Source organism: Alistipes muris (genome assembly GCF_943193205.1).
GTDB lineage: Bacteria > Bacteroidota > Bacteroidia > Bacteroidales > Rikenellaceae > Alistipes > Alistipes muris.
In genome coordinates, this window is the sequence record NZ_CALPDD010000009.1 from 1 (window position 1) to 57,671 (window position 57,671).

The window sequence follows — 57,671 nt, forward strand, 5'->3', positions numbered from 1 at the left end:
CGGCCGCGGCCGCGGCCGTCACGGCTGTTTCGAGCAGGCTCTGCGAGCGTTTTTTCAGTTCGGGGTCGTCGCTCTGGTTGTCGATGACGTTCAGCGCGTAGAGACTGCGGTACTTCTGCTTGGTCAGCGCGATGCTCAGCCCCACCAGCTCGGCGATTTTTTCCTGGCGCGATACCGGGATCAGCACGTGTTCGCCCGTCGTGCGTTCGCCCGGCCCCTGCGCCCCTTTGATGGCGATGTTGTGGGCGCCGCGCTGCGAGGCGAAGGTCGAAATCGTGCAGGTCGCCAGTATCATCAGAATCGTGCCGTTGAGTACCGCTTCGTTCAGCAGGCGGATGGGTTCGCCCTCGGGCGTGCGGCCCAATACCACGTTGTAGCCCACCATCACTGCCGCCAGCGTCGCCGCCACATGGGCGCTGCTCAGTCCGAAGAGCAGCGTGCGCTGGTCGCGGCTCAGCCGGAAGGTCTTCTGCGTCAGGCAGGCCGCTATGTATTTGGCCGCCGTCACCATGACGATCATGACGATGCTCACTTCGATGCTCTCCCAGCTCTTGAAGAACGCGCGGTAGTCGATGAGCATCCCCACGCCTATCAGAAAGAACGGGATGAAGATGGCGTTGCCCACGAATTCGATGCGGTTCATCAGCGGCGAGGTCCCGGGAATGAGCCGGTTCATGGCCAGTCCCGCCAGGAAGGCGCCGATGATGGGTTCGAGCCCCGCCAGCTGGGCGAGGTAGGCTCCTAAGAATACCATGACCAGCACGAATACGTATTGCGAAACGTTGTCGCTGCACCGTTTGAAGAACCAGCGGCCGATGATCGGGAACAGCAGCAGAATCGCCGCCACGCACGCCACGACCGAAGCGCCGAAGCGGTACCAGAATCCCGTGTCGGCCTGGCCTGTCGCGAGCCCCACCACTACCGTCAGCACCATCAGCGCCAGGATGTCGGTGATGATCGTGCCGCCTACGGCAATAGTCACAGCCCGGTCCCGCGTGATGCCCAGCCGGCTCACGATGGGGTAGGCGATAAGCGTCTGCGACGCGAAAAGTCCCGCCAGCAGGATGGACGAGTAGAGCGAATACCCTAAAATATAATGGCCCGCCACGATGCCGAACAGCATGGGTACCGCGAAGGTGTAGAGCCCGAATACCGCGCTGCGCCAGCCGTTGCGCTTGAAGTCGTTCATGTCCATTTCCAGTCCCGAGAGGAACATGATGTACAGCAGGCCCGCCGTGCCCGACAGAATGATGCTGCTGTCGCGCAGCACGAGGTTGAACCCGTTGGGCCCGATGACGGCCCCGGCGATGATAAGCCCCAGCAGATAGGGGATTTTCAGCCGGTTGAGCAGCAGCGGCGCGCCCAGCACGATGGCCATGATGAGCATGAACTTGAGAATCGGGTCCTCGAGCGGCAGGGTAATCAGCGGTAGGATGGTTTGCGGTGTCATTCGGTATGGGCGGGCCGGGCGCCGTGGGCCGGCGCGTCCCGCGTTGTCGGAGACAAATATAGCGATAATTGCCGGAACCGCCGCGTCCGCGGGGCGGAAAAATGTGCCGGCGCGCTGCTTCGCCGGACCTTTCCGGCCGGATTTTTGGGTGGTCCGGTACGGGCCGCAGGGCGGATGCCGCAATTTTTTCGGGCTTCGCGGGGCGGTTTTTCCGAAAAAAATGTAACTTTGAATTTCCTAAACGGTTGAAATGAACGACGAAAAGGTAAGCAAACGCCTGCTGGCGCCCGTTCTGGCGGGTTTTTTCATCATGGGATTCTGCGACATCGTGGCTCCCATCAGCGGGCGCATCGCCGCCGGGTTTCCCGCGGCCCGGCAGGAGGCTGTGAGTTTTCTGCCGACGATGGTTTTTCTGTGGTTTCTGGTGCTCTCGGCGCCCGTCGCCGCATTGATGAACCGCATCGGGCGCAAGGCCACCGCTCTGTTGGGCTACGCCTTTACCTGCGTGGGGCTGCTGGTGCCGTTCTTCGCCGGGGAGGGCTGCGCGCTGGGCTGGTACTTCGCCGGATTCGGTTTGCTGGGCATCGGCAACACCATCGTGCAGGTGGCGGTCAACCCGTTGCTGGCGACCATCGTTCCCGGCGGGCGGATGACCAGTTATCTGACCGTCGGGCAGATTTTCCGCAACACTTCGCTGCTGTTGCTCGCTCCCATCGTCACCGCGCTTGTCGCCGCCACAGGGTCGTGGCGCTGGCTCCTGCCGATTTATGCCGTGCTGACCGTCGTGGGGGGCGTGTGGTTGCAGCTGACCGCCGTTCCCGAGCCGCAGAGCCGGACCCGCGCCGCCGGGCTGGCCGACTGCTTCCGTTTGTTGCGTAATCCGTCCGTGCTGCTCGCCACGCTGGGCGTCGCCTGCTTCATCGCGGCCGACGTCGGCATCGGGTTCCTCTCCGTGCGGCTTATCGACAACCCCTCGTCCATCCTCACCACCACCGGATTTTACGCCTGCCGCATTGTCGGCACGCTCGTCGGCGCGTGGGTGCTGCTGCGTTATTCCGACGTGAAATACCTGCGCTGGAACATGGCCGGGGCGCTGGCGTTGGTCGTCCTGTTGCTTTTCGTGCGCAACGAGACCGCGATTTATGCCGCCGTCGGCTTGCTGGGCTTCGCCATGGCCTGCGTCTTCGCCACTTTCTACGCCGTGGCCACCAAGGCCGAGCCCGACCATGCCAACGGAGTGGCCGGACTGATGATCATGGCCATTTCGGCCGGGGCCTTGTCGGGTCCCGTCTGCGGGGCCCTCGTCCGCGCGGCGGGCAATCCTCACATGGGGATGCTTTTCGTCGCCGCCTGCATCGCCTACATGCTTTGGGCGGCATTCAGACTGCGAATTAAAAATTAAGAATTAAGAATGAAAAATGCGATTCCAAGGCACAAGCCGAAGAATCCGTAAAATATCAGTTGCAAAGTTCATCGTTTATGTTACGCAGAATCTTCTTCACTCTTTTGTTCGCTTCGGCGGCCGTAGCCGCTTCGGCCCAGCCGCTCAAAGTGGAGTACGGGGCCGTGGCCGGTATCAACGTCCCCGACTACAAGACCAACATGGCGACCACCGACATCAAGAACAAGCTCGGTTGGCAGGTGGGTATCGTCACTTCGCTCAAATTCGGCTGGGTGTCGCTCGACCCGCAGATTTTCTACGTGCGGCAGGGGTTGCGCATCAAGCCCGAGGGGAGCGACGAAATCGACCTCAAGTCCAATTCGGTCGACATCCCCGTGCTGGTGGCGTTCCGGCCCATCCGTTTCCTGCGCATCTTCGCCGGTCCGGTCTTCACGGTGGTCAACAGCTGCAAGCAGAAGCAAGAGGGCGACCGGCTCGATTTCGGGCGCGTGCGTCCTACGCTCTCTTATTCGGCCGGGGTCGGGGCCACGCTTTTGAAGCACCTGACCATCGACCTGCGCTACAACGGCCAGTTCAAGGGCAAGAGCAACGTCGTTCTGCCCGACGGCAGCCAACTCGACAAGCTGCGCACCTACAACGTTGCGCTCAACGTCGGTTACCTCTTTTAGCCCATGACCGAGGTCGGCAGGGAAATTCCGGTCGAGGGGGTCGACCCCCGCGAACTCTACGGCCCGCAGAACGTCTATCTGGACCAGATAAAGGCGTTGCATCCGTCGTTGCGGATCGTCGCGCGCGGCTCCACGCTCAAGGTTCTCGGTTCCGACGCCGAGACGGCGCAGTTCCGCAAGCGGTTCGAGGGCTTCACGGCCTATTACCTCAAGTACGGGCACGTTTCGGCGCAGGTCGTCGACCAGTGTTTCGCCGGGTCGTCCCTCTCGCACGAGGGGCCCATCGACAAGGACGTCATCGTCTACGGCAACAACGGCAACATCGTCCGGGCCCGGACGGTCAACCAGCAGCGGCTGGTCGAGCTGTTCGGTCATAACGACCTGCTGTTCGCCGTGGGGCCTGCCGGGTCGGGCAAGACCTATACCGCCATCGCGTTGGCCGTGCGGGCGCTCAAGGAGCGGCAGGTGCGGCGCATCATTCTGACGCGTCCGGCCGTCGAGGCGGGCGAGAAGCTGGGTTTCCTGCCCGGCGACATGAAAGAGAAGCTCGACCCCTACCTTCAGCCGCTCTACGATGCTTTGAACGACATGATTCCGCCTGCGCGGCTTCAGAAACTCATGGAGGAGGGCGCTGTGCAGATCGCGCCGTTGGCCTACATGCGCGGCCGCACGCTCGACAATGCGTTCGTCATCCTCGACGAGGCGCAGAACACCACCTTATCGCAAATCAAGATGTTCCTTACCCGCATGGGGCGCAACGCGCGCTTCATCGTCACGGGCGACGTCACGCAGATCGACCTGCCGCACAAGACCGACAGCGGCCTGGTCCGGGCCATGGAGATTCTGCGTTCCGTCCGGGGAATCGGCATCGTCGAGTTCGATCGCCGCGACATCGTGCGTCACGAGCTCGTCAAGCAGATCGTCGAGGCGTTCGACCGCTCGGCGAAAAACGAAGAATGAATTGTAAAACCGATACCTTTATGGACAGAAACTTATCCGCGCTCCAACCCGCGCTCGTCTGGAAGCATTTCGCCGAAATCGTCCGCATCCCGCGCCCCTCGTCGCACGAGGAGCAAATCCGCCGTTATGTTCTCGATTTCGCCCGTTCGCTCGGGCTCGAATGCCGCGAGGACGAGGCCCACAACATCTATGTCCGCAAGCCCGCGTCGCCCGGCATGGAGAACCGCAAGGGGGTGATTTTGCAGGCCCACCTCGACATGGTGCCGCAGAAGAACAACGACAAGCAATTCGATTTCACGACCGATCCTATCGACGCCTATGTCGACGGCGGGTGGGTCACGGCCGACGGCACGACCCTGGGCGCCGACAACGGTATCGGGGCGGCGGCCATCATGGCTGTCCTTGAGGACGATACGCTCGTTCATGGGCCCCTCGAAGCGCTCTTCACCGCGACCGAGGAAACCGGCATGGACGGAGCTTTCGGGTTGAAAGCCGGGCTTTTGCAGGGCGACATCCTGCTGAACCTCGATTCCGAGACCGAGGGCGAGCTGTACGTCGGCTGTGCCGGCGGTCTGGACGCCAACATGACTTTCCGTTACGCCGAGGTTCCTGCGCCTGCGGGCGATTTCAAGGCGGCCCGGCTCTCGGTCAAGGGGCTCAAGGGCGGCCATTCGGGCATCCAGATTGTCGCCCAGCGCGCCAACGCCAACAAGTTGCTTTTCCGGTTGCTCAACGCCCAGGCTGAGAAGTTCGGAGTCGTGCTCGCGTCGGTCGACGGCGGCGGTCTGCGCAACGCCATCCCGCGCGAAGCCGAAGCCGTCGTGCTGATTCCTGCGGCTGGCCATAAGGCTTTTGCCGATGCGGTGGCCGCCTACGAAAAGACCGTCATCGCCGAGTTCGAGGGAATCGAGGATTCCATCGCGGTCCGGCTCGAAGCGTGCGAGGCGCCCGCCGGGGTCATTCCGGCCGATGCGGCGTCGAAGCTCGTCAAGGCCGTGGTCGGCTGTCCCGACGGCGTGGTGCGCATGTCGGTGGCCATGCCGGGGCTCGTGCAGACTTCGACCAACCTTGCGCGCGTGGTTTCCGACGGCAGGAGCATCCGATTGCAGTGCCTGCTCCGCAGCTCGGTCCGCAGCGAGAAGGAAGCGCTGGGCCAGGCCATCGCCGCCGTCTTTGCGCTCGCCGGGGCCGAAACCGAACTTACGGGCAGCTACGACGGCTGGAATCCCGACATGAAGTCGCCCATTCTCAAGGCGATGACCGCTTCCTACGAACAGCTCTACGGCCGCAAGCCTGCTGTTACGGCCATCCACGCCGGACTGGAGTGCGGCATCATCGGCAGCAACTATCCGGGGCTCGACATGATTTCGTTCGGCCCGACGATCTGCTATCCCCACTCGCCCGACGAGAAGGTGGAGATCGCTTCGGTCGGGAAGTTCTACGATTTTCTGGTGCGCACGCTGGCCAACATCCCTCAAAAGTAGCGTTCGGTGGAGAGCTCCGCGAACAAATGGTTCACCATCGTCAATCCCGTGGCCGGAGGGGGCCGCGGGCTCGACCATTTCCCGCAGATTTCCAAGCATCTGCGCGATGCGCACATCCTCTGCGAACCCGTCTTCACGGAACATAAGTTCCACGCCACGGAGCTCACCGTCACGGCCGTGCGCGAGGGTTACCGACGTATCATCGTCGTCGGGGGCGACGGCACGCTCCACGAGGTGGTCAACGGGCTCTTCATCCAGCAGGAGGTGCGGCCCGACAAGGTTCTTGTGGCCGTCATCGCCGTGGGCACGGGCAACGACTGGGTCCGCACGTTCGGCATTTCCAACCGTTACTACGACGCTGTGGAGGCCATCCGCGAGGAACATTCTTTTTTGCAGGACGTCGGCGTGGTCTCCTACGAGGAGGCGCAGTACCGCCAGTGCCGCTATATCGCCAACGTCGCCGGGGCCGGGTTCGACGCCCACGTCATCCGCAAGCTCACCCATCTGAAGAAAAAGGGCCACAAGAGCCATTGGCGCTATACGTGGCGGCTCGTGCGCTCTTATTTCGGCTACAAGTCCACGGGCGTCAAGGTGTGGGTCGACGACAAGCTGATTTACAACGACCTGCTTTTTTCGGTCGCCATCGGCATCTGCAAGTACAACGGCGGCGGCATGCAGCCCCTGCCCGAGGCGGTCGCCGACGACGGGATGCTCGACCTGTCGCTCATCCGGCCCATCCATTTCTGGCATATCCTGTTCCGTTTCCGCTATCTGTTCAACGGCGGCATCTACCGCATCCGCCACGTGCTCCAGGCGCGCGGCAGCCGCATCCGCATCGAATCATCGCCCGAAGTGTCGGTCGAGGTCGACGGCGAGTTGTTGGGCGAAACGCCCCTGGAGTTTTCGGTGCTTCACAAAGCTGTCCGCATCGTCGTCGGCGCCGATTTCTACAAGGCGCACGCCGGAAATCAATGAATAATGAATAGTTAATGATTTTTGCAGTATCCAACCAATTATTCACTATTCATTTTTCGGATTGCGGGTTGTTCGACGATGCCCGTACAGCAATACGGCGGGACCTCTCTTGGAGAAGTCCCGCCGTATTGTTTTCGGCTGCGGTCGTTCAGTCGACGGTCTCTATTACGTCCACTTCCGTTACCGTCCAGTTGAACAGGTCGTTGGCGCACTGGCTTTCGATGCGGCGGATACGCGAGGTGTCGGTCGTGTCGGCCAGCACGGCGTTGAAGAACTGCGTCATCGTCTGGTAGGTGCTGTTGACCTTGTAGGCGAAGCAGTTGTAGAACTGGCGCTGCTGTTCGTGGTCGAGCCCCGCAGGCAGTACGCCCTGCGCTACCAGGTAGGGGTAGGGATAGATATGGCGCATGTTGCGTGCGTCGGCGTTCAGTTCGTCGACGATGGCCGTCACGACCACCATGTCCACCGTGTCGTTGACGCCGGGCATCTGTACGAAGGTCGTGTATACGGGATAGTCGGCTTCCAGGTCGGTGGCCACACCGTCCGTGAAGACCACGTATTCGTCGTCCGTCAGGTCGTTCAGATAGGCCATCTGGCGGTAGTCGCGCAGGGCTTCGCGCATGGCCTTGCGTTCTTCGTGGTTCCATTGGCGGCGTTGCGAGCAGCCCATGAATCCCGCAGCCGCTACGGCCAGCAGGGATACGCTGAGGAGAATTTTTTTCATTGTTGCCTCGGTTTTTGGTTTTACTTTCCTGCCGTCAGCAATCCGTGTGCCAAAAAATGCTTATTTTTGCCGTATGGACGTTCTGACTTTCCGCGACTACTGCCTGTCGCTGCCCCTGACGGAGGAGAGCACTCCGTTCGACGAAACCACGCTGGTCTACAAGATCGGCGGCAAGATGTACGCCTGCGCCGACATGGTCGATTTCCGGGTCGTCGCCGTGAAGTGCGAGCCCGACGAGGCGCTGCGCCTGCGCGAGTTGTACGCCGAGGTCGGCCCGGCGCGTCATTTCAACAAGCAGCATTGGAACGGCCTGCGCACCGACGGCGACTTGCCCGATGCGTTCCTGCGCGAGCAGATACGCAATTCCTACCGGCTGGTCCTGCGGCAGAATGTCACGCCCAAGGCTTTGCGCGACGAGATTTCGGCTTACGTCGAGCAGCACGGACTGCCCGAATAACGATTTTCGCTCTACAAAACAGCGTCCCGTCCTCCGGAGGACGGGACGCTTCGTTCATTGGGCTGCCGCCTGCCGCCGCCAGCGCACGTAGCCCGCTACGGCCAGTGCCGAATAGAGGGCGTAAAGCCCGGCCGTGACGGGGATGCCCTTGTACAGATAGAGCCCGACGGTCACCGCATCGACCGCAAGCCATACGAGCCATTGTTCGGCCCATTTGCGCGACAGCATCCAGTAGGCTACGATGCAGAGCGCCGTGGTGAGGCTGTCCCAGAACGGCACCGTGCTGTTGGTGAAGCGTACCAGCAGCCAGTAGATCGCCGCATGCAGCCCCGCATAGGCGACTGCCAGCAGGGGCAGTTTCCGCAGCGGCGTGCGGCTGATGGCCAAGGCCGCCGATTTCTTGCGCGGTGCGTTGCGCCACACGGCCCAGCCGTAGAGCCCGGCCAGCACGTAGTATGCCTGCATCGAGCAGTCGGCGTAAAGCCCGGCCTTGTAGTAGAGCACGCCGTGCACCACGGGCATCACGAGCCCCACGATCCACAGCCGGATGTCGGCGCGGTATTCCAGCCACAGGTAGAGCAGCCCGAGCGCCGTCCCGGCGATTTGCAGCAGCAGTTTCCAGTCCATCGCTTAGAATCTGACGGTTACGTTGGCCAGTACGTGCAGCGGCGCCTGCGGGAAGTAGTAGGTCGCGTCGACCCGCCGGCCGTCCTCCATGTAGGAATAGCCGTAGCCGTTGCTTTCGTATTGTTGGTCGAAGAGGTTGTAGAGCATCACGCCGAAACGCACGCTTCGCATCTTGCCTGCGCGCAGGGTGTAGCCCAGATTCAGATTCGTGACGCAGTAGGCGTCCATCGAATGCACGTCGACTTGTTCGTTGGTGAAATATTGTTTGCTCACGTAGTTCGTGCGGAGCACGGCCTCGAATCCGCGCACATGGAAGTCCAGGAACGCCCCCGCAATCCAGTCGGGCGAGTAGGCCAGTCTCTTGGTCCCGAGGTCCTGCCCGTAGGTCGGGCTGCCGGCCATCCGGTCGATGTAGTGGCGGAGTTCGTTGCGGCTCCATGTGGCGTTGCCGCCCAGCGTCAGCCAGCGGGTCGCCTGCCAGGCGGCCGAGAGTTCCGCACCGTAGCGGTAGCTCTCCGGGATGTTGATGTTCAGCGCATCGCCGCCGTCGTTGACCATGCCCGTGGGTACCAGCTGGTCCTTGTAGTCCATATAGTAGAGGTTCGCCCCCACGGTCAGGCGCGGCGCACGGTAGGTGTAGCCCAGTTCGTAGTCGCAGAGCAGTTCCGACGAGGGGTAGCCGCCGTCGTCCGAGAACATGTAGCGGTCGGTGAAGTCGTTGCGCGTCGGTTCTTTTTGCGCCACGGCGAACGACGCGTAGAGCGTGTGGCGTCCGGCGAAACGGTAGCTCAGCCCCACGTGCGGGTTGACGAAGTGGTATTGCTTGTCGACGTCGATGGGCTGCATTTCAGAGGTGTTCCAGTCGTAGTTGTCGTTGGTGCCCCAAGCCTTGTAGCTCACATAGCGGTATTGCAGGTCGGCAAAAAGGTCCAGCCCCTCGGTCACCGTCCAGTTCGCACGGACAAAAAGATTGGCGTCGTGCTTGTCGACGTCGTTGTCGTACCAGCGGCCGCCGATTTCGGAGGGTTGCATGCCGTCGACCCAGTCGAGCGTGCCCCAGTGGGGACAGCTATAATAGCTGTACGAGCCGCCGAACGTCAGGGCCAGCCGCTGCGACGCGTAGTTGGCCGCCGCCTGCACGCCGCCCAGGTGGTTGCGCATGATTTTCCGGCGGATCAGGTCGGCCTGGTCCGGGCCTTCGAGGTTGTTGTAGCCTACGATCCATGCGTCGTCCTTGTATTGTTTGTAGAAGCCGTAGCCGTAGGTGTAGAAGCCCGTGGCGTTCATCGTCCACCTGTCGTTGAAGCGATGGCTGAACAGCAGCTGGTTGTTGATTTGCAGGTAGTTGTCGGTCTGGTCGGCATAGTAGTCCACATGTGTTCCGTCGGCCAGCACGAACGGCCCGTCGGAGGTGAGGTACTGGCCGCTGGTGTGGTAGCGGCGGCCGTAGAGGGCCATTTCTTCCTTGGTCGCGCCGTTGTAGGTCAGATAGGTTTTGGCCTTGCCGCCGAACGACACGAGCTTCAGCATCGTGCTGCCGCTGTAATATCCGGCCTGGAACATGTAGGACTTCAGGTCCGTCGAGCCGCGGTCGATGTAGCCGTCCGAGCCGATGTGGGTGAGCCGCGCGTCGAGCGCCCAATGGCCGCCCAGCAGACCCGAGGAGAGCTGCACCGCCTGTTTGTTGGTGTTGTAGGAGCCGTAGGAGAGCGCTGCCGTGCCGCCGAAGTCGGTCGAAAGCGCTTCGGTGGTCATGTTGACGGCGCCGCCGAACGCTCCGGTGCCGTTGGTCGAAATGCCCGCGCCGCGCTGAATCTGCATGTCGCCCACGGACGAAACGAGGTCGGGCGTGTCGTACCAGTACATCGAATGCGAATCGGGGTTGTTCAGCGACACGCCGTTGATGGTGACGCTGAGCCGCTGGGCGTCCGTGCCGCGCAGGCGCACCGACGTGCCGCCGATGCCGATGCCCGTTTCGTTGGTGGCGATCACCGAGGGCGAGAGGGCCAGCAGCGACGGGATGTCGAAGCCGAAATTGTTGCGGGCGATTTCGTCCTGCGTCAGCTGCGAATAGGCCACGGGGGTCGATTCGGTGGCCCGTGTGGCCGTCACTTCGATTTCCTGCAAGCGGTACATGCGCAGCGAATCTTCCGGCCGTGCCGTGTCGGTGGACCGTTCTTCGCGGATTTCGCCGCCCGGCAGTTGTCCGGAGCGGTCCGATGCGCCGTTCATGGCGTTTGCTGTGCCGCACAACGCAAGCACGGCGATGGGTAGTAGATACCTTTTCATGTTGAACCTTTTTAGAAAGTTAACGAACAGAAAAGGGGTATGCGGTGTTGATTACGCTTTGTCCCGGTCTCGGCATTACCCGTATCCGGTTCTATGGGTATAATCTCAGCCTGATAGTAAGGCACCCCTTTGGATTGTCGGGTGCAAAGGTAGAATTAAAAATCAAGAATTAAAAATCAAGAAGGATGTTTTCTTCCGAGCCGCCGCCCCGGTAATTCCGTTGCTAAAACGTTTTAGCAGTCAGTGAACGTTCGCTGCCGAAAAAAAACATTCCGGAGCCGCCGCCCCGGAATGTTTGTCAGTTGCAAGTATGCGGAGGAATCATTTCTTCCACAGCCGCGACATCTCCTCCAGCGTCTTGCCTTTGGTTTCGGGCACCCAGCGCCATACGAACAGCGCCGAGAGCAGCGACATCAGGGCATAGATGCAGTAGGTGCCGCCCACGCTCCACGCGCTCAGCGTCGGGAATGTCGCCGAAACGAGGAAGTTGGAGATCCATTGTGCCGCCACAGCGATGGCCACGGCCTGCGAGCGGATGGTGTTGGGGAAGATTTCGGCAATCAGCACCCAGCAGATCGGGCCCCACGACATCATGAACGACGCCGTGTAGATGATGATGAAGACCAGCGCCGCCGTGCCTATCGAGTCGGTGAACGAGAGCGCCGCCAGCGCGGCCATGCCTATCATCATGCCCGCCGAGCCGATGATAAGCAGCGGTTTGCGCCCCATCTTGTCGACCGTGAAGATGGCCACGACCGTGAAAATGATGTTCACGACGCCCATCACGACCGTCTGAATCATCGACGTGTCGCCCGACGCACCCATGTTCTCGAAGATGCGCGGTGCATAGTAGAGTACGACGTTGATGCCCACGGCCTGCTGGAAGAACGACAGCAGAATGCCGATTACGACCACCGCAACGCCATAGGCGAAGATGTGTTCGCGTTTTTCGTGGACCGTCGCCTTGATTTCGTCCAGAATCGAGCGGGCTTCGGCCGCGCCGTTGATATGGGCCAGAATCGAGTAGGCTTTTTCGTCACGGCCGCGGAGCGCCAGGAAGCGCGGGGTCTCGGGGATGAAAAGCACCAGCAGGCCGAACAGCCCGGCCGGGAACGCTTCGCTCACGAACATGCGGCGCCAGCCGATGGCGTCCATCGCCGTCTGGATGGCTTCGGCCGTCTCGCCCAGCGAGTTGCGGATGAGGTAGTTGACGAAGTAGACCACCAGCATGCCGAAGATGATGGCGAACTGGTTGCACGAAACGAGCGTGCCGCGGATTCGGGCGGGCGATATTTCGGCGATGTACATCGGGCAGACGGCCGAGGCCAGTCCGACGCCCACGCCGCCCAGGATGCGGTAGAAGTTGAAGACCACCAGCAGCGTTTTCGACGCTTCGCCGTAGGGCAGTATCCCGCTTTCGGGCCACCACGAGCCGAGAGCCGAAATGAAGAACAGAATCGCCGCTGTCAGCAGCGAGCGTTTGCGGCCGAAGCGCGAGGCCAGCAGGCCTGAAATCGCGCCGCCGATGACGCAGCCCAGCAGGGCGCTCGACGCCGTCAATCCGTGCCAGCCCGCGGTGTAGAGCTCGCCCAGACCGCTGAGGAAGAAGTTTTCGAGGGCTTTTTCGGCGCCCGACACCACGGCGGTGTCGTAGCCGAAGAGCAGTCCGCCGATGATCGCCACCAGTACGATGGAGAGCAGGTACGTGCGGCTGCCGTGTTCTGTGTTTGAAGTCATTGGTTTCGAGGTTGGTGTATGAAAATGCCGGCCGACGGCGGTGAGCCGTCGGCCGACACGGGATTCCGGTTTAGATGTACATGTTCAGGATGGCTTCGTAGAGTTCCTGCTTGCCGCTGTGCTGGGCGGGTTCGTGGGTGCGTGCGTATTCGGCCGCCTGTTCGAGCGTCAGTTTGCCCTCCTCGAACGCCTTGCCCTCGCCCTTGTCGTAGGAGGCGTAGCGTTCGGCGAGCATCTTTTCGTAGGGCGAGTTCTCCAGCAGGTCGGCTGCGATGAGCAGCGCCCGGGCCATCACGTCCATCGCGGCGATGTGGGCGATGAAGAGGTCTTCGGGGTCGGTCGAGTTGCGGCGCGTCTTGGCGTCGAAGTTCGTGCCGCCGCCTTGCAGACCGCCGCCGCGCACGATGACCATCATGGCCTGCACCATTTCGTAGAGGTCGATGGGGAACTGGTCGGTGTCCCAGCCGTTCTGGTAGTCGCCGCGGTTGGCGTCGATCGAGCCCAGCATGCCCGCGTCGACGGCGCATTGCAGTTCGTGCTCGAAGGTGTGGCCCGCCAGCGTCGCGTGGTTGACCTCGATGTTGACCTTGAAATCCTTGTCCAGGCCGTGGGCGCGCAAGAAGCCGATGACCGTCTCGGTGTCGACGTCGTATTGGTGCTTCATGGGCTCCATGGGTTTGGGTTCGATCAGGAAGTTGCCCTTGAAGCCTTTCGAGCGGGCATAGTCGCGGGCCATCGTCAGCATCCGGGCCATGTGTTCCTTTTCGCGCTTCATGTCGGTGTTGAGCAGCGACATGTAGCCCTCGCGGCCGCCCCAGAAGACGTAGTTTTCGCCGCCCAATTCGATGGTCGCGTCGATGGCGTTCTTGATTTGCAGCATCGCGCGGGCCGCCGTGTCGAAGTCGGGGTTGGTCGAAGCGCCGTTCATGTAGCGGGCGTTCGAGAAGACGTTGGCCGTGCCCCACAGCAGTTTGATGCCCGTCTCGGCCTGCTTTTGCTTGGCGTAGGCTACGATTTCGCGCAGGTTGGCCTCGTACTTCGCGGGGTCGGGGTCTTCGTCCACCAGGTCCACGTCATGGAAGCAGTAGTATTCGATGCCCATCTTCTGCATGAACTCGAATCCGGCGTCCATCTTGGCCTTGGCGCGTTCGATGGGGCAGGCCGCTTCGTTCCACGCGAACTGCTTCGTGCCGCCGCCGAACTGGTCGGCGCCTTCGGCGCAGAGGGTGTGCCACCACGCCATCGAGAAGCGCAGCCAGTCCTTCATCTTGCGTCCCTTGACCACGCGTTCGGGTTCATAGTAGCGGAATGCCATCGGGTTCTTCGAGGACGTGCCCTCGAAAGCGATTTTGCCCACGGTGGGGAAATACTGTTTTGCCATAGTCGTAAAAGTTTTTGTGTTGTTTTATTGCGTATTTGTCCTTGATTGTGAATTCTTAATTATGAATTGTGAATTATGAAAGTCGCCTTTCGAGCGCTTGTTTCCAGCGTTCGTAGCTTGCTTCCAGCGCTTCGCGGTCGGCAGCTTCGGGTTCGATGACTTCCAGTCGCTTGAGCGACGCGAAGGCTTCTTCGCGCGATTTGTAGAGCCCGGCGCCCAGGGCCGCTCCGCGGGCCGCGCCCAAGGCTCCGTCGGTGTCGAACAGTTCGATGCGCGCGCCCGTCAGCGTCGCCAGCGTCCGGCGGAACAGCGGCGAGAGGAACAGGTTGGCCCGTCCGGCGCGGATGACGTCGGGCCGCAGGCCCAGCGAACGCATGATGTCGATGCCGTAGCGGAACGAGCAGGCGATTCCCTCCTGGGCCGCACGCAGCAGGTGGGCCGTCGTGTGGCGGTTGAGGTCGATGCCCTCGATGGCCGTGCCCGTGCAGCGGTTTTCCAGCATCCGTTCCGCGCCGTTGCCGAACGGCAGCATCAGCAGTCCGTCGCAGCCCGCCGGGGCTTGTTCGGCCAGCGAGTTCATTTCTGCGTAGCCTATCTTTTCCTGGGCGATGTGGCGGCGTACCCACGAGTTGAGGATACCCGTGCCGTTGATGCACAGCAAAATGCCGTAGCGGGGATTGGCCGCCGTGTGGTTCACGTGGACGAAGGTGTTCACGCGCGATTTCGGGTCGGCTTTCGGGGTGTCGACCACGCCGTAGACCACGCCGCTCGTGCCGCCCGTCGCTGCGATTTCGCCGGCTTCCATGACGTTGAGCGAAAACGCGTTGTTGGGTTGGTCGCCCGCGCGGTAGCTTATCGGCGTTCCGGCCGGAATGCCCAGCGCTGCTTCCGTCGCCTGGTCGGTGCGGGCGCCGATGCCTATCGAGAGGCCCGCGTCGGGAATCATCGTGCGGGGGATGCCGTAGTAGTCGGCCACGAAGTCGGCGCGGCGTTCCTCCTTGAAGTCCCAGAGTATCTGTTCCGAAAGTCCGCTTTCGGTGGTGCCGATTTCGCCCGAAAGACGATAGGCGATGTAGTCGCCCGGGAGCATGAAGCGGTCGATGCGGCCGAAAAGCTCCGGTTCGTTGCGCTTGACCCACGCCAGTTTCGATGCCGTGAAGTTGCCCGGCGAGTTGAGCGCATGCGAAAGGCAGTAGTCGCGGCCGATCCCCTCCAGCGCTTCGGCGCCGATTTCCACGGCCCGCGAATCGCACCAGATGATGGCCTTGCGCAGCGGCCGGCCCGCCTTGTCGAGACACACGAGCCCGTGCATCTGGTAGGTGATGCCGATGGCGCGGACGTCGCTCATAGGGTATTGGGCGGCTATCTGGCGGATTCCTTCCGTGGCGTAGCGCCACCACATTTCGGGGTCCTGCTCGGCCCAGCCCGACCGCAGCGCGTCGATGGGCATCTCCTGCGAGGGATTGGTCGACGAGGCGACGCAGCGCCCGGTTTCGACGTCCAAAAGCGAGACCTTGACCGACGAGGAACCGATGTCTATGCCTAAAGTAGTTTTCATGGATATATGGGTGTTTTTCAGTATCGCCAGTTGTTCAGAAAGCCCAGCCGCATCTTCTCCTTCTGGGCCTTGCGGTAGGCCGCCTTGTCGAACGTGTAGTAGCGTGCGGGCTTGTGGGCCACGCCCTGCTCGCGTTCGTCGGTCAGCGTCAGGAAGCCCGACGCCAGCATCTTCTTGCGGAAGTTGCGGTTGTCGATTTCGATGCCCAGCACGGCCGAATAGAGGTTCTGCAACTCGCGGATGGTGAACTTGCGGGGCAGGAGCTCGAACGCCACGGGCGACTGCTGCATGTCGCGGCACAGGTACCAGAGCGCCGACGAAAGAATCTGCTTGTGGTCCATGGCCAGCCGCTGGATGGATTCGACTTCGACCCATTGGGCCCGCTTCTCGGTCGTGTAGGCGACCACCCGGCGGTCGAGCTTGACCAGCGCATAGTAGCCCACCGTCACCACGCGTTCGGTGTTGATGCCGTGGCTGCGGTTGATCCACTCCAGTTCCTTGCCCGTCACGCGGGCGGGATCGGAGAAGATTTCCATCTGCTTGAGGTAGATTTCCCGCAGTCCCGTCGCTTCGGCCAGCACCCGGCTGGCGGCCGCGGGGAGCGTCTCGTTTTCCAGAATCATGGCGCCCGGCAGCTTGAGCCGGTCCAGATGGGTCCCGGGGTCGTAGTCGCGGCGCTCCACGAGCAGGACTTTGAGCAGCCGGCCGTCGAAGCCGAATACGGCGCAGTCGACCGAAAGCGATTGGTTCATCTGAACGGACATGGCGGGGCGGTTAGGGTGGTGTGGTTGCGATTGTAAAATTAGGTATTATTCCGCGCAATGGCAATTGTTAGTGTCGGTTTTACGCTAAGTCTCCGCCGCTTCGCCTTTACACCTCTTTGCGGGCTCGCTTTTCATAGGGTCTGTTTTACGCTAACTATTCCTCGGGATGAAAAACGAACGGCGTGTTAAAACGTTTTAGCAGAAGAGCCGGACGGGGAGCGGCGCAACAAAAAAGAGAACCCGGGGGCTCTCTTTTCGCTTAGTACGTTCCGAAGCGGAACACGATTTTCTGACAATACAATTCGTCGGGCCCGAGCAGCGGCGACGGGAATTCGGGCCGGTTCACCGCGTCGGGGAAGTTCTGACACTCGATGGCCACCCCGGCGTAGTCGTCGTAGCGGCCGCCCGACTTGCTTTCGGGAGTGCTGCCCGCCAGCCAGTTGCCCGTGTAGAGCATGACGCTGGGCTGCGACGAGAGGATTTCGACCTGCCGCCCCGTTTGGGGGTCGCGCAGGCAGCCCACCTCGCCCAATATGTTGGGGTGCCAGCCGTCGATGGCGAACGGGTGGTCGTAGCCGTGGAAGTCGCGGATATGGTTGAAATCGGCGTCGATGCCGTCGCGCAGCGGGCGGAATTCGCGGAAATCCTGCGGGGTGCCAGCGACGGCCAGGAGCTGTCCCGTGGGCAGCTGGCGCGCGGTCATTTCCGGCACGCGGCTGCTGTTGAGCCGCAGTTCGTGGTCGAGCACAGAGCCGCTCGCTTCGCCTGCGAGGTTGAAATAGACGTGGCTCGTGAGGTTCACCGGGGTCGTCCGGCTGGTGCGGGCCAGGTAGGTGATTTCCAGCGCATGGTCGTCGTCGAAGTCGAAGATGGCTTCGACGTTCAGCTCGCCCGGATAGCCCTGGTCGCCCTCCTCCGAAAGCAGGTTCATCACCACGCGGTTGGTCTCCACGCGGCTCTCCCATACGCGGTCGGCGAAGCCTTTCTTGCCGCCGTGCAGGTGATTGCCGCGGTCGTTGCGTTCGAGCGTATGGCTCTCGCCGTCGACGGTCATGCGGCCGTCGGCTATGCGGTTGGCCACGCGCCCCACCGTCTTGCCGCAGAACGGGCTGTCCGCGAAGTAACCTTCGGGGTGCTTGTAGCCCAGCACCACGTCGGCCATCCGGCCCTCGCGGTCGGGCACGCTCACCGCCACCACGGTCGCCCCGTAGTTCGTGAGCTTCACCTCGGCGCCGCGGGCGCTGCGCATGGTGTAGAGAACGATGGCTTCGCCCTCGGGCGTCATGCCCCACAGGTGCTGTTCGATGTCGGTCATCAGTCGGCAGGATGCAGGGTCGTCAGAATGCGGTCGATGCGCCGCAGGCACTCCTCCTTGCCGATGAACGACGTCACGTCGTACATGCCGGGGCCCTTGCCTGCGCCCACGAGCGCCAGCCGCAGGGTGTTCATGACCTGCCCCATGCCGTAGCCCTTTTCTTCGATCCACGCATGGACGATGCGTTCGGTGTTTTCCAGCGAGAAGTCGCCGATGGCGGCCAGCACCTCGCGCAGTTCGCGCAGGATGGCCGGGTTGTCGCCTTTCCAGTATTTGCGGGTCTGCTTTTCTTCGTATTCCGTCGGCGCCACGAAGAAGAACGACGTGAGGTCCCACAGGTCGGTGATGAACGTGGCGCGCTCCTTCATGATTCCTGCGGCGCGTCCGGCCAGTTCGTCAGAGACCTCGATGCCGTGTTCGCGCAGAATCGGCTGGTAGAGCGCGGCCAGCTCGGCGTCGCTCTTGCGGTGCATGTACTGCGCATTGAACCACTTGGCTTTGTCGGGCTGGAAACGGGCGCCCGACTTGGAGACGCGTTCGAGCGAGAAGTTCGCAATAAGCTCGTCCATCGTGAACAGCTCCTGCTCGGTACCCGGGTTCCAGCCCAGCAGGGCCAGCATGTTGATGAACGCTTCGGGGAAATAACCGTCCTCGCGGTAGCCGCGGGCCGTTTCGCCCGTCGCGGGCGACTTCCAGAAGAGCGGGAAGACGGGGAACCCCATCTTGTCGCCGTCGCGCTTCGAGAGCTTGCCGCCGCCCGTGGGCTTCAACAGCAGCGGCAGGTGGGCGAACGCGGGCTGCGTGTCGCTCCAGCCGAACGCCTTATATAAAAGGTAGTGGAGCGGCAGCGAGGGCAGCCATTCTTCGCCGCGGATGACGTGCGAAACCTCCATCAGATGGTCGTCGACGATGTTGGCCAGGTGGTAGGTCGGCAGCGCGTCGGCCGATTTGTAGAGCACCTTGTCGTCGAGCGTCGAGGTGTTGACCTCGACATGGCCGCGGATCAGGTCGTCCATCCGGACGATTTCGTTCTCGGGCATCTTGAAGCGGATGACCCACTGGTCGCCGCGGTCGATGCGGGCCCGGACTTTGTCGGCGGGAAGCGCCAGCGAAGTGGCGAGTTTTTCGCGCACGGCGTAGTTGTAGGCGAACGCTTCGCCGCGGGCTTCGGCCTCGTGGCGCAGGGCGTCGAGCTCCTCGGCCGAATCGAACGCGTAGTAGGCCCAGCCTGCCTCGACGAGCTGCAAGGCGTATTTCAGATAGATTTCGCGCCGTTCGCTCTGGCGGTAGGGGGCGTGGGGTCCGCCGACACCGACGCCCTCGTCGATTTCGATGCCGCACCACTTGAGCGCGTCCATGATATACTGCTCGGCTCCCGGCACGAAGCGCTGCGAATCGGTGTCTTCGATGCGCAGAATCATCGTACCCTTGTGCTGGCGGGCGAAAAGATAGTTGTAGAGCGCCGTGCGGACGCCGCCGATGTGCAGCGGGCCCGTGGGGCTGGGGGCAAAACGAACTCTTACGGGTTTCTCCATTTCAAAAGAGGTGAAAGGTGGAAAGTGAAAGGTGGCGGGCTGCTAAAACGTTTTAGCTTCCGGTTTTCACTTGATTCTGTATTCGATCCGCATGGTGATGCGGGCTTTCTTGTTGCGCGACGAGGTGTTGAACGAACCTCCGGCCGAGAACTCCTCGTTGGAATTGGCGCCCGTAATCTGGAACACGCCCATGCGGGCCGAGGCCACGCGGCCGATTCTGGCTCCGGCGTTGTCGGCGATCTTCTCAGCGCGCGTGCGTGCGTCGGCCGACGCGGTTTCGATGAGGCCCATCTTCACGTCGTCGAGTTTGGTGTAGTAGTAGTCGGGTGCGTAGGCTTCGATGGAGACCCCCTGGGCAATCAGCGACGAAATCTCGCGCGAAATGGTCTCGACCTTTTCCACCTCTTTGGATTCGACGGTGAAGCGCTGACGCAGCGCATAGCCCGAGAAACGCTGCCCGGCCCAGTTGCCGTTGGCGTTGTAGACGGGCGAGAACTGCTTGTCGACATTGACGAACTCGAAGACCACGGCTTCGGCGGGCAGGCCTTTCGCGGTGAGGTACTGCTGAACCTTGGCCTTGCTGGCTTCGATTTCGGCGTAGCCCGCGGCGGCGTTCTGCGCTTCGGCGGTCAGCGTGCCCGACCACACGATCAGGTCGGACGAGAATTCGGTTTCGCCCAGCCCCGTCACGACGATGGTGTCCTGCGAACGGAACTTGTAGGTGTAGGCGCGGCCCAGCACAAAGGCGCAGGCGAGGGCTGCAACGGCAATGACGATGTACTTTTTCATGACGTTATGTGTTTTTGGTTCTTATACGTTGAACAGGAAGTGCATGATGTCGCCGTCCTGCACGATGTATTCCTTGCCCTCGATGCCGATTTTGCCCGCGTCGCGGCAGGCTTTTTCCGAACCCAGCGACACGTAGTCGGCGTACTTGATGACCTCGGCGCGGATGAACCCCTTCTCGAAATCGGTATGGATGACGCCCGCCGTCTGAGGAGCCTTCATCCCGCGCGAGTAGGTCCATGCCCGGGTCTCGTCGGCACCGGTGGTGAAGAACGTTTCGAGGCTGAGCAATTTGTAGGCCGATTTTATCAGACGCGCCACGCCCGATTCCTTGAGCCCGAGGTCTTCGAGGAAAAGCTGCCGCTCCTCGTAGCTCTCCAGCTCGGCGATGTCGGCTTCGGTCGCCGCCGCGATAATCAGCATTTCGGCCTTTTCGTCGGCGATGGCCGCACGCACCGCTTCGGTGTGGGCGTTGCCCGTGGCGGCGCTCTTTTCGTCGACGTTGCAGACATAGAGCACCGGCTTGTCGGTCAGCAGGTTGAGGTCGGCTACCAGCTTGCGGTCCTCCTTGTCGAGCTCGACCGTGCGGGCCGAAAGGCCCTGTTCGAGCACCGACTTGTATTGCAGCAGGAGTTCGACCTGCCGCTTGGCGTTCTTGTCGCCGCCCGAGGTGGCCTGCTTCTGCGTCTTGGCGAGCCGGGCTTCGATTGTTTCGAGGTCCTTGAGCTGGAGCTCCGTGTCGATGATTCCCTTGTCGCGCACCGGGTCTATCGAACCGTCGACATGGGTGATGTTGCCGTTGTCGAAGCAGCGCAGCACGTGGATGATGGCGTGCGTGTTGCGGATGTTGCCCAGGAACTTGTTGCCCAGGCCTTCGCCTTTCGAGGCGCCTTTGACCAGCCCGGCGATGTCGACGATTTCGATGGTCGTCGGGATCACCCGCTTGGGATTGTCGATTTCGGCCAGCCGGACAAGCCGCTCGTCGGGCACCGTGATGACGCCCACGTTGGGCTCGATGGTGCAGAACGGGAAGTTGGCCGCCTGCGCCTTGGCGTTGGACAGGCAGTTGAAAAGGGTCGATTTACCTACGTTGGGCAGTCCTACGATGCCGCATTGAAGTGCCATGCGATTGTTGTTTGCGTTTTGAAGTGCAAAGATACGAATAAGCCGAATACAAAACCAAACTTGTTTGGATTTTGTTGAGGCGGGAGTATCTTCGGCGGAGCCAAAATACGGATTTTTCCGGCGTGCGGTCGTCTTTGCGGACAAAATTCGGGGCGTGCGGCCGCCCGGGCCGAAATAATCGGTTCATTCCTTGATTCAAAACGCATTATTGCCTATCTTTGCACGGGGTTTGTCTTCGCCGCAAAGGCGGCGCGGCGGCCCGCCTGCGAAGCAAAACAGAAGTACGATGAATCTGAAAGAGATAAGGAACGAACTGCGGAAACTTTCGGCCTTGGCCGAGGGGTGGTCTTCGCTGCAGGAGATTGCTCCCGTGGAGCGGGACATGGCGCTCGAAAAGCTGCGCGACCTCTACGAGGCGCTGCGTTTCAGCCTGGTACCCCGTTCGGTCGTCGGCAGGGTGCTGCCCCAGCGGGCGGCCTCCGAAGCGCCGCACCGCGCATCGCGGGTCGTGGCTCCGGGCGTGAGGGTCGCTCCTTACGACGAGGAGGATTCCGAGTTCGAGATGGTCGATCTGAGCGAGGTTCTTTCGCTCGGAGAAGAGGAACCCGAAGTTTCTGCGCGGGAGGAAGCGGTGTACGCGGCGGAAAGTGCGGCACGTCGCGTCCCTGCGCCCGAAGAAGAACCCGAAGACGCATACGAGGAGGGGCCCGAAATCATCGAGTTCGAGCCCGAACCCGAGCATTCCCGGCCTGCCCGCCGCCCCGTTCGGCGGCCCGTTCGCCAGCCGGAACCCGAACCGTTTTCCGAGGAGTTCCCCGCAGAAGCGGAGCCTGCTCCGGAACCTTTCGTGGAGCCTTTTGTGGAACCGGAGGAGCCGATACGGCGGCATGCCGCCGCGGCCGAAGAACCGATTCCGCATCCGCACGCCGGGCAATCGCATGCCGGACAGCCGCCTGTTGCAGAGCCTGCCGCCCGGCCGACAGCCGCCGGGCAGCCGCAATACTCCCAGCCCTCGCAGCCCGAACCCGTTGCGGCCCAGCCTGTACAACCTTCCGAGCCCGAATCCGAACCTGCGCCTACGCTGTTCGGGGACGAAGACGAGGCCACCCTGCGCCATCGCCACAAGCAGCGTGTCATCCGGGCGCTCTATGATTCGACGCCTGCCGCATCCTCCGCAACTCCGCAGCCGGAACTGAAAGCAACGCCGAAACCGGCTGCCGAGCCGATTGCACCCGTCGAGGAACCGGCGGCTCCCGAACCCGAACCGATTGTTCCTGCCGAAGAATCGGAATCGCTGCAAGCCGGGCCCGAAACCGAAATCGTGCTGCTCGACGCTCTGACCGAGGAGCCGGTCAAGGCGCACCGCGCCGATGCCGAAGCGCCGGAGGAATCCGCGCCGCAGGTTCTGGGCGAGGTCATCAACCACGACGTACAGACCCTGGCCGATACGATTGCGCCGCTCGGAAACGGCTCCGGCCGCTTTGCCGCGCCCATTTCGGACCTGCGGCAGGCCATCGGCATCAACGACAAGTTCCTGATGATCCGCGACCTGTTCGGCGGCGACGGGGCTCTTTTCGACAGCACTATCGAAGCGCTCAACGCGCAGGAGACCCTCGACGACTGCATGATTTACATAGCCGAGCATTTCGCGTGGAACTCCGAATCCGACAGCGCGGCGCTCATCATGGAGCTGCTCGAACGCAAATTCGCTTAGCTCCATGGCCAAACTCTATATCGTTCCCACGCCGATAGGCAATCTGGACGACATTACGCTGCGGGCCGTCGGGGTACTGCGCGAGGTGGATTTCGTGCTGGCCGAGGATACGCGGACCACGTCGTTTCTGCTTCGTCACCTCGGCATCGAGAAGAAGCTCCATTCGCATCATAAGTTCAACGAACACGCCACCGTGCGGATGGTTGCCGAGAGCATCGCCGCCGGACGCAGTGCCGCTTTGGTCTCCGACGCCGGGACGCCCGGTATCTCCGACCCCGGGTTTCTGCTCGTGCGGACCTGCGTCGAGCAGGGCATCGAGGTCGAGACGCTTCCGGGCGCCACGGCCGCCATTCCGGCCTTGATTCAGAGCGGGTTTCCCTGCGACCGTTTCTGCTTCGAGGGATTCCTGCCTCAGAAAAAGGGGCGGACCAAGCACTTGCAGGCGCTCGCCGACGAGGAGCGGACGATGATATTCTACGAATCGCCCTACCGCGTGGTCAAGTGCCTGGAGCAGCTGGCCGAGGTCTTCGGGCCGGAGCGGAGGGTGTCGGTTTCGCGCGAGCTGACCAAGAAGTTCGAGCAGACCGTGCGCGGCAGCGTGGCCGAGGTGCTGGCCCATTTCCGGGCCAACGAACCCAAGGGCGAGTTCGTCATCGTGCTCGCCGGACGCCCCAAGCCCGGACGCCGGGAAGAGGCGGAGGATTGATCTGACTTTTTGTAAAATGGCATATACGAACAACAACGATACGCACGCCCGGCGGCCTTTCGTCGCCGAGCAGTTCCGGGTCTGGGGCAAGTTCCTGCGCGACCGTTTCAGTCTCGACGAGGACAAGGCCCAGCGCGACGAGGTGGTGGCCGCCATCGCCAAGGGGGTCGAGTTCCGCGGCGTCAATCTGTGGGTGCTGATTTTCGCCACGATGATAGCCTCGCTGGGGCTCAATATCAATTCGGCCGCCGTCATCATCGGCGCCATGCTCGTCTCGCCCATCATGGGTCCCATCATGGGAGCCGGGCTGGCCTTGGGCATCAACGACTTCGAGCTGCTCAAGAAGTCGCTGCGCAACTTGTCGCTGATGTTCATCGTGGCCATCGTCACCTCGACCCTCTATTTCCTTGTTTCGCCCCTGTCGGCCAACAGCAGCGAGCTGCTGGCCCGGACCACGCCCTCGATTTACGACGTGCTGATAGCGCTGTTCGGCGGCCTGGCCGGGATGGTCGCCCAGACGCGGCAGGACCGCACTTCGACGGTTATTCCTGGTGTGGCCATTGCCACGGCGCTTATCCCGCCCCTTTGTACCGCAGGATTCGGCATCGCCACCGGGCAGTCGCGGTTTTTCTTCGGCGCGTTCTATCTTTTCTTTATCAATTCGGTCTTCATCGCGATGGCGACCTACCTGGTCGTCCGCTTCCTCAAATACCAGAAGAAGGCTTTCCTCGACCCCGTGCGCGAGCGGAACGTCAAGCGCTCGATGCTCGTCATTTCGCTTGTCACGTTCGTGCCCAGCGTCGTCATCGGCGTGCAGATGGTGCGGGTGTCGGTCTTCGAGGCGATGGCCGACAAGTATGTCGAGCGGGTCTTCGCCTTCCCTCACACGCGGGTCATCGAGGCCAACATGGAGTATGCCCGTCGCGGCGAACCGTCGCGCATCGAGCTGCTGCTGGTGGGCGAGCCGCTCGGCGACGAAGTCATCGACAACGCCCGGGCCCAGCTGCCGGGCTACGGGCTCGACAAAACCGAACTGATTGTCCGGCAGGCTTCTTCGGCCGACAGGGTCGATGTGGCGTCGCTCCAACAAAGCTATTCGGAACTGCTCGACGAGAAGAACCGCCGTATCGAACGGATGAACGCCCTGCTGGACCGCTACAAGGTTACCAACGTCGAAGTGGAGGACATCTCGCGCGAAGCGGGGGCCATGATGCGCAACATAGGCACCATATCGCTCACCAAGGGCATCACGTTCGATGTCGACGGCACCCCGCGCGACACGTCGGTGGTCTGCGTGGTCCGGCCCGCCGACCCGGCCGACACCATCGACCGTCAGACCCTCTCGTGCTGGCTGCGCATCCGCACCAAGGTCGATAACCTCAAACTCTTCGTCGAACCCTGAGCCGCGCCATGGAAACACCGAAGCTGAATCTGTTCCAGCGGCTGTGGCTGGAAATCCTGTGGGGCGGAATGCGGCTCTTCGCCATGCTGCCCTATTGGTTCAAGTACTACGTCGTCGAGAACCTGTTTTTCTGCCTACTCTACTACGTGCTGCGCTACCGCCGCCAGGTCGTGTGGGACAACCTGCGCAATTCGTTCCCGGAGAAGTCCGAGCGTGAACTCTGGATTATCCGTCGCCGGTTCTACCGCACGCTGGCCGAGATATTCGTCGACACGGTCGACCTGGCCCACAAGAGCACGGCGCGGGCCCGCGAAATGCTGGTCATAGCAGACTGCGAGGAGCAGGCACGGCGGGTACACGGCCACGACTGGATTGCCATGCTGGCTCACTTCGGGTGCTGGGAATATTGTTCGTATTGGGGCCTTTTCGAGCCCTCGCAGATGGTCGTGGCGGTCTATCATCCGCTGCGCAGCCCGGTGATGGAATGTCTCTATCAGCGCCTGCGCAACTCGTCGTATGCCACTACCGTGGCGATGCACGACTGCGTGCGGTTCTACCTGCGTCATCGCGCGACGGGCATCGAGGGCAAGAACATGGTGCTCGGGCTGATTGCCGACCAGAATCCGCCGCGGCGCCCCAACAGCCATTGGTTCCGCTTCCTCAATCAGGATACGATTTTCTTCGACGGCGGCGAAAAGCTGGCCCGGAGGTTTCGGCTTCCGGTCTATTTCGTCCGGATGGACCGGTTGCAGCGGGGCCGTTACCGGATGTCGTTCGAGCTGCTTTACGACGGTGCGGAGGAGGTGGCCGAAAACGAAATCACCGAACGCTATGTCCGGGCTCTGGAGCAGATGATCCGCGAACGGCCCGAACTTTGGATGTGGTCGCACCGCCGCTGGAAGCACAAGCGCTGAAATGCCCTCCGTCAAAATCGTCATACTCAACTGGAACGGTACCGCGCACCTGCGCCGCTACCTCCCGAGCGTCGTTGCGGCGGCTCCCGGGGGCGTCGGCGTGGTCGTGGCCGACAACGGTTCGACGGACGGTTCGGCGGAGATGCTGCGACGCGAATTCCCGTCGGTCGAGGTGTTGCAGCTCGACCGCAACTATGGGTTTGCCGAAGGCTACAACCGGGCGTTGGCGCAGGTCGAAGCCGATTATTATGTGTTGTTGAATTCCGACGTCGAGACCCCTGCCGGGTGGCTCGCGCCGCTGGTGGAGTGTCTCGAACGCAATCCCGGCGTGGCGGCCGCTGCCCCCAAGCTGCTGTCCGACACCGACCGCAGCCGGTTCGAGTATGCCGGGGCGTCGGGCGGTTACGTAGATTATCTGGGCTATCCTTTCTGCCGCGGGCGCATCCTGCGTACCGTCGAGCGCGACGAGGGGCAGTACGACGATGAACGCGACGTTTTTTGGGTGAGCGGGGCGGCGTTCTGCTGCCGGGCTTCGGTTTTCCATGCGCTGGGCGGCTTCGATGCCGACTTTTTCGCCCACATGGAGGAGATCGACCTGTGCTGGCGGATGCAGCTGGCGGGCTGGCGGATGCGCATCGTGCCGCAGAGCTCGGTCTATCACCTCGGGGGCGGGACGCTGACGGCCGATTCTCCGGCCAAGGTTTTCTATAACCATCGCAACAATCTGGCGATGCTCTACAAGTGCGCCGCACCGGGTCAGCGCCTGCTGGCGGCTGTCGTGCGGCCTTGGCTCGACCTGCTGGCGGCCTTGTCGTACTTGGCGCAGGGACGGTACGACAATTTCCGCGCTGTCTTCCGGGCGTGGCGCGATTTCTTGAAATGGCATCCCGCGTTGGTCGCCAAACGGCGCGCTGTCAGCAAGTCGCGCGTGCCGCAGCCTTGTGTCCGCATCTTCCGCGGTTCCGTGCTCCTGCGCTATTTCTTGGGCCGTCGCACGTTCGGCAATCTGATGGAAAAGTAACGCGGTTTTCCGGATGTGCCGGACGGCATGTCCGGGATTCCGGAGAACGAAAACGGCCGCCCCGTGGGACGGCCGCTGCAATATATATAGGTATTGCTATTTGTTGATTTTGGCCCAGGAATCCTTGAGGGTCACGGTGCGGTTGAACACGAGGTGCCCAGGCGCCGAATCGGTATCGGGGCAGAAGTAGCCGACGCGCTCGAACTGCACGGCCTGACCGACGGGGATGTCGCGCAGCGAGGGCTCCAGGTAACCCGTTACCTTGACCATGGATTCGGGGTTGAGGTTGTCCTCCCACGTTTGGCCCTCCTCGACGTCGTCGGGGTTTTCCTTGGTGAAAAGCGGGTTGAACAGGCGGATTTCCGCTTCGGCGGCGTCCTTGACCGACACCCAGTGGATAACCCCCTTGACACGGCGGCCGTCGCTCGACGAACCGCCCCCGGACATGGGGTCGTAGGTGCAGCGCAGCTCCGTGATGTTGCCCTCGGCGTCCTTGACGACCTCTTCGCACTTGATGAGATACGAGTAGCGCAGGCGCACCTCGCCGCCCGGCTGAAGCCGGAAGAACTTCTTGGGCGGGTTCTCCATGAAGTCGTCGCGCTCGATGTAGATTTCGCGCGAGAAGGGCACCTTGCGTGTGCCGGCCGCTTCGTTTTCGGGGTTGTTGACCGCCTCGAAAAGCTCGGTCCGCCCCTCCTCGTAGTTGGTGATGACCACCTTCAGCGGGTTGAGCACGGCCATGCGGCGTTCGGCGACCTTGTTGAGGTCCTCGCGGACGCAGTATTCCAGCTTGCCCAGGTCGATGACGTTGTCGCGCTTGGCGACGCCCACCATTTCGGCGAAGCTGCGCACCGACGCCGGGGTGTAGCCCTTGCGGCGCAGGGCGCAGATGGTCGGCATGCGGGGGTCGTCCCAGCCCATGACGGCGCCTTCCTGCACGAGTTTCAGCAGCTTGCGCTTCGACATCATCGTGTAGGTGAGGTTCAGCCGCGCGAACTCGTACTGATGCGAGGGGAAGATGTCGAGCGCCTGGATGAACCAGTCGTAGAGCGGACGGTGCACGTCGAATTCCAGCGTGCAGATGGAGTGGGTGATCTTCTCGATGGAATCGCTCTGTCCGTGGGCGTAGTCGTACATGGGGTAGATGCACCATTTGCTGCCCGTGCGGTGGTGCTCGGCGTGGATGATGCGGTACATGATGGGGTCGCGGAAGAGCATGTTGGGGTGGGCCATGTCGATTTTGGCCCGCAGCACCTTCGAGCCGTCGGGGAACTCGCCGTTCTTCATGCGCACGAAGAGGTCGAGGTTTTCGCTGACCGAACGGTTGCGCCACGGCGATTCCGTGCCGGGCACGGAGACCGTACCGCGGTTTTCGCGGATTTGCTCCTGCGTCTGGTCATCGACGTAGGCCAGTCCTTTCTTGATGAGCTCGACGGCCCAGTCGTAGAGCTGGTCGAAGTAGTCCGACGCATAGCGCTCGACGGCCCAGTCGAAGCCGAGCCACCGGATGTCGCGCTTGATGGAATCGACGTACTCGACATCCTCCTTGACGGGGTTGGTGTCGTCGAAGCGCAGGTTGCACTTGCCGCCGTATTTCTTGGCCAGCCCGAAGTTGATGCAGATGCTCTTGGCATGGCCGATATGCAGATAGCCGTTGGGCTCGGGCGGGAAGCGGGTCTGTACGCGCCCGTCGCCTTTGGCAATCGACTCTTCGATGATTTCTTCGAGGAAGTTCAGCGACTTCTCCCGGGGTTCGGTGTTTTCTGCTGCCATTATCTTAGTGCTTCTTTTTGGTTCCTATGTTGAACAGTTTCTCGATGTCTACCGAGAGCTTCACCACTTGTTGGGTGCCGAGCCCCGTGCCGTCGCAGTGGAACACCATGCCGGCCTCGACCCCCAAGGTGCCCTTGAAGAACGTGCGGTCGTAGCCCACCCACGTGCGGTTGTAGATATGCTTGGTGGTGGCGTAGAAACTTTCGCCCGCATAGAGCCCGTCCTGCCCGTAGGTCAGTCCGGTCGCCGGGTTGGCCGCGTAGTTGCGCAGCGGCTGGAGATTCTCGCCCAGGTAGAGGTTGTTTTCGATTTTGATGCCCCATTTGCGGATCGTGATGTCCAGCTGTCCGCCGCAGGGCTTGCGCCAGAGGTGGTCGACGCTGCGGCCGCGCTGCGGGGCGAAGAGGAAGTTGGCCCGGATGTCGAAGTCGAGATAAGCGTTGAACTCCCAGCCTGCGTAGGGATTGAGCAGCAGGTTGTCGGTCACGTTTTCGTTGCCCTTGCGTCCTGCGAAGTGGAACATCGAGAAGGCATAGCCGAAGTAGAATCCCCGGTCGGCGGTGTAGCGGCCGGCCGAGAGGATGCGGAACATTTCGCGCGAGGCGTGCGAATACATGCCCTCCCAGTCGATGGCCATTTCGACGTAGGTCTTCGGGCGCGAGGCCGGCTGGTAACGCCCCATGAAACCCGACAGCCGGTTGTGGTAGTAGGCCGTCGAATCGCTGAAAAAGGCGCGCGAGTAGTCGCCCATCAGTTCCTTGCGGTCGAAAATACCTGCATTGGCCTGCACGTTTTTCGTGTTGAACTGATAGTAGAGAATCGGGCGCGCCTTGGACAAGAATTTCGTGTCGTCGCCGAAGTTCTGCAACAGGTCGGCACCCACGATCAGGCGGTTTTTCTGCTGCCACTCCACGCCGATGCGGGGCGAGAGCCGGGCGCTGAAGAGCGTCTGGGGTTCGCCGAATTCGTTGGGGGCGTATTCGCGGTTGTCGAAGCGTGTGGAGAAGTCGGCTCCGACAATCAGATTCTGCGCATAGGCCCCCCCCCGCAGGGTAAGGGCGAGGACGAGCAGCAGCGCGGTCTTTTTCAGGGTCATGGAACGATGCGTTTTGAACCCCCAAAAATAGATAAAATATTTTTTATTTGTTACTTTTGGCCCCGAAAACAGCGTGCCGGAGAACGTTATGCGAAAAATTACGAACGAAGAACTGGGGCGTCCGACGCCCGAAGAATATGCCGCCAAGGAAAAACTGCCCGTGCGGGTGGTGCTCGACAACGTGCGTTCGGCGCAGAACGTCGGGTCGTTTTTCCGCACGGGCGACGCCTTTGCGGTGGAACATGTGGCCCTGTGCGGCATTACGGCCGTGCCGCCTGCCCGCGAAATCCACAAAACCGCCCTGGGGGCCGAACTGACCGTGCCGTGGAGCTATCATGCTTCGACCGCGGAATGCGTGCGGCAGTTGCGCGACGAGGGCTACGAAGTGCTCGCCGTCGAGCAGGTCGAGGGGGCTGCGATGCTCGATGCGTTCTGCCCGGAACCCGGGCGGCGCTATGCGCTGGTCTTCGGCAACGAAGTGGAGGGTGTGGCGCAGGAGGTTGTAGACCTTTGCCACGGAGCTCTCGAAATCCCGCAGTTCGGGGTCAAGCACTCCATCAACGTTGCGGTTTCGGGCGGGGTGGTGCTGTGGCGCTTCTTCGAGAAGCTGAAAAATTAAGGGTTGAAAATCGTTGTTCTTTGTCATTCTGAGCGTTAGCGAAGAATCTTGTTTTTCGTCGGAACGGATTCTTCGTCGCGTGCTCCTCAGAATGACGCTTTTCCCCGCTTTTTTCGCCCTGCCGGTATGCGCCGCAAATTTTTCATTTTTGATTCTTAATTCTATCTTTGCCGCCTGTTCAGAAACCCAAATCCGAATAAAATGTCAGTAGAAAGCACTCTGAGGGCCGTGACGACCTACCGTCTCACGGAGATGAAGCAGCGGGGCGAGAAGATCGCCATGCTCACGTCCTATGATTATTCGATGGCCAAGATTGTCGATGCCGCGGGCATCGACGTCATTTTGGTGGGCGATTCGGCCGCCAACGTCATGGCGGGCTACGAAACCACGCTGCCCATCACGCTCGATATGATGATTTACCACGCGCGGTCGGTCGTGCGGGCCGTGGAGCGGGCGCTGGTCGTCGTCGACCTGCCGTTCGGCACCTATCAGGGCAACTCGAAAGTGGCCCTCGATTCGGCCGTGCGCATCATGAAGGAGACCGAGGCCGACGCCGTGAAGATGGAGGGCGGCGAGGAAATCCTCGAGTCGGTGCAGCGCATCCTGTCGGCCGGAATCCCGGTCATGGCGCACCTCGGGCTCACGCCCCAGTCGATTCACAAGTTCGGGACCTACACGGTCCGGGCCAAGGAGAAAGCCGAAGCCGAGAAGCTGGTGCGCGACGCCCATCTGCTCAGCGATGCCGGGTGCTTCGCCTGCGTGCTGGAGAAGATTCCCGCCGCGCTGGCCGCCCGCGTGTCGCAGGAAATCCAGATTCCGACCATCGGCATCGGCGCCGGGGGCGCGTGCGACGGGCAGGTGCTTGTCATCCACGACATGCTGGGCATCAACAAAGATTTTTCTCCCCGCTTCCTGCGCCGCTATGCCGACCTGCATACTGTCATGACCGACGCTGTGACGGGCTATATCCGCGACGTCAAGGAAGGCGATTTCCCCAACGAGAAGGAACAATACTGAGTAAAGGTGAAAAGTGAAAGGTGAAAAGTGAATCGTTGTTCACGGTTCGCTGTTCGCCTTTTTGTCGGGCGGTTTGTTGAATCGGCTGCCGACAGCTCACGGGACCTTTGGGTGTTTGAAAAACGCGTTGCTTCGGCAGCGCGTTTTTTTTTGCGGTTTCGGATCGAGCGGCCCGATGATGGCGGACGTGCGTTTCGGATGACAAAATGTTGATAAAAAACGGACGGAATGCCGCGCAGTTTTAGGCCGTTCGGAAAAAAATGCTTACTTTTGCAGGCAACAAAAATCCGCGTTCTTATGTCGTTTGTCAATGAAAGGGTCCAGCCCGAGGGTCTTACCTTCGACGACGTGCTGCTGGTACCCGCCTATTCGGAAGTGTTGCCGCGGGAGGTCCGCATCGGGACCCGTTTCTCGCGTAATATCAAGCTCAACATCCCCATCGTGTCCGCCGCCATGGACACCGTGACCGAAGCGCCGCTGGCCATCGCGCTGGCACGCGAGGGCGGCATCGGCGTCATCCATAAGAACATGTCCATCGCCGAGCAGGCGGCCCATGTGCGCCGCGTCAAGCGCGCCGAGAACGGCATGATTTACGACCCCGTGACCATTTCGCGCGACAACACCGTGGGCGATGCCCTCGACCTGATGGCCGAGAACAAAATCGGCGGTATCCCGGTCGTCGACGGCGACCGCAGGCTCATCGGCATCGTCACCAACCGCGACCTGCGTTTCCAGCGCGACATGCAGCGTTCCATCGGCGAGGTCATGACCCCCGGCGACCGATTGATTACGACCCGCAAGACCGAGCTGGAGCACGCTTCCGAGGTGCTGCTCGACAACAAAATCGAGAAGCTGCCCGTCGTGGACGACGGGGGCCGTCTGGTGGGGCTGATTACCTATAAGGACATTACCAAGGTGCAGGACCATCCCAACGCCTGCAAGGATGCCAAGGGGCGTCTGCGCGTGGCGGCCGGGGTGGGGATTACGCCCGACGTCATGGAGCGCGTCGCAGCGCTCGTGGCCGAGGACGTCGACGCCGTGGTGCTCGATTCGGCGCACGGCCATTCCAAGAATATCGTCGATGCGCTCCGGCAAATCAAGGCCGCCTATCCGTCGCTCGACGTCGTGGTGGGCAACATCGCCACCGCCGAAGCGGCGCGTTTCCTGGTCGAGGCCGGTGCCGACGGCATCAAGGTGGGCATCGGTCCGGGTTCGATCTGCACCACGCGCATCATCGCCGGCGTCGGCGTGCCGCAGCTGTCGGCCATCTATGCCGCTTCGACGGTTGCCAGGCAGGCGGGTGTGCCCGTCATTGCCGACGGAGGTCTGCGCTATTCGGGCGACATCGTCAAGGCGCTGGCTGCGGGCGGCGACTGCGTGATGATAGGCTCGATGTTCGCCGGGACGGAGGAGGCTCCGGGCGAGACGATTATCTACAACGGCCGCAAGTTCAAGTCCTACCGAGGCATGGGCTCCATCGACGCCATGAAGGCCGGGTCGGCCGACCGCTACTTCCAGAAGGGCTGCGAGGGCAACATCAACAAGCTCGTACCCGAGGGCATTGTGGCGCGCGTGCCGTTCAAAGGGTCGCTCAACGAGACGGTCTACCAGCTGGTGGGCGGCATCCGTTCGGGCATGGGCTACTGCGGCGCGGCCGACATCCCGGCGTTGCAGCAGGCGCAGTTCATCCGCATCTCGGCTTCGGGCATGCAGGAGAGCCATCCGCACGACGTGACCATCACGCGCGAGGCCCCCAACTATTCGAGCGAACGGTAGGAATCGGTATGATGACCAGTGAAATAGCCGCCTGCGGGCTCTTCTGCGGGGCCTGTCCGCAGAAAAGCAGGGGGAAGTGCCCCGGCTGCCGCGACTACGAAAAGGCCGTGTGGTGCAAGGTGCGCAAATGTTGTCTGGAGCACGGTTGGCAGAGTTGCGCCGACTGCACGACGACGACTTCCGACAAGTGCAAGGTGTTCAACAACTTCTACGCGAAGCTCTTTTCTTTCATCTTCCGTTCCGACCGGCAGGGGTGCGTCGGCCGCATCCGCGAGGTGGGTTACGAGGCGTTCGCTGAGGAGATGCGGCTGGCCGGGCGCATGAACCGGCCCGTGACGAAGAAATAGACACGCGGAGCATGGCCGGAGGCGCCGGACCGCATCCGGCGGCGGGTTCCGAACCGGATTTTTCGGAACCGCCGATAGTTATTTGAAAAACAAACGATAATCATAGATGGAAAAAATCCTGATTCTCGACTTCGGTTCGCAGTATACGCAGCTTATCGCGCGGCGCGTGCGCGAGTTGAACGTCTATTGCGAAATCCATCCGTTCAACAAGGTTCCGGCGCTCGACGCGTCGGTGCGGGGCGTGATTCTTTCGGGCAGCCCCTATTCCGTGCGCGACGAGCATGCGCCGGCTCCCGACCTCGGGCAGATAAAGGGCCGTCTGCCGCTCTTGGGCGTCTGCTACGGGGCGCAGTACCTGGCTTCGGCTTTCGGCGGCGAGGTGCAGCCCGCACCCAGCCGCGAATATGGCCGGGCGATGCTGACGGTGGGCGATGCCGCCGACCCGCTGATGGCCGGACTGCCTGCCAGGACGCAGGTGTGGATGTCGCACGGCGACACCATCACGGCGGTGCCGGCCGGCTATCGTCTGATCGCCGGGACGGAGGACGTGCGCGTGGCGGCGTTCCGCGTCGAGGGCGAGCAGACGTGGGGCATTCAGTTCCACCCCGAGGTCTACCATTCGACCGACGGCACGCAGCTGCTGAAGAATTTCGTCGTCGGCATCTGCGGCTGCTCGCAAAGCTGGACTTCGGAAAGTTTCGTCGAGACCACCGTGCGCGAACTGCGCGAGAAGCTGGGCGGCGACAAGGTGGTGCTGGGTCTTTCGGGCGGTGTCGATTCGTCGGTGGCGGCGGTGCTGCTGCACAAGGCCATCGGGCGGAACCTCTACTGCATCTTCGTCGATTCGGGACTGCTGCGCAAGAACGAATTCGAGGAGGTGCTCGAATCCTATAAGAACATGGGGCTCAACGTCAAGGGGGTCAAGGCCGGGGCCAAGTTCCTGGGCGACCTGGCGGGCGTGAGCGACCCCGAAGGCAAGCGCAAAATCATCGGCCGCGACTTCGTGGAGGTCTTCAACGACGAGGCGCAGCGCATCGCCGACGTGAAGTGGCTGGCGCAGGGGACCATTTACCCCGACGTCATCGAATCGTGCTCGGTCAACGGTCCGTCGGCCACCATCAAGTCGCACCACAACGTGGGCGGCCTGCCCGAGAAGATGAATCTGCGTATCGTCGAGCCGCTGCGGCTGCTGTTCAAGGACGAGGTGCGCCGTGTGGGCCGTTCGCTGGGCATTTCCGAGCAGCTCATCGGGCGCCATCCGTTTCCGGGGCCGGGGCTTGCCATCCGCATCCTGGGCGACATTACGCCCGAAAAGGTCGGGATTCTCCAGAACGTGGACAAAATCTATATCGACGCCCTGCGCGCTGCGGGCCTTTACGATAAGGTCTGGCAGGCGGGAGCCATTCTGCTGCCCGTCAAGAGCGTGGGGGTCATGGGCGACGAACGCACCTACGAGAGCTGCGTGGCGCTGCGTGCCGTGACTTCGACCGACGGCATGACGGCCGACTGGGTGCACCTGCCCTATGAATTCCTGGCCGACGTGTCGAACGAAATCATCAACCGCGTGCGCGGCGTCAACCGCGTAGTCTACGACATCTCGTCCAAACCGCCCGCAACCATCGAGTGGGAATGATGACCGATTTCGCTGCCATCGACTTCGAGACGGCCAACCGCCACCGGGCGAGCGTCTGTTCGGTGGGGGCGGTCGTGGTGCGCGGCGGCGAGGTGGTCGATTCGTTTTACAGCCTGATCCGCCCGCGCCCCAACTATTACAGCCCTTTCACCACGGCGATTCACGGTCTGAGCTGTGCCGACACCGACGAGGCGCCCGAATTCGAGGAGGTATGGCGCGCCCTGGCGCCCCGCATCGAGGGGCTGCCGCTGGTGGCGCACAACGCCCCTTTCGACGAGGGGTGCCTGCGGGCGGCGCTGGACCTCTACGACCTGCCGTGGCCGGGCTATGAGTTTTTCTGCACCTGCCGGGCGGCGCGCCGGTTTTTCGGGCGGCAGCTTCCCAACCACCAGCTGCACACCGTAGCCGCGGCCTGCGGATACGATTTGCGGCATCACCACCACGCACTGGCCGATGCCGAAGCCTGCGCGCATATCGCATTGAAAATCCTTTAGATGTCGATCCCCAGCTGGAGAGCGAAAAACCAGCGGGAATAGGTGTTCTTGGCCGCGTGGCTGCGATGGTTGTAGGAGATGTCGGCCTGCACTTTCAGCGCGTGCCCCACGATGTAGCGCGAAACGGCTGCGGTGGTCTGGCTGCGGCGTTCGTATCCGGCGCGGGCCTGCACTTCGGGACGGGGAAAGAGCATCGAACTGCGCAGGGAGACCTCCCATTTGCGGCGGATGATGTAGCCGGCCTGCGCGTTGAAGCCCCAGCCCGTATAAATCCAGGTGCGGGCTTCGTCGTCGAAAACAGGGTCGGAGCAGGTCCGGCCCATGAAGTCGGCGCAGAACGAGAATCCCCGGTATTTGAGCAGGAAATCGGCGTACCAGCTGCCGAAATTGCGGCTTGCGCCGTCGGGCAGGAGATCGCCGCTCTGGCCGTGCGTGCGGACCGCCTTGTGGTTGTAGGAATAGGCGCCCGCCAGCAGTATCTTGACCTGCTCCTCGTGGGCCAGGTCGCCCTCGAACGATTCGCCCTTCTCCTTGAACCGCCCCAGCGGATAGAATTCCAGCCGCCTTGTGTAGACCAGCCCGCCGTTGGACGAACGGCCCCAATTGCGCCCCTCGCCCAAGGTGACGGAGCTTTTGGCCGAAAAGGTGAACCCGTCGCCGCGGGGCAGGTCGTAGCGGATGAAGATGCCGAAATCGCGGTCGGCGCCGAATTCGCGGTTGACGATGCTGCGGTCGACGAACTGCAGCACGCCCGACGAGGTGATTTGGGCGCGTCCTGCCTGTATCTTGGTCTGTCCCAGCCCGAAACTCCAGGCCGGAGCCGGGCGGTAGTAGAGTATGGCGTCGCTGATGATGTTGGAGTTGCTGCGGGCGTTGGCGGCGTGGCCCGTGAACCCAAGCTGGATGGAGTAAACCAGCTTCGGCGAGTAGACGTATCCGTCGAACTTGACTTGCAGGCGCTTGATGCGGGCCTCGATTTCGTCCAGCCCGAAACTGCGGTTGAACGAGAGTGCCACAAGGTCCTGCATCCGCAGCCGCATGGTGAGCGAAAACCCCTCGCCGGGCGAACGGTAGGTGATGCCCTTGCCGATTTCGAGGGCCCGTTTGGTGGGCACCGGGCCGGAGGTGTGTGCCGATGTCGCGGTCGGCGGTGCGATTGCGGGATGCGGCGGGGTGTCCGGTACGGTCTCGGGAGCCTGTCCCGCCGCCGTGCCGCAAAACAACCCTAAGCATAGTAATACGGAAACTGTTTTCCGGAGGTCTGTCTGCATGCCGAATCCCGGTGCAATTACTGTGCAGGTTTTGCCGGGGTTCTTGAGCGAGAGGGGTATATTAGCGAGAAATATTTGTTTGCAAGAACGAAATTGACCTCGCTGTGCTCGGTCTTTCTCTTTGCCGCCGTGGGCGAAGAACGTACAAGGCTGATTTTTTGTTGGCGAGAAATATTTGCTTGCCGAGAACGAAATTGACCTCGCTGTGCTCGGTCTTTCTCTTTGCCGCCGTGGGCATCCATGCAAAGAACGGGAGTCGAAGTGCGCAGCACTCGCGGGGCGACCTATAAAATCGAATATCTCTTCGCCCCGCAACTCGTGTGGTTGTGAGAATCTTGTGAAAAAAACTTGCGATGAGCGCAGCGAATAAAAAATTATCGGCACCAGCATAGGAAAAGCGATTTTCCTGTGGCTGGGCCGATAAAAAAAGGCAGAACGAAGTTCTGCCGTCGCAAGTTTTTAGAATTTGCGGAGAGAACGAGATTCGAACTCGTGGTACGGATTACTCCGTACGTCGGTTTAGCAAACCGGTGGTTTCAGCCACTCACCCATCTCTCCGGTCACCCCGGGGACATTGCCGCACCCGAAAAGGTGTGCAAATATAGAATCTTTTTGGCAAACGACCAAGAAATGCCGTCAAAATTTCTATATTTGTCCTGCCTGAAAAGCGGGAAAAGATGAAAAGAATGTTTCGCAACCTGTTATTGCTATCGGCGGTGGGGGTGGTTCTGCCCCTGCGGGCGCAGCAGCTGGTGTCGGTGCCGGAAGGTCCGGTGGAGTGCCCCGATACGATGGTAATCCCTCCGAAGCCTCCGGTCGTAAGGCCCCCGGTGCGGGCCGCGGCGGAGCGGCGGTCGCTGGCGGAGATGCTGCGCCGTGCTGAGACGCAGTTCGGTGTGCGGATTCGCTGCAAGAAGTTTTCGCCCGACACGGTGCGGGTGGCCTTTGCCGATTGGCGTTGGCGCCCCTATTCGCTCGGCGAGACCCTCGATAACCTGCTGGACCCGCTCGACCTGGTGTGGAGCGGCGACAGGAAGATTACGGTCCAGCCCTACGAATATTATCGCCGCACTCCGGCCGACGGCGCGAAACTGCTGGCGTGGCTTTCGGCGCAGTATGCCGACCGGGAGCAGTGGGAGCGGCGCAGGGATGTTTTGCTCGCCGACGCGAAAAAGGCGCTGGCGCTCGAACCTTTCGTCCGGGGGCTTGTTGCGGAGCCCGACGTGCGGCTGGGGCGGAAAGTCCGTCACGACGGCTATACAACCCAGAATTATGCGCTCGAAACCTTGCCGGGGCTTTATGTCTGCGGTACCGTCTATGCACCGACGGGCGGTAAAAGGCATCCGCTTGTCGTCTCGCCTGCGGGTCATTGGGAGGGCGGCCGCTATCGTCCCGACCAGCAGCTGCGCATGGCGACTTTCGCCCGCATGGGGGCTGTGGCGGTCGACATGGATATTGTCGGCTGGGGGGATTCGGAGCGTCAGATCGGCCGCGATGCCCATACGGCGCCTTATGCCATGCAGCTGCAGGTGCTGTGGTCGAAAGCCGTGACGGATTGGCTCGTGGCCTCGCGCCGCGACATAGATACGGCCCGCATGGCCGCCACGGGCGGTTCCGGCGGAGCTACGCATGCGTTGCTGCTGGCATTGGCCGACGGCCGTTTTGCCGCCTTGGCGCCCGTGGTGCACCTCGTGTCGCACTTCGACGGCGGATGCCCGTGCGAAAGCGGCCGTCCGGTGACGCTGGCCGGGGGCGGGAGCTGCACGCCCGAACTGCTGGCGGCGGCGATGGCTCCGCGCCCTGTGCTGACGGTGAGCGACGGCGGCGACTGGACAGCGACCTACCCGGAGCTGGAATATCCTTTCCTGCGCCGGATATGGGAATTTTACGGGGCGGGGGAGCAGGTGCGCAACGTGCACTTGCCCGACGAACGCCACGACTACGGCCCGAATAAACGCCGGGCGGTCTATGAATTTTTCGCCGACGCGCTGGGGCTCGACCTTTCGCAGGCCGACGAATCGCGCGTGGAGCTCCTGCCCGAAGCGGCACTGCAAAGTTTCGCCGACGGTCTGCCTGCCGGGGCGATCCGTTCCTGCGAAGAACTGAATCGAATAATCAACAATCTACGATAGTATGAAATCTCTTTTTCTGTTGTTGGCGGCGTGCGCCGTGTTCGGTGCTGCGGAAGCCAAGACCGTAAGCGTGCATTACCGCCTTTCGGCCCCCTACGGCGGCGGCTCGACGTGGGCCGTGGTGCGCGATATTCCGGCCAATGTCCAGGGGGCGACGGTCTACATGCCCAAGACGACCTACGAGGGCGAGTACGTCTATTCTCCGGCCGAAATCGTGGAGGTGCCCTCGCAGCTGGACGACCTGGACGGCGACGGCCGTTTCGACGAACTGGTTTTTGCGGTCGGGCTCAATTGTGACGAGCCTGTGGAGGCTTGGGTCGAGTATTCGACTGAGCCGGTCTTGCACGATTACAAGCCGTTGGTCAACGCGCAGATGTGGTGGAAGAATCCCGACAAGACGCTTACGGAGAAGTCGCAGCTTGCCTCGGACAAGGACGACATGTACCATAAGCTCCACCACCACGGCCCGGCCTTTGAATCCGAATATGCCGCCTACCGCATCTATTTCGACAAGAAGCAGAGCATCGACACCTACGGCAAGAAGCGTCCGGGGCTGGAACTGCGCGAAACAATGTGGTATCCGACCGACGAGCAGCTCGCGGCGGGCTGCGGCCACGACAATCTGCGTGTCTTCGGAACGGTGTCGGTGGGGGCGCTCAAGGGCTGGAATCCCGAGAAGCGCCGCATGGAGCATATCGTCGGCATGCGCCGCCGCGAAGCGACCATCCGTGCCTACGGCCCTCTGCGCACGGTGGTCGACATGCGGGTCGAGGGCTGGAACTACGGCGGCCGCGAAATCGACATGACGTCGCGCTACATTCTCTACGGCGACGGTTCGGTCGTCAAGGCCGAAAACTACATTTCGGGTGCGTGCGCCGATTCGCTGGAGTTCACTACGGGAATCATGAAGATGCGCGACAACCGGACGGCGGTTTGGTATAATCGCGAGGGAGCGTACATGTATCCGGATTGCTGGACGATGCAGAGCGTCGGATGCGACTACCCCGAAAACGACACGCTCCGCTGGGAGCGCGAAACGGTGGGGCTGGCCTTGTGGGTTCCGGCCCGGCATGTGGTGTCGCAGACCGACGATTCGCGCAACTACCTCTTTCAGGTGCGGCCCGTGGAGGGGCGCATCGACTATTGGTTCGTCATGGGGTGGCGCAAGAGCGAGGAGAACGGTTTGGCCGATGACTTCGAGACGACGTTCGGGGTCAACTACACTTCGTTCGAGTTTCCGATTCCGGGCAACTATCCCTATGCCGAAGTGATCGTCGAGCGGCTCGAATAGCCCTCTTGCGGGCTGTGGCGAGGGAAAAGGCGAAAGGCCGCATCGGTGAAAAGTCCGTGTTTTGCGTCAAAAATTCCTATTGCGTCCTGCCGCCTTTGCGTACATTTGTACAACAAGCCGACGAAACGATTACGAATCCATAAAATCTACCTTATTATTATGAATCTGAAACATCTGTTGATGCTTCCGGCAGCTGCGGCCCTCGCCGCCGGCTGCTGCTCGTCCGGTGCCCGGAGCGGTTCCCTGCCTGCGGAGATGCCTTTCGAGATGCCTGCCGTCGTGCAGCCTGCCATCCCGGCGCGTTCGGTGAGCGTGGCCGATTTCGGCGCTTCGGGCGACGCCCATACGCTTGCGACCGGGGCCTTTGCGGCCGCCATCGACGCCCTCGCGGAGCAGGGCGGCGGCCGCGTGGTGGTTCCGGCGGGCGTGTGGTACACGGGACCCATCGTGCTGAAAGACAAGATAGAGCTGCACCTGGAGCAGAACTCCATGATTGTGTTCAGCGATGACAAGTCGCTCTATCCGCTTGTGCAGATTACTTTCGAGGGGCTCAATACGTGGCGCTGCCAGTCGCCCATTTCGGCCACCCATGCCAAGAATATCGCCATTACCGGCTTCGGCGTCATCGACGGCAACGGCGACGCGTGGCGCGCCGTGAAACGCGGCAAGCTCACCGCCGGGCAGTGGAACGCCAAGGTCAGGAGCGGCGGCATCGTCTCCGAGGACGGCAATACGTGGTATCCGTCGGAGAGTTTCCGCTTCGGCGCGACGTCGGGTTCGGACCAGAACGTCTCGACCTGGGCCCGCACGCGCGAGGACTTCGAGAAGATGAAGGACTTCCTGCGTCCGGTGCTGGTGGCGTTCCACCACTGCGAGAACGTGCTGCTCGAAGGGGTGACCTTTCAGAATTCGCCCTGCTGGCATATCCATCCGGCCATGTGCACCAATCTGACGGTGCGCAACATTACGGTCCGCTGTCCGGACTATGCGCAGAACGGCGACGGCATCGACATCGAATCGTGCAAGAACGTGGTGCTGACGGGTTCGCGCTTCGACGTGGGCGACGACGGCATCTGCATCAAGAGCGGCAAAGACAAGGCCGGGCGCGACCGCGGCATTCCGTGCGAGAACATCTATGTGAACGACTGCATCGTTTTCCACGGCCATGGCGGTTTCGTGGTGGGCAGCGAGATGTCGGGCGGCGTGAAGAACGTGCTGGTTTCCGACTGCACGTTCTCGGGCACGGACGTGGGACTGCGTTTCAAGTCGACGCGCGGCCGCGGCGGAGTGGTCGAGAACATCCATATCCGCAACATCGCCATGAACAACATTTTGCAGGACGCCCTGCTGTTCGACCTTTTCTACGGGGGCAAGTCGGCGTCGGAAGCCGCCGAAGAGGGCGGCGAGCCGACCGACATGGCGCTCAGACCTGCGGACGAGACGACCCCCGCGTTCCGCAACATCCATATCCGGGACGTGTGGTGCCGCGGTGCCCGTCGGGCCATGTATTTCAACGGGCTGCCCGAGATGAACGTCGAGCAGGTCGTGGTCGAGAATGCGTGGATGCAGGCCCGGACCGGCGCCCAGATTTGCGAGTCGACCGACGTCGTGCTGCGCAACGTGACGGTGGTGCCCGAGAAAGGTGCTGCGTTGATTCTCAATAATGTAAAGGATTTCCGGGCCGAGGATTTCTCCTGCCCCGCCGGGCTGAAATGCGCGCTGACCGTGACCGGAAGCCGCAACCGCAATGTGCGGGTTGCTTCGGAGGAGATCGACGCCGCCAATGCCTGCCTTTCTGCCAGGGCTGCGGCTGCCGTGACCATCGAATAGCGGCCGTTTCGGCTTTGCGGCCGAAGCACCCGAACGAAGATAAATAAGCAAGACGAGTGAGGGGGCTCCCTCACTCGTCGTATAACCGTTCCAACCATGAAATTGAAACATATCCTGCCGATCCTGCTGTTCGTCTGCGCGGTGCAGGGCGCCGGAGCGGCGGAAGCCGTGGCCGATACGCTGCGCGTCTACCTCGTCGGCGATTCGACGTGCGCCACCAAGAAGCTCGACAAGCAGAACCCCGAACGCGGGTGGGGCCACATGTTCCAGCCGCTGTTCGACGAAGCGGTAGTCGTCGAGAACCACGCCACCAACGGCCGTTCGACCAAGTCGTTCCGCGCCGAGGGGCGGTGGGCGCGCGTCTGCGACAGGCTGCGACCGGGCGATTACGTATTCATCCAGTTCGGTCACAACGACCAGAAAATCAATGATTCGACGCGCTATTCGACGCCTGCGCAATATGCCGAAAACCTGCGGCGCTATGTGCACGAAGCGCGTGCGAAAGGGGCGACGCCCGTGCTGCTGACGCCGATTGTCCGCCGCCATTTCGTCGACGGCGTGCTGACCGACACCCACACCGATTATCCCGATGCGATGCGCCGGGTGGCTGCCGAGGAGGGCGTTGTGCTGATCGACATGGAGCCCGCGACCCGTGAGTGGGTGGCTTCGTTGGGCGACGAGGCGTCGAAAGCGTATTACATGTGGGTGGCGCCGGGCCGCTGTCCGCTCTATCCCGACGGACGGCAGGACGATACCCATCTGAATGTCCGCGGCGCGCACGAGGTTGCGCGCATGGTGGCCGAGCGCCTTTGTGAGCAGCTCCCCGAGCTGGGGCAGCACTATCGTCCGGCCGATTTCGTGGTCGCCAAGGACGGTTCGGGCGACTTCTTCACCGTGGGCGAAGCCGTTGCCGCCATTCCCGATTACTGCGGCGCGAAAACCCGCATCGTCGTTTGCGGGGGGCTTTACCGCGAGAAGATAGCCATCCCTGCGTCCAAACGCAACGTGGTGCTTGAAGGGCGCGGCGATGCGACGGTTTCGTGGGGCGCCTATGCCTCGCAGACCGGGCCTACGGGCCATCCGACCGGCACTTCCGGTTCGTCGACCGTCTACTTCGGCGGCGACGGCTGGGAGGTGCGCAGCCTGACGTTCGGGAACACGGCCGGACGCGTCGGGCAGGCGGTGGCGGTGCAGTGCCTGGGTACCGGACTGCATTTTTACAACTGCCGTTTCCTCGGTAACCAGGATACGCTCTACCTCCACGGCCGGGGTAACTGCGACGGCAAGGAGGTCGACGACAATTCGGTCTGCATCTTCGAGGATTGCTACGTGGAGGGGACGACCGACTTCATCTTCGGCTCGGCCGCGGCGCTGTTCGTCCGGTGCGAAATCCGCTCCAAGGCCGATTCCTACATAACGGCCGCTTCGACCTGCATGGGGCAGTCCGCGGGTTTCGTCTTCCTGCAATGCAGGCTCACGGCCGACGAGGGGGTGGATGCCTGCTACTTGGGCCGCCCGTGGCGCGACCATGCGCAGACCTGCTTTCTGTCCTGCGAATTGGGCGCCCATATCCGGCCTGCCGGGTGGCACGACTGGAACAAGCCTCACGCCCGCAAGACGGTGCGCTACGGAGAATTCGGCTGCACGGGCCCCGGCGCTTCGGCGGCCGGACGGGTGAAGTGGGCGCGGAAAATGAACTCCGGCGATGCCGCCGAAGCTCTCCGCTTCTTCGGGCTGCCGGACGGGTTCGCCCGGCGATAAATTTCGTAATTTTGCAACGATGAAACGGCTTTTGATTTTGCTGCTGCTCTGCTGCGGAGCGCCGCGCGTCGGCGCGTCCGAGCCGCCGCAGTGCCTTTTTCAGTTCTACACCACCTTCGACGGGCTCACGCACGACCGCATCGCCGACATCTACACCGATTCGCGGGGCTTCGTGTGGGTCTGCACGTGGTACGGGGTAAGCCGTTTCGACGGGTATGCGTTCCGCAACTTCAACGCCGTGCCCGGCGATTTCTCGCCGCTGTCGCACCACCGTTTCGTCTCGGTGAGCGAGGACGCCAACGGCCACTTGTGGTTCACGACCTACAATCTGCATGTCTACCGTTTCAACCGCTTCACGGAGCAGTTCGAGGACGTCGCGGCCCTCATCGAGGGGTTCGACGCCAAGCACTACCGGACGACCCACTGCCTGCACGACCGTGAGGGCGGCACGTGGGTGGCCATCGCCGGACAGGGCGTGGTGCGGTTCGCCGGGCGGGCCGACGCTTCGCCCGTGCAGGTCGATGCGCTGCTGGACGAGCCTGTGCTGGGCGGCGACGTCACGGCCATGTTCATCGACGCGGGCGGCGCGGCGTGGATCGCCGCGGCCGACGGCCAACTTAACCGGGTGGCGGCGGACGACCGCCGGCGTGTCCGCACCGTGTGCGAACTTCCGGCCCCGGCGTTCGACTTTGCGGCCGATTCGGCGGGGGTCTACTGCGCCACGTCGCGGGGAGTGGTCCGGGCGGACCTCCGGAGCGGCAAGGCAGAGCGGCTGGCTGGCGGCAGCAACATGCTCACGGCCATCGCCGCCGATTCCGTCCGCCGCGAAATCTACGTCGGGTCGCGTTCGGGCGAGCTCTACCGCGTGGCGGGCGGCCGCCTGGCACCCCTGGCCCCGCGGGGGCCCAAACCCCGCCGCATACGCAGTCTGACGGCCGATTCGCACGGAGTGGTGTGGGTCACAACGACCGAGGCGGGCATCACGCGCTACAACCCGGCTACCGACGACTACAAACATTTCGAGCAGGAACCCTATACGGTCTCTTACAACCTCGACACGCTGACCCGCATTGCCGAGGGCGGGGGACGCCTTTGGGTGAAGATGAACAAATACGGCTTCGGCTACTACGACCGCAAGAAGGACTGCATCGAACCGTTCTACAACGACCCCCGGCGCCCCGACTGCCAGATGACCAACGCCGTGGTCCGCTTCGACGTGCAGGACGATGTGCTGTGGCTCTCGACCTATTACGAGCGCGGCCTGCGCAAAGCCGTGCTGCTGGAACAGCCTGCCGAGGTCTTCACGCTCGATTCGCCGGGCGGCACCTCCTTTTCGGGCGAAATCCGTGCGCTGCTCAGCGACAGCCGGGGACGGGTATGGGTCGGCACGCGCGACGGCGAACTGATTGCCTATGGCGGGAACGGGCGGCCGCTCTACCGGCTGCCGCTCAGGAATCCCGGCATGATTTACGCCCTGCGCGAAGACCGTGCGGGCCGTATCTGGGTGGGAACCAAGGGCGAGGGGCTCTACAAGCTGACCCCGCGCGGCGAGGGGTTCGCCGTGACCCATTATGTTCACTCCGAAACCGACCCCTATTCGCTCAACGACGACCGGGTCTACTCGGTCGAGGAAGACGACCGCGGCCGCATCTGGGTGGCGACCTACGGCGGCGGCATCAACGTGCTGGACGACCCGCAGGGCGACCGTTTCATCCATGCGGGCAATCAGCTGACGCACTATCCGCTGGACGAGGCGGGGCGCGTGCGGTGGCTGCTGTTCGACCGCCCGGACCGCATGTTCGCCGCGACGGTCGACGGACTGCTGATTTTCGACCCGGGAGCGGGCTACAAGCAGATGCGTTTCCGGCTGGTGCAGAAGATTCCGGGCGACGCGTCGTCGCTGGGCAACAACGACATCATCCACATGCTCAAGGATTCGCAGGAGCGTATCTGGCTGGCGACCTATGGCGGCGGGCTCAACTGCATCGAGCGCTACGATGCCGACGGGACGCCGCGCTTCCGGTGCTACGACCTGTCGGACGGACTGCCGAGCAATATCTGTATGGCCATCGCCGAGGACAGGCAGGGCGACCTGTGGGTGTCGACCCACAACGCCGTGTTGCGCTTTCGTGTCGGGCGGGGCAGTTTCGACGCCTACAATCTCTACGACCGGATGCGCAACGCCATTCTGAGCGAAGCCACGGCGCTGACCTTGCCCGACGGCAGCGTGCTGTTCGGCGGCGGACGCCGTATTTACCGTTTCGAGCCGGACCGCATCCGTTCGGCCCCGGCCGACTGCAATCTGCGCTTTACGTCGCTCGACGTGCGGAACAAGCCGGTGACTGCCGGGCCCCGTTCGCCGCTCGACGTAGCGGTACCCGAAGCGCGGGAAATCGTCCTCCCGCACGACTATGCCAACTTCCGGGTGGGCTTTGCGGCGCTGAACCATGCGGTGCAGCATGCCGTTCGCTACATGTACAAGCTGGAGGGCTACGACAGCGACTGGAACCTTTCGGGCGCTGTCAACCGGGCCTCCTATTCCAATGTTCCTGCGGGCCGTTATACGCTCCATGTCAAGGCGTTCGTAGGTCATGCCGATACGGCCGGAGAGGGCATCCGGCTGGGCATCGAAATTCTCCCCCCCCCTTGGTTATCGTGGTGGGCCAAGACGCTCTACGTACTGCTGGCGCTCGGAATCGCGTTCGTATGCCTGCGGGTCTTCGGATCGGTGGTGCGCATGCGCCGCGCCGCGAGCGTCGAACAGGACATGACCGACCTCAAACTGCGCTTCTTTACCGACATATCGCACGAACTGCGGACGCCGCTGACGCTGATATTGGGCGGCATCGAGGACGTACAGCGTCACGACCAACTCTCGCCGCGCGGCGAAAACAGCCTGACGCTGGCCCACCGCAACGCCAAACGGATGCTGACGCTTATCAACCAGCTGCTCGACTTCCGCAAGATTGTCAAGGAAAAGATGGAGCTGAAGATTTCGCGCGTCGACCTGGTGCCTGTGGTCGAGGATGCGCTCGACGATTTCCGCGAAATGGCGGCCGAGCGGCGAATCGAGCTGCTTTTCACCGTCTCGCGGCGCTCGGTGCTGGTGTGGGTCGACACGGAGCGCATCGAGAGCGTCATCTACAACCTGCTTTCCAATGCGCTGAAATTCACCCCTGCGGGCGGCAAAATCGAGGTCATCATCGCTCAGCGCGACGCCGAGGACTGTGTAACCCTCACCGTGCGCGACACGGGCATAGGCATCCCGCGCGACAAGCAGAATCATATTTTCGAGCGTTTCGTGCAGGCGTCGCGCGCCGTCGACAGCAACATGAAGGGTTCGGGCATCGGTCTTTCGCTCTGCCGCGAAATCGTGGCGCTGCATCATGGCGAAATATCGGTGGTGAGCACCCCGGGCGAGGGGTCGGCCTTTACGGTGAAACTCAAGACGGGCAACGCCCATTTCGGGATGGAGCAGATCGACTTTTCGGGGTCGGCGGGGCCCGACGGCAAGGCTGCCTACATGGTCAGCGACTTCACGTCGGTCGACAGCCAGCGCCGGACCGACGTGCGGCCGCCTGCCGATGCGCAGAAAATCCTGCTCGTCGAGGACAACCGCGAGCTGCGCGTCTTTATCTATAATAGCCTCATTGATACCTATGCCGTCATCGAGGCGGACGACGGGGTGGAGGCGCTGGAGAAAATCCGCGCCGAAATGCCCGACGTCATCGTGACCGACCTGATGATGCCCCGCATGGACGGAATCGAGCTGATCGACAAGGTGCGCCACGACTTCACGATGAGCCACATTCCCATCGTCATGCTGACGGCCCGCCATTCGCCCGACGACCGGCTGAAGGCCATGGAATTCGGCGCGGACGGCTACATCACCAAGCCGTTCAGCATCGAACTGCTGCTGGCCCGTATCGACAACCTGCTCACGCGGCGCCGGACGCTTTTCGAGAAGTACTCCGCGCAGTCGGCCCGCAACAAGATTGCCGAACTGGTGGTGGAAGACGTGGTGGTGACCGACCGCGACGAAGAGTTCCTGAAGGAGGTGATGTCGTGGCTGAGCAAGAATATCGAAAATTCCGACCTGACCATCGACCAGCTGGCGTCGCACCTCGGGCTGGGGCGCACGACCATGTACAACAAGCTCAAGAGCCTGACGGGCAAGTCGCCTGTCGAACTGCTCAAGGAATACCGCATCACCAAGGCCAAACTGCTGCTGCACACGGGGCAGTTCTCCGTGTCGGAAGTGGCCTACAAGGTGGGATTTTCGGATCCGGGCTATTTCAGCCGCTGTTTCCGCGAGCAGTTCCACATGTCGCCCGCCGAGTATCTGAAAACCCACAATCTCAAACAAAACCAAGACCCCAAATAAGATGAAACGAACCTTGTTCTTTGCGCTTTCTGCGCTGCTGCTTGCCGCTGCTGCCTGCTCGGGACGTCGCAGCCTGCTCGATTCGCCCGTACCGCTGGCCGTGCGGATGGCCGAAAGCGAAATCGCCCGCAACCCGTCGGCCACGTCGCTCGACGGAATCGCCCCGGGCAAAATCAAGTGGAACTACACGACAGGGCTTGAACTGCTGGCCATGATCGACGCGGCCGACGCTTACGACCGCCCCGATTTCTACGAGTATGCCCGGCGCTATTACGATACCATCGTGCGGCCCGACGCGTCCGTGCTGACCTACAAGAAGGAGAAGTACAATCTCGACCATATCTGCCCCGGCCGGCCCCTTTTCATCCTGGCCGAGCGCACGGGCGAGGCACGTTACGCCCAGGTTCTCGACACGCTTTTCTGCCAGTTGCAGGAGCATCCCCGCAACGACGACGGGGGATTCTGGCACAAGCTGGCCTATCCGCACCAGATGTGGCTCGACGGCCTTTATATGGCCGAACCGTTCTATGCCGAATATGCGGTGCGCAAGATGGGCGGAAGCGAGCTGTTCGGGAATCTGAAAGCCGATGTCGTCAGCCAGTTCGTATTGGTCGGCAAGCATACTTATGACCCGGCTACGGGACTTTATCGCCACGCCTGCGACGTTTCGCGCCAGATGTTCTGGTGCGACAAGACCTCCGGACAGACGCCCCACGCATGGGGCCGCGCAATGGGGTGGTACGCCATGGCCCTTGTCGAGACGCTGCAATATTTCGGCGTGGACGAGACGACGCAGCCTATGGCCGATATTCTGAATCATATTTACGAGGTGCTTCCCAAGTTCGCCGACCCCGAAACAGGCATGTGGTACCAGGTGCTGGACCAGCCCGGCCGCGACGGCAACTACCTGGAAGCCACGGGTTCCATTATGTTCGTTTACGCCATGCTGAAAGGCGTCCGGCTGGGCTATCTTCCTGCTGAGATGCAGGAGGAGGCGATGCGGCTGTACGAACGTTTCGTGGAGCGTTTCGTGCGGGAAAACGAGGACGGCACGATTTCCATAACCGACTGCTGTGCGGTGGCCGGACTCGGCGGAAAGGACATGCGCGACGGTTCGTTCGACTACTATATCTCCGAGCCCATCATCGAGAACGACTGCAAGGGCGTAGGCCCCTTTATCTGGGCTTCGATGGAATACGACCGCGCCCGGGGACGGCTGACGAAAAAGTAGGCGGGGCACTTTGCCCGCTCTCGCGGATATGAAAACCGCCCCGGAATTCCGGGGCGGTTTTATGGTTTGAAAAGTTGAGCCGCTATAAGATATAGCGGATGTCCTCGGCCCGATAGGCGGCGGGCAGATGGTGGTTGTCGACCAGCACCGTGGGAGTTTCGGCGATGCCGATACGCCGGCAATATGCGATTTGCGCCTCCAAGTCCTTGCGGGCCATGGGGTGGACGGTCGCGTCGGACGGCAGGGTGCGGGTTTTGTACCAGCCTGCAATCAGGCGGTCGGTCTCGGGCCATGTATCCTGGATGCCGGAAGAAACGATCCGCAAGGCTGCGTCGTAGGAACGGCTGTCGCCTTTGTTGACTAAGAAAATCAGGTCGATACGGCAATTCTGCACCGAGGAAATCGCCCGGTGTACCTTTGCGCAGCTGGGACACGCGGGGTTCATGATGACGGTCAGCGTATGGTCGGCTTCCGCGTAGTTGCTGATAGGCTTGGCCTCCTCGGTATCCGTCTCCATCTTGGGCTGCTGGGCCAGCAGATACCAAAAAGTTTCGGGCGAATTCAGCAACTTTTCGTGCGTGTATTTCAGCTGTTCGGCTTCGCTCTCTTTTTCGGCCGTATCGGTACGTTGCCGGAACGTCAGCAGTCCCAAAGCGGAAAGAAGCCCGAGGGTAACCCAGTCGATGGCTTCGTGTGACCGCAGGACGGTCCAGCCGACCAGCGCGGAAAAGATTCCTGTTACCCAATAACGGGCTTTCCGGTCGATGTGGTCGAGACATTGCCGAAAGAAATAGGCGATGCGGGCCTCGACCCTTGTCCGCTCGTCCTTGCTGACCATCAGCACGTTGCCGTCCCAGATGTCGCGGAACTGCTCGAAAGAGAGGACGGAACTCTGTCCCGATGCGTCCCGAAGCAGAATACGCTGCGTAATTTCGTCCGTTTTCTCGACCAGGAAGAACGGGAATTCGTCGTGCCCGGCCATGATAATGACGGGTTTGCCGAGGGCCGTGAACTGGTTGAACTGCAGCCGGCAGATTCTGTTCGGCACCCGCAATTCGTCCAGCGTGTCGCAGAGCGCCCGGATGCTGTGCGGCAGGGGATGCCTCTCATAAATAGTCCGAATCCGCAGTTCGCTGATCCGGATGCCGACACGGGACAACAAAAGATAAAGCAGATAGGACATATTCCGTAGTTTTAGGTTATTGCAATAACGATCTTTCCCGGCGGCATTCGTTCCCGTCCGGGGGAAAATTGGCTGCGGCAAACATTTGCCGCAGCCATGAAAACATGAAAGAGGAAGCCTTACGGCCGACTAATTGCGGCTATACTCTCCGTAACCCTTGAAACCGGCTCCTTCCAGTTCAATCCGATAAAAATCGGGGTCGGTCGGTACAATGAGGATGGTCATCGGCTCGAAATCCGTGTTGCAGGTGCAGGCGCTCACGACCTGACCGCAGGAATTCGTTACCGTAACGACCACTTCGCCTACCGGATCATCGAAATAGAAAGCCAATTGGTCAGCGAACAATTCGGCCGTAATAGACGGTTGAGGTACTACCGAACGAGGACGCAAATTGGGATCGTGACCTCCAATAAAATTTAGATCAACTTTTGTTTTTTCAGTTTCATCCGGCCCTTTATATTTAGTAGCTCCAAATGTATTAATCCCATTGCTTAAAAATAAGCTTAAGATAAGGATCACGATTTTCTTCATCTTTTATTTGATTTAGATTAGTAAAATTTCCAGTTGCAAAAGTAGTAGTTCGGGACGAAATATGCTACCGAATTCTGTTAAATTTGATATGATAGGGCCTTTTGTAAATGCTTAGCTATAAGTTGTTTGTAAATATATAATCATATAGCTGGATTTTGATTTGCTTTGTTTGTATGTAATATGCTGAATATTAATATATTACATTGTTTGATATTCGGTTTTTTAGTTATATTATTTGTATCTTGTTGATTTATAGCCTATTGCTTTTTATTATATATTTTGGCCTAATTCTTTCATTGTATGAAGAATGTGATTTTCCAAGTTTTCAGTCTGATTGACCAATCCTAATTTGTGCCGGATTTTACTCCGCATGGTATAAATGCTGTAGACATTCGTATGGTTGTAGAGAATACGGATGCTTTCTGCTGAGAAGCCCAAACAGATAAAACCGCAATAACATAGTTCATGCAGCGAAAGCGCCGGATAATTGTTTTGCAAATAGTCGATGATTCCATGGCATGAGATGTTGGCGATGGCAATTACGTCTTCTGCCAGTTCGCGGTTTTTGCCGGATGCAACTTTGATATGCTCTTTGAAATGTTTGTAGAAGTTATCCGTGTTTTTTTCGTAGAGCGAAGCCCATTCCAGGAGTTGCTGCAAACTTCTGATCCGGTTGCCTAACAGAGCGAACAAAGCTTGCGACTGCTCGTCCTGTACATGGATGTTCTTTCTGATTTCATTGTATTGCTCCGTCAGTCGGGCGTAGTGCTCGTTTCCTTCCTCCACATAACGTTTATACTCTGCGATTTTCCGGTTCTTTTTCCGTAAGGTTCTTCTATGGGAAGCGATAAGAACGCTGCAGCCGCTTAGAATAATAAGAGCGATTAATGCGAAAGAGGCTATTTCATATCGGTGAATAAGTTGTAATGTTGAATATTCTTTTTCTAAGTTTTCAGTTGTGTATCTTTGTTCGTAGTATTGTAGTAAATTATTTTGAAAAATAGTATTGAGAGAATCGGAATATCGGATGTATAATTGTTTATATTCTAATGCTTTTTTGTCATTTTTCGATAGACTCTCTATTTGAGACATGACGGAAAGTATACCTACGTTAAAGTTGGTAATTTCCGGGCATTGCAAATAATAATTGTGATAATACCAACGGGCCGAATCAAGATTTTTCTCCAGAAAATAAGTATAACCGACTGTGGGATAATGGTTGAACGGAATTTTCCCATCGGTATATTTCTCATATAGTTTGAATAAATCATGTTTGTAGGATGACGAGGTTACGCTGTCTGATAGCATTTGTACTCCTCCTAAGGATGACATGATACCTAATAGTGAACTAACATCATTAGCCTGGATAGCGATTTCTTTGGCTTCGGACAAACAAGCGAGTGCTTCGGGCTTTTTGTCGATAAGGCTGAGCGAAACGCCTTTCCGCCGCATGGCGTAGAGCAGGTAGAATGTTTGTCCGGTATTCTTGAAAGCGTCGACGGCTTCGGAATAGGCCGTCGCGGCATCGCTGAAGCAGAATTGTTCGTAGTAGAGGTTGCCGAGATAGGTGTAAATCAGCGCCTTCATCCGGTCATCGTCGGTTTTGACGACGTGTTCGCGTGCCATAAGCAGCGCCTTGATGGCTGTTCCCGATTCGGCGGCATTGCCTTTGACTACTGCGTAATAGTAGTGGGCTTTCGCCCGTTCGATGTCGTTGCCGCGGCGCGAGTAGTAGCGAACTGCTTGGTCGACAAGCGAATCGTTGTCTACGTCGATATAGTTTTTGTCGAGAGCCTGCGACAGCAGCAGCGCATGGCGGGCTTTCTTTTCGGGTGTTGCGAGGGCCCGGCGGTCCATCGAGTTGAGAATCTCCAGTGCGCTGTCCGGATGGTCGATCATCAGCGCGTCTGCGCGGTCCAGCTGTTGTTTGATATGTCTCTGACCGCCGCAGGCCACGGCCAGCATTGCAAGGAACAATAGGGCTAAAGATTTCTTCATGGTACTAAAGTCTGTAATCCTACTTAATACAAAGATACGAAAAGTCGAGTGCAGAAGCAAACGCAGTATGATTATGCCGAGACGGAGTATCTTCGACGAAGTCAAAGATAGAAAACATATCGGTCTTTTTCAGCTATCGGCATCGCTTTTATTTGCGATTCATTGAAAGGTTTGCGGGATTCTTCGGTTTGAAACCCTTTCAGAGAGCACGCAGAAGCCGAATAATAACGGAAAAACGGGCTGCCGAAATCGGCAGCCCGTTTTTGCAAAACGGTTTTACGGATACGGATTTATTCGTAATACGTATATTTGATGCTGAAGAAACGCAGTCCGTTGCCCGAAGGATAAACATAAACCGGAGTTGCTCCGCTGACCTCTATCTCGAATTCGCAGGTCGTAGGTGCGTTCGACGACGTGCCGCCGACCTGGGTGAAGGTTTCGCCGTTGACGGTAACGCTTACCAGGCGGGTCGCATCTTCGGAAGAACCGGTATTCGATGCCACAACCGTCAGCTTACCCGAGGCGGGAGCCGTAAAGTAGCACGACCGGTCGCCGTTGGCCTTGCCGCCGCCCCATTGGATGAATTTTTGGGATTCTCCGTTGACGGAGGCTGTTCCGTATTTGGTCTTGGAGCCGGTCAGAATCGTGAGCCCGTTCCATACCAAATCGGAAATCGTTTCAGTAAGCGAGCCATCGGAGCCCATCTTGTCGCCGATTGCGGTGAAGCTCGGGTCGTCTCAGTCCCATACGAGTTCTTTCTGCGTCGGGCCGGCATCCGGATCGACATAGGTATATTCAAATTGCTTGTAGCGAATACCGCCGCTCGTGTAGATGTAGACTACATCGTTGGCTTTGAGTTCCTCTCCGTCGAAGATGACGACTTCCTTGATGCCTTTGCCGACGAGTTTGCCGGTCAGAATCTTCTCTCCTTTGTTGATATTTGCGGTTATGGTGAGCTCGGTTTCATCGGTCGTGCTTCCGCTCGGGTTCGCTCCGGTTACTTTCAGCGTGCCCGGTCCGGTTTTCGGTACCACGAACGATACACGGCGCGAGTTTATTTTGCCGCCACCGCCGGTACGCAGGAACCAGCCGTCGTCTCCGCGGTTTTCAACTTTCAGCGTGCCGCCCAGCGATTCGATATGCAGGCCGTTGAAATAGGTGTCTGCGGCCTTGTTGTCGGTCGTTCCGATGACCGCCTTGGCATCTGCGAATGCTTCGTCGTCGAAGTTCCATTTGAGCGAAACCAGACCGCCTGCGATAACCTTTTTAATCTTGAACTTGGCTTCGCCCGCTTCGGACGGCGCGTACTTGGTCGAAGTGGAGGTCGGCTGGGCTACTACCGAAATCGTGTATTCGCCGGCGGCCAGCGCGGCAATCGTTGCGGCAGGAATTTCAAACGCGGGTTCGGTGACCTCCGTCGTCGTGCCGTTGAACGTTACGGTGTATTTTTCGGCGTGGGCATTGCGTTCCCAGATTGCGGTAACAGCCTGCTGGGTTCCCTCGTCGATGCTGGTTTCATTAAGCGTCAGCACAGGGGTAGCCAGTGCTGTGACCGTATTCTCCGGGGTGGTGTCCTTGGTCCAGGCGATACGGGTGAACGACGTGTTGTCCGAGCCGGGCAGTACGTAGATGCTGTTTACACCGACGAGGTCGCCCAATACTACCTTGTGGGGTTTGCCGTCGGCGATAATCGAGTAGGTGTCGCCGCCTGCAACGATCTGAACCGTCGAGGTGACGCTCTTGCCCTGTGCGGTCATTTCGATGGACCCGTACCCGTCGGCCTTGAACTCGAATGCGCTGGCGGTCGGTACGCCCTTGTTGGTGATGGTCGCAGCCTGGGCGAAAGAGATACCCGTGCTCATGACGATTTCGGCAGGGCCGTAGATACGGATGTTCTCGATAATCGTTTGGTTTTCGACCGTTTCGGTGTCGAACTTGGTCTTGTCGGTGAAGTCCCAGGCGGCAGCTTCGGCGATGGGTTCCAGTTCGGTCGGACGTACCACTACGGGTGCCGATGCGTTCCACCAGCGCGGGTCGCCCGCCTTGTTGGCGGCGATGGCACCGTTTTTCAGATACAGCTTGCCTGCGATGGAGTTGGTGCAGGGGTCTTCTGTAAGCATCATACCTCCCTCGGCCAAAGCCAGTTCCTGGGTAAGCGCCTGGCCGTTCAGGTCTTTGGACTTTTGGTTGAGGAAGAAATTTTTCCCGTTCTTGTCCGTGGTGCCGACATTATAGAAATAGTTGCCTGCGCAAATGGGGGCGATATTCGTGTCCTTGGTGCCGGTCAGTTTGACCCATTGCTTGCCGTCCTGCTCGGGCACTTCGTTGGGGTGGTTTTCGTTGAGGAAAACGCACTTGGTCAGATTGACGGCCGCAGGCGTGAATTTCTGCAACTCGAAAATGCCGGAGTTGTTCGACGAGCTGATTGTCGCCGTAACCTGGTTGAACGTGCAGTTGGCAATGTTGACCGTGCCGACCGAACCGCCCTCGCGGCAGCGGAGGAACGTGCGGGCGCATGCGTAGAACGTGGAATTCTTGATCTCTATCGTGCCGTATTTGCTGCCGGCCTTGATACGCAGGTCGATGAAGTCGCCGCCGGCCGAGCCGATGGGGTTGATGTCGTGGGCATAGATGCCGTCATAAATCAGGTTTTCGACGTTGAACTTGTCGGCTCCGCTCCAAAGGCCCTTGGTGAAGCCCGTGAATTCGCAGTTGATGAATTCGGCATTGCCGAGCGTCGCGCCCGTAGTTATGAAGTAGCCGCATTCGTTGCCGCCGTCGATCAGCACATCTTCAAAATGGATGTTCGTATTTTCGCCGGTCACCTTGAACGAACCTTTCACTACGGGTTTCGCTCCCTCGGGGCTCGATTCGCCGTAGATTTCCAGCCCGTAAGCGAACGTATAGGGGTCGAATTCCGGGCTGTCTGCCGGTTTGGTCATGCTGCTGGTCAGGTCGTATGCTTCGCCTCCGTTGTAGGCAAGCAGGAGTTTCAGATCGGCTGTCGCACCCGTAATGGCTGCGGCGAAATCGGCGCTGTTCGCGATTTTCGTAGTTCCCTCGGTGCTGGGACGGGTATAGGCCGTGAAGTGGCCGCGCGAACCCGACTTGCCGAACAGCAGCGTGAACTTGTAGTTGGTGCCGGGTTCGAGGTTTTCGATTTTGGCTTCGCAGGCGCTGATCTGTTCGTCGCTGAGCGGCATGACCGTAGCCGTAGCACCCTCGACCGGAACCACCAGCTCGTAGCGGATGGAGGTCAGGTCTTTCGGGTCTTTGGCATTCTGGTCCCACTGCACGGTCACCGTCGTTTCGGTACGTTCCTTGGCTTTGGGGTTGAGTGCCGAGCGGACGGCCGACGTCGAAACGGCTTCGACCAGATAAGCCCAGCGCGAGCTCTCGATTTTGGCGCTGACGCCCTGCACACGTGCCCAGAATGTCTTGTCGACAGCCAGGTTCTTGACCGTGAAAGGCACGCCGTCCTTGGCCACTTCGACGGTTTGGTAGGCGTTGCTCGAATCGAAGTTTTCGGGCATTTCGTATATCTCGACTTCCTTGCCGTCTTCTTCTTTGATGGTGGGAACGGCCTCGAAGAGTTCCAGAATGTAGGCGTCGGCGTTCGACACGGCGCTCCACGAGAATTTGATGTCCGTGCCGACCGCAGCGTCGACGTCCGCCTCGAAGTTCAGCGGGGTCAGCACGCGGGTGTACGGAATCTCGTTCATGGCTTCATCGACGTCCGAGCAGGAAGCGGCGAACGCACCCGCGCAGAGCATGAGCCCGAATTTCAGATTTCTGAATATCTTTTTCATAATTGTACTGTATGATGCTTAACCGATTTATTTCTGCGGGTAACCGAAGTCGTTGACCAGCGAGCCCTGCGCATTGCTGAGGTTGTGGGCGAACAGAGGCCACGTCGAACGCGGATAGGGGTCGTCGTAGTCGTTGAAGTAGAAGTACATCCAGCGGTAGGAAGTTTCGGCTTCCCAGAGTGACGGATCCGCCTGGCAGAAGACGCCCTGCGAAAGGAAGTCGATCCGGTTCCAGCCGCCGTTGTCCGCTTCGCTGTTGTAGTCCGCGGGGGTCTTGGCGATTTCGTCCTTTTCCAGGCCGAAGATTTCGATGCCCTGTCCTTTTTGACGCCAGAAAGCATAGTAGGTCGGGAACGTGGTCAGCACGTTTTTGCCGCTCTTGTCCTTGAAATCCTTGGGTTCGGTCAGCTTGGCGTAGTCAGCATAGGCTCCGCGCATGTAGGCCAGGTCTTTCAGGTCGTTCTTGGCTTCGTCCAGCTTGATTTTGAGCAGGCCCCAGCG

The 57,671-nt window shown here is 60.7% G+C and carries 44 protein-coding genes and 1 tRNA gene (1 of these 45 running past the window's edge); 23 read left to right on the forward strand and 22 right to left on the reverse strand.

What is annotated here, in order from left to right; genetic code table 11:
- On the reverse strand, positions 1-1,450 hold a 1,450-nt coding region (locus NFR47_RS06200), incomplete at its 3' end, for a cation:proton antiporter (protein ID WP_251214704.1).
- 250 nt (positions 1,451-1,700) lie between these two features.
- Here NFR47_RS06200 and NFR47_RS06205 point away from each other — a divergent pair.
- The 5 genes from NFR47_RS06205 to NFR47_RS06225 all read left to right on the forward strand — a co-directional run bounded on the left by NFR47_RS06205 (position 1,701) and on the right by NFR47_RS06225 (position 6,939).
- On the forward strand, positions 1,701-2,852 hold the full coding sequence (locus NFR47_RS06205) for an MFS transporter (protein ID WP_251214705.1): 1,152 nt from the start codon (positions 1,701-1,703) through the stop codon (positions 2,850-2,852).
- Between the two features lie 77 nt (positions 2,853-2,929).
- On the forward strand, positions 2,930-3,520 hold the full coding sequence (locus NFR47_RS06210) for an outer membrane beta-barrel protein (protein WP_251214706.1): 591 nt from the start codon (positions 2,930-2,932) through the stop codon (positions 3,518-3,520).
- A 3-nt stretch (positions 3,521-3,523) separates the two neighbouring features.
- Positions 3,524-4,480, forward strand: coding sequence for a PhoH family protein (locus NFR47_RS06215; RefSeq protein WP_251214707.1), 957 nt, complete (start codon positions 3,524-3,526; stop codon positions 4,478-4,480).
- Positions 4,481-4,500: 20 nt separating this feature from the next.
- Positions 4,501-5,964 carry an aminoacyl-histidine dipeptidase gene (locus NFR47_RS06220; RefSeq protein ID WP_251214708.1) on the forward strand — a complete coding sequence of 488 codons (1,464 nt, stop codon included), beginning with the start codon at positions 4,501-4,503 and terminating at the stop codon, positions 5,962-5,964.
- A gap of 6 nt (positions 5,965-5,970) precedes the next feature.
- On the forward strand, positions 5,971-6,939 hold the full coding sequence (locus NFR47_RS06225; protein WP_251214709.1) for a diacylglycerol/lipid kinase family protein: 969 nt from the start codon (positions 5,971-5,973) through the stop codon (positions 6,937-6,939).
- A gap of 148 nt (positions 6,940-7,087) precedes the next feature.
- On the opposite strand, the gene NFR47_RS06230 is transcribed toward NFR47_RS06225, so the two are convergent.
- Positions 7,088-7,663 carry a hypothetical protein gene (locus NFR47_RS06230; protein ID WP_251214710.1) on the reverse strand — a complete coding sequence of 192 codons (576 nt, stop codon included), beginning with the start codon at positions 7,661-7,663 and terminating at the stop codon, positions 7,088-7,090.
- A 73-nt stretch (positions 7,664-7,736) separates the two neighbouring features.
- On the opposite strand from NFR47_RS06230, the gene NFR47_RS06235 reads away from it, so the two are divergent.
- Positions 7,737-8,120, forward strand: a complete 384-nt coding sequence (locus NFR47_RS06235; RefSeq protein ID WP_251214711.1) for an MmcQ/YjbR family DNA-binding protein — start codon at positions 7,737-7,739, stop codon at positions 8,118-8,120.
- A gap of 54 nt (positions 8,121-8,174) precedes the next feature.
- Here the strand turns inward: NFR47_RS06235 and pnuC are convergent, their stop codons facing one another.
- The 10 genes from pnuC to ychF all read right to left on the reverse strand — a co-directional run bounded on the left by pnuC (position 8,175) and on the right by ychF (position 21,237).
- Positions 8,175-8,747, reverse strand: a complete 573-nt coding sequence (gene pnuC, locus NFR47_RS06240; protein WP_251214712.1) for a nicotinamide riboside transporter PnuC — start codon at positions 8,745-8,747, stop codon at positions 8,175-8,177.
- 3 nt (positions 8,748-8,750) lie between these two features.
- Complete coding sequence (locus tag NFR47_RS06245) at positions 8,751-11,036, reverse strand: TonB-dependent receptor (protein WP_251214713.1); 2,286 nt, start codon at positions 11,034-11,036, stop codon at positions 8,751-8,753.
- Positions 11,037-11,357: 321 nt separating this feature from the next.
- Positions 11,358-12,773: a D-xylose transporter XylE gene (gene xylE, locus NFR47_RS06250; protein ID WP_251214714.1), complete on the reverse strand. Its 1,416-nt coding sequence runs from the start codon at positions 12,771-12,773 to the stop codon at positions 11,358-11,360.
- 70 nt (positions 12,774-12,843) lie between these two features.
- Positions 12,844-14,154, reverse strand: coding sequence for a xylose isomerase (xylA, locus tag NFR47_RS06255; protein WP_251214715.1), 1,311 nt, complete (start codon positions 14,152-14,154; stop codon positions 12,844-12,846).
- A 73-nt stretch (positions 14,155-14,227) separates the two neighbouring features.
- The gene (locus NFR47_RS06260; protein ID WP_251214716.1) at positions 14,228-15,712 is read right to left on the reverse strand and encodes a xylulokinase; all 1,485 of its coding nucleotides are present in this window, start codon (positions 15,710-15,712) and stop codon (positions 14,228-14,230) included.
- A gap of 17 nt (positions 15,713-15,729) precedes the next feature.
- Positions 15,730-16,476, reverse strand: a complete 747-nt coding sequence (locus NFR47_RS06265; protein WP_251214717.1) for an NUDIX hydrolase — start codon at positions 16,474-16,476, stop codon at positions 15,730-15,732.
- Positions 16,477-16,735: 259 nt separating this feature from the next.
- Positions 16,736-17,791: an aldose epimerase family protein gene (locus tag NFR47_RS06270; RefSeq protein ID WP_251214718.1), complete on the reverse strand. Its 1,056-nt coding sequence runs from the start codon at positions 17,789-17,791 to the stop codon at positions 16,736-16,738.
- Entirely contained in the window at positions 17,791-19,326 is a 1,536-nt protein-coding gene (gene gltX / locus NFR47_RS06275) for a glutamate--tRNA ligase (RefSeq protein ID WP_251214719.1), read from the reverse strand. Before gltX ends, NFR47_RS06270 begins: the two co-directional genes overlap by 1 nt.
- Positions 19,327-19,392: 66 nt before the next feature.
- Positions 19,393-20,115, reverse strand: coding sequence for an SIMPL domain-containing protein (locus tag NFR47_RS06280; protein ID WP_251214720.1), 723 nt, complete (start codon positions 20,113-20,115; stop codon positions 19,393-19,395).
- Between the two features lie 21 nt (positions 20,116-20,136).
- Positions 20,137-21,237, reverse strand: coding sequence for a redox-regulated ATPase YchF (gene ychF / locus NFR47_RS06285; RefSeq protein ID WP_251214721.1), 1,101 nt, complete (start codon positions 21,235-21,237; stop codon positions 20,137-20,139).
- A 286-nt stretch (positions 21,238-21,523) separates the two neighbouring features.
- Here ychF and NFR47_RS06290 point away from each other — a divergent pair, with 286 nt between their 5' ends.
- Genes NFR47_RS06290 through NFR47_RS06310 form a run of 5 tightly spaced genes read left to right on the forward strand, consistent with a single transcriptional unit; the run spans position 21,524 to position 26,994 of the window.
- Complete coding sequence (locus tag NFR47_RS06290) at positions 21,524-22,951, forward strand: hypothetical protein (protein WP_251214722.1); 1,428 nt, start codon at positions 21,524-21,526, stop codon at positions 22,949-22,951.
- 4 nt (positions 22,952-22,955) lie between these two features.
- Positions 22,956-23,657, forward strand: a complete 702-nt coding sequence (rsmI, locus tag NFR47_RS06295) for a 16S rRNA (cytidine(1402)-2'-O)-methyltransferase (RefSeq protein WP_251214723.1) — start codon at positions 22,956-22,958, stop codon at positions 23,655-23,657.
- 16 nt (positions 23,658-23,673) lie between these two features.
- Complete coding sequence (locus tag NFR47_RS06300; RefSeq protein WP_251214724.1) at positions 23,674-25,059, forward strand: TIGR00341 family protein; 1,386 nt, start codon at positions 23,674-23,676, stop codon at positions 25,057-25,059.
- A gap of 8 nt (positions 25,060-25,067) precedes the next feature.
- The gene (locus tag NFR47_RS06305; protein WP_251214725.1) at positions 25,068-25,973 is read left to right on the forward strand and encodes a lysophospholipid acyltransferase family protein; all 906 of its coding nucleotides are present in this window, start codon (positions 25,068-25,070) and stop codon (positions 25,971-25,973) included.
- A gap of 1 nt (position 25,974) precedes the next feature.
- The gene (locus NFR47_RS06310) at positions 25,975-26,994 is read left to right on the forward strand and encodes a glycosyltransferase family 2 protein (protein ID WP_251214726.1); all 1,020 of its coding nucleotides are present in this window, start codon (positions 25,975-25,977) and stop codon (positions 26,992-26,994) included.
- 96 nt (positions 26,995-27,090) lie between these two features.
- Here the strand turns inward: NFR47_RS06310 and NFR47_RS06315 are convergent, their stop codons facing one another.
- Both NFR47_RS06315 and NFR47_RS06320 read right to left on the reverse strand, forming a co-directional pair.
- Positions 27,091-28,767 (reverse strand): glutamine--tRNA ligase/YqeY domain fusion protein, encoded by a 1,677-nt coding sequence (locus tag NFR47_RS06315; RefSeq protein ID WP_251214727.1) that lies wholly within the window; start codon positions 28,765-28,767, stop codon positions 27,091-27,093.
- Positions 28,768-28,771: 4 nt separating this feature from the next.
- On the reverse strand, positions 28,772-29,863 hold the full coding sequence (locus NFR47_RS06320; protein ID WP_251214728.1) for a hypothetical protein: 1,092 nt from the start codon (positions 29,861-29,863) through the stop codon (positions 28,772-28,774).
- Positions 29,864-29,951: 88 nt separating this feature from the next.
- Here NFR47_RS06320 and NFR47_RS06325 point away from each other — a divergent pair, with 88 nt between their 5' ends.
- From NFR47_RS06325 to NFR47_RS06350, 6 genes are all read left to right on the forward strand, one after another.
- A complete protein-coding gene (locus NFR47_RS06325) occupies positions 29,952-30,482 on the forward strand; it encodes a TrmH family RNA methyltransferase (protein WP_251214729.1) in 531 nt (176 codons plus the stop codon).
- Between the two features lie 201 nt (positions 30,483-30,683).
- Positions 30,684-31,499 carry a 3-methyl-2-oxobutanoate hydroxymethyltransferase gene (panB, locus tag NFR47_RS06330; RefSeq protein ID WP_251214730.1) on the forward strand — a complete coding sequence of 272 codons (816 nt, stop codon included), beginning with the start codon at positions 30,684-30,686 and terminating at the stop codon, positions 31,497-31,499.
- Between the two features lie 297 nt (positions 31,500-31,796).
- Positions 31,797-33,275: an IMP dehydrogenase gene (gene guaB / locus NFR47_RS06335; RefSeq protein ID WP_251214731.1), complete on the forward strand. Its 1,479-nt coding sequence runs from the start codon at positions 31,797-31,799 to the stop codon at positions 33,273-33,275.
- Positions 33,276-33,283: 8 nt separating this feature from the next.
- Positions 33,284-33,622 carry a DUF3795 domain-containing protein gene (locus NFR47_RS06340; RefSeq protein WP_369808775.1) on the forward strand — a complete coding sequence of 113 codons (339 nt, stop codon included), beginning with the start codon at positions 33,284-33,286 and terminating at the stop codon, positions 33,620-33,622.
- Positions 33,623-33,728: 106 nt separating this feature from the next.
- Positions 33,729-35,255, forward strand: a complete 1,527-nt coding sequence (gene guaA / locus NFR47_RS06345; RefSeq protein ID WP_251214732.1) for a glutamine-hydrolyzing GMP synthase — start codon at positions 33,729-33,731, stop codon at positions 35,253-35,255.
- Positions 35,255-35,749 carry a 3'-5' exonuclease gene (locus NFR47_RS06350; protein ID WP_251214775.1) on the forward strand — a complete coding sequence of 165 codons (495 nt, stop codon included), beginning with the start codon at positions 35,255-35,257 and terminating at the stop codon, positions 35,747-35,749. The genes guaA and NFR47_RS06350 overlap by 1 nt, the downstream gene beginning before the upstream one ends.
- Here the strand turns inward: NFR47_RS06350 and NFR47_RS06355 are convergent.
- Positions 35,746-36,864 carry a porin gene (locus NFR47_RS06355; RefSeq protein ID WP_251214733.1) on the reverse strand — a complete coding sequence of 373 codons (1,119 nt, stop codon included), beginning with the start codon at positions 36,862-36,864 and terminating at the stop codon, positions 35,746-35,748. The two genes, NFR47_RS06350 and NFR47_RS06355, sit on opposite strands and share 4 nt — an antisense overlap.
- A gap of 625 nt (positions 36,865-37,489) precedes the next feature.
- Positions 37,490-37,578, reverse strand: a tRNA-Ser gene (locus NFR47_RS06360).
- A 119-nt stretch (positions 37,579-37,697) separates the two neighbouring features.
- On the opposite strand from NFR47_RS06360, the gene NFR47_RS06365 reads away from it, so the two are divergent.
- The 6 genes from NFR47_RS06365 to NFR47_RS06390 all read left to right on the forward strand — a co-directional run bounded on the left by NFR47_RS06365 (position 37,698) and on the right by NFR47_RS06390 (position 49,649).
- Positions 37,698-39,152 (forward strand): alpha/beta hydrolase family protein, encoded by a 1,455-nt coding sequence (locus NFR47_RS06365; protein WP_251214734.1) that lies wholly within the window; start codon positions 37,698-37,700, stop codon positions 39,150-39,152.
- Position 39,153: 1 nt separating this feature from the next.
- Positions 39,154-40,443, forward strand: a complete 1,290-nt coding sequence (locus tag NFR47_RS06370) for a DUF4861 family protein (RefSeq protein WP_251214735.1) — start codon at positions 39,154-39,156, stop codon at positions 40,441-40,443.
- Positions 40,444-40,602: 159 nt separating this feature from the next.
- Complete coding sequence (locus NFR47_RS06375; RefSeq protein ID WP_251214736.1) at positions 40,603-42,273, forward strand: glycoside hydrolase family 28 protein; 1,671 nt, start codon at positions 40,603-40,605, stop codon at positions 42,271-42,273.
- 96 nt (positions 42,274-42,369) lie between these two features.
- Positions 42,370-44,034, forward strand: coding sequence for a pectinesterase family protein (locus tag NFR47_RS06380; RefSeq protein WP_251214737.1), 1,665 nt, complete (start codon positions 42,370-42,372; stop codon positions 44,032-44,034).
- Between the two features lie 19 nt (positions 44,035-44,053).
- Positions 44,054-48,418 (forward strand): two-component regulator propeller domain-containing protein, encoded by a 4,365-nt coding sequence (locus NFR47_RS06385; RefSeq protein WP_251214738.1) that lies wholly within the window; start codon positions 44,054-44,056, stop codon positions 48,416-48,418.
- Position 48,419: 1 nt separating this feature from the next.
- Positions 48,420-49,649, forward strand: a complete 1,230-nt coding sequence (locus NFR47_RS06390; RefSeq protein ID WP_251214739.1) for a glycoside hydrolase family 88/105 protein — start codon at positions 48,420-48,422, stop codon at positions 49,647-49,649.
- Positions 49,650-49,731: 82 nt separating this feature from the next.
- Here NFR47_RS06390 and NFR47_RS06395 read toward each other — a convergent pair whose 3' ends face one another.
- The 6 genes from NFR47_RS06395 to NFR47_RS06420 all read right to left on the reverse strand — a co-directional run.
- Entirely contained in the window at positions 49,732-50,832 is a 1,101-nt protein-coding gene (locus NFR47_RS06395; RefSeq protein ID WP_251214740.1) for a cysteine peptidase family C39 domain-containing protein, read from the reverse strand.
- Between the two features lie 129 nt (positions 50,833-50,961).
- Positions 50,962-51,363 carry a DUF3244 domain-containing protein gene (locus NFR47_RS06400; protein ID WP_251214741.1) on the reverse strand — a complete coding sequence of 134 codons (402 nt, stop codon included), beginning with the start codon at positions 51,361-51,363 and terminating at the stop codon, positions 50,962-50,964.
- Positions 51,364-51,633: 270 nt separating this feature from the next.
- Entirely contained in the window at positions 51,634-53,361 is a 1,728-nt protein-coding gene (locus NFR47_RS06405) for a hypothetical protein (RefSeq protein WP_251214742.1), read from the reverse strand.
- 290 nt (positions 53,362-53,651) lie between these two features.
- The gene (locus NFR47_RS06410; RefSeq protein WP_251214743.1) at positions 53,652-54,065 is read right to left on the reverse strand and encodes a hypothetical protein; all 414 of its coding nucleotides are present in this window, start codon (positions 54,063-54,065) and stop codon (positions 53,652-53,654) included.
- A gap of 33 nt (positions 54,066-54,098) precedes the next feature.
- The gene (locus tag NFR47_RS06415) at positions 54,099-57,170 is read right to left on the reverse strand and encodes a fibronectin type III domain-containing protein (protein WP_251214744.1); all 3,072 of its coding nucleotides are present in this window, start codon (positions 57,168-57,170) and stop codon (positions 54,099-54,101) included.
- A 27-nt stretch (positions 57,171-57,197) separates the two neighbouring features.
- Positions 57,198-57,671 carry the final stretch of a RagB/SusD family nutrient uptake outer membrane protein gene (locus NFR47_RS06420; protein ID WP_251214745.1) on the reverse strand. The gene runs 1,548 nt beyond the window's last position, so 474 of the gene's 2,022 nt are visible here — the last part of the coding sequence; its start codon lies off the right edge, out of view; its stop codon occupies positions 57,198-57,200.

Coding starts and splice junctions, on each gene's coding strand:
- NFR47_RS06205 (WP_251214705.1), top strand. CDS start 1,701: ATGAACGACGAAAAGGTAAGCAAACGCCTGCTGGCGCCCGTTCTGGCG.
- NFR47_RS06210 (WP_251214706.1), top strand. CDS start 2,930: ATGTTACGCAGAATCTTCTTCACTCTTTTGTTCGCTTCGGCGGCCGTA.
- NFR47_RS06215 (WP_251214707.1), top strand. CDS start 3,524: ATGACCGAGGTCGGCAGGGAAATTCCGGTCGAGGGGGTCGACCCCCGC.
- NFR47_RS06220 (WP_251214708.1), top strand. CDS start 4,501: ATGGACAGAAACTTATCCGCGCTCCAACCCGCGCTCGTCTGGAAGCAT.
- NFR47_RS06230 (WP_251214710.1), bottom strand. CDS start 7,663: ATGAAAAAAATTCTCCTCAGCGTATCCCTGCTGGCCGTAGCGGCTGCG.
- NFR47_RS06235 (WP_251214711.1), top strand. CDS start 7,737: ATGGACGTTCTGACTTTCCGCGACTACTGCCTGTCGCTGCCCCTGACG.
- pnuC (WP_251214712.1), bottom strand. CDS start 8,747: ATGGACTGGAAACTGCTGCTGCAAATCGCCGGGACGGCGCTCGGGCTG.
- NFR47_RS06245 (WP_251214713.1), bottom strand. CDS start 11,036: ATGAAAAGGTATCTACTACCCATCGCCGTGCTTGCGTTGTGCGGCACA.
- xylE (WP_251214714.1), bottom strand. CDS start 12,773: ATGACTTCAAACACAGAACACGGCAGCCGCACGTACCTGCTCTCCATC.
- xylA (WP_251214715.1), bottom strand. CDS start 14,154: ATGGCAAAACAGTATTTCCCCACCGTGGGCAAAATCGCTTTCGAGGGC.
- NFR47_RS06260 (WP_251214716.1), bottom strand. CDS start 15,712: ATGAAAACTACTTTAGGCATAGACATCGGTTCCTCGTCGGTCAAGGTC.
- NFR47_RS06265 (WP_251214717.1), bottom strand. CDS start 16,476: ATGTCCGTTCAGATGAACCAATCGCTTTCGGTCGACTGCGCCGTATTC.
- NFR47_RS06270 (WP_251214718.1), bottom strand. CDS start 17,791: ATGACCGACATCGAACAGCACCTGTGGGGCATGACGCCCGAGGGCGAA.
- gltX (WP_251214719.1), bottom strand. CDS start 19,326: ATGGAGAAACCCGTAAGAGTTCGTTTTGCCCCCAGCCCCACGGGCCCG.
- NFR47_RS06280 (WP_251214720.1), bottom strand. CDS start 20,115: ATGAAAAAGTACATCGTCATTGCCGTTGCAGCCCTCGCCTGCGCCTTT.
- ychF (WP_251214721.1), bottom strand. CDS start 21,237: ATGGCACTTCAATGCGGCATCGTAGGACTGCCCAACGTAGGTAAATCG.
- NFR47_RS06290 (WP_251214722.1), top strand. CDS start 21,524: ATGAATCTGAAAGAGATAAGGAACGAACTGCGGAAACTTTCGGCCTTG.
- rsmI (WP_251214723.1), top strand. CDS start 22,956: ATGGCCAAACTCTATATCGTTCCCACGCCGATAGGCAATCTGGACGAC.
- NFR47_RS06300 (WP_251214724.1), top strand. CDS start 23,674: ATGGCATATACGAACAACAACGATACGCACGCCCGGCGGCCTTTCGTC.
- NFR47_RS06305 (WP_251214725.1), top strand. CDS start 25,068: ATGGAAACACCGAAGCTGAATCTGTTCCAGCGGCTGTGGCTGGAAATC.
- NFR47_RS06310 (WP_251214726.1), top strand. CDS start 25,975: ATGCCCTCCGTCAAAATCGTCATACTCAACTGGAACGGTACCGCGCAC.
- NFR47_RS06315 (WP_251214727.1), bottom strand. CDS start 28,767: ATGGCAGCAGAAAACACCGAACCCCGGGAGAAGTCGCTGAACTTCCTC.
- NFR47_RS06320 (WP_251214728.1), bottom strand. CDS start 29,863: ATGACCCTGAAAAAGACCGCGCTGCTGCTCGTCCTCGCCCTTACCCTG.
- NFR47_RS06325 (WP_251214729.1), top strand. CDS start 29,952: ATGCGAAAAATTACGAACGAAGAACTGGGGCGTCCGACGCCCGAAGAA.
- panB (WP_251214730.1), top strand. CDS start 30,684: ATGTCAGTAGAAAGCACTCTGAGGGCCGTGACGACCTACCGTCTCACG.
- guaB (WP_251214731.1), top strand. CDS start 31,797: ATGTCGTTTGTCAATGAAAGGGTCCAGCCCGAGGGTCTTACCTTCGAC.
- NFR47_RS06340 (WP_369808775.1), top strand. CDS start 33,284: ATGATGACCAGTGAAATAGCCGCCTGCGGGCTCTTCTGCGGGGCCTGT.
- guaA (WP_251214732.1), top strand. CDS start 33,729: ATGGAAAAAATCCTGATTCTCGACTTCGGTTCGCAGTATACGCAGCTT.
- NFR47_RS06350 (WP_251214775.1), top strand. CDS start 35,255: ATGACCGATTTCGCTGCCATCGACTTCGAGACGGCCAACCGCCACCGG.
- NFR47_RS06365 (WP_251214734.1), top strand. CDS start 37,698: ATGAAAAGAATGTTTCGCAACCTGTTATTGCTATCGGCGGTGGGGGTG.
- NFR47_RS06370 (WP_251214735.1), top strand. CDS start 39,154: ATGAAATCTCTTTTTCTGTTGTTGGCGGCGTGCGCCGTGTTCGGTGCT.
- NFR47_RS06375 (WP_251214736.1), top strand. CDS start 40,603: ATGAATCTGAAACATCTGTTGATGCTTCCGGCAGCTGCGGCCCTCGCC.
- NFR47_RS06380 (WP_251214737.1), top strand. CDS start 42,370: ATGAAATTGAAACATATCCTGCCGATCCTGCTGTTCGTCTGCGCGGTG.
- NFR47_RS06385 (WP_251214738.1), top strand. CDS start 44,054: ATGAAACGGCTTTTGATTTTGCTGCTGCTCTGCTGCGGAGCGCCGCGC.
- NFR47_RS06390 (WP_251214739.1), top strand. CDS start 48,420: ATGAAACGAACCTTGTTCTTTGCGCTTTCTGCGCTGCTGCTTGCCGCT.
- NFR47_RS06395 (WP_251214740.1), bottom strand. CDS start 50,832: ATGTCCTATCTGCTTTATCTTTTGTTGTCCCGTGTCGGCATCCGGATC.
- NFR47_RS06400 (WP_251214741.1), bottom strand. CDS start 51,363: ATGAAGAAAATCGTGATCCTTATCTTAAGCTTATTTTTAAGCAATGGG.
- NFR47_RS06405 (WP_251214742.1), bottom strand. CDS start 53,361: ATGAAGAAATCTTTAGCCCTATTGTTCCTTGCAATGCTGGCCGTGGCC.
- NFR47_RS06410 (WP_251214743.1), bottom strand. CDS start 54,065: ATGGGCTCCGATGGCTCGCTTACTGAAACGATTTCCGATTTGGTATGG.
- NFR47_RS06415 (WP_251214744.1), bottom strand. CDS start 57,170: ATGAAAAAGATATTCAGAAATCTGAAATTCGGGCTCATGCTCTGCGCG.